This is a genomic window from Streptomyces sp. NPDC001348, from assembly GCF_053597535.1.
The window spans coordinates 1-55,207 of the sequence record NZ_JBSFIK010000054.1; the positions used below are offsets into that span (position 1 = coordinate 1).

A 55,207-nucleotide genomic window follows, 5' to 3' on the forward strand; every position below is an offset into this window, starting at 1 on the left:
GTTCGTCGATGCCATCAACGTCAAGATCAGGGACGGGCAGGTCGCGAACCGTCCGGTCCATGTGGTGATGGCGGTGACCGTGGACGGCACCCGCGGCATCCTCGGCATCTGGGCCGGCGACGGCGGCGAGGGCGCGAAGTACTGGCTGCATGTGTTCACGGAGTTGAAGAACCGCGGCCTGGACGACGTGCTGATGCTGGTCTGCGACGGGCTCAAGGGCCTTCCCGATGCCGTGGAGGCCGTCTGGCCTCGCACGATTGTCCAGACGTGTGTGGTTCACCTGCTGCGGAACTCGTTCCGATACGCCGCCCGTCAGGACTGGGACAAGGTGGCCAAGGCCCTCAAGCCCGTCTACACCGCGCCCAGCGAGGACGCGGCGACGGAGCGCTTCCTGGAGTTCCAGGAGGCGTGGGGCCGGAAGTATCCGGCGATCGTGAAGCTGTGGTCGGACGCCTGGGCCGAGTTCGTGCCCTTCCTCTCCTTCGACGTCGAGATCCGCAAGGTCATCTGCAGCACGACCGCGATCGAGACCGTCAACGCGCGCATCCGCAGGTCCGTCCACGCCCGCGGGCACTTCCCCAACGAGGCCGCCGCCCTCAAGTGCATCTACATGGCGCTGATGAGCCTGGACCCGACCGGGAAGGGCCGCAAGCGGTGGACCATGCGCTGGAAAGCACCCCTCAACGCATTCCAGATCGCCTTCAAGGGCCGCCTGACCCCGAGCAACAACTGACCACTCAACAACCAAGATCAGCCGTTAAATTGACACACCCCCAGCCCGCATCTGCCGCCCGGCCATGTGGGGCAAGAAGGCCGACGCGGGCTTGGACGACCCGTCGTTCGGCCGGCCCGGCCGACCCATGTCGGCCGTCGCAGGCCGAGTGCCCGTCAAGGACTGCTCGGCGGTATTCGCCGCCCCCGAGCCACCGGGATACGACCGGTGGCTCGGGGGCACGAGCCAGGACAGGCGATCTCCCGGTCGGACGGCGGCGGCGAGGGCCTCGAACTCCTCGTCACTCAGCCGGACCGACGCGGCAGCGGTGTTCTCCTCCAGGTGAGCCGTACTCGACGTGCCCGGAATCGGCAGCATCACAGGAGAGCGCCGCAGCAGCCAGGCCAGAGCGAGCTGTGACGGTGTCGCACCGTGCTGCCGGGACGCGGCGTCCAGCTGGCCGCCCGCGCGGGCCAGTTCGCCGGTGGCGATCGGGAACCAGGGGATGAAGGCGATGTTCTCCGCCTCGGCGTACTCCAGGACGTCCTCGGCCGAGCGGTTGGCAAGGTTGTAGAGGTTCTGCACCGAGGCGATCTCCGCGTAGGTGCGGGCCTCCTTGAGCTGTTCGACGGTCACCTCGGACAGGCCGATGTGGCGGATCTTGCCCTCCTGCTGGAGGCGGGCGAGTTCGCCGATCTGCTCGGCCAGGGGGACCTTGGGATCGACGCGGTGCAGCTGGTACAGGTCGATACGTTCGACACCGAGGTGGCGCAGGCTCAGCTCGGTCTGCTGGCGCAGGTACTCGGGGCGGCCGACCGGGGTCCAGTTGCTCGGTCCCGGCCCCTGGCGGGTCTGGCCGCCCTTCGTCGCGATGACGAGATCGTCGGCATACGGATGCAACGCCCTCCGGATCAACTGCTCGTTGACGAAAGGCCCGTAGGCGTCGGCGGTGTCGATGAAGTTGACGCCCAGCTCGACCGCGCGGCGCAGCACCCGGAGGGCCTCGTCCGGATCGCGCGGGTCACCCCAGACACCGGGGCCGGTCAGCTGCATGGCGCCGTATCCCAGACGGTTGATCGTCAGGTCACCCCCCAGGTCGAAGGTGCCGGACGCGTCGGCGGGACGTGCGGTGGACTGCGTACCCATGGAAAATCCTTGCTGGTCGAAGGACCGGATGGTGTGGATCGGCGGTTGCGGAAGGTGTCCTGCGGGCCGCGTGCGGGAAGTGCGGGCGTCACGGTGCCGGCGTCATGATGGCCGCTGTGTTCGGCGGCGGTGCCGCGCACCGATCCCCGGTACGGCTGCCCTCGCTCGGCTCCGGACGGGCCGTCGCCTGGGCGGCGGGAGCCGCTTCAACGACACGTGTTGTACGGCGCAGGCCGCGGCCCGGGGCCTGGGGAGCGGCCGAGGTTCCCGTGAAGAACGAGTGCAGCCTCGCGCGAGCGGGCGCGGCGAATCCGGTCTTTGCCATACGGATACCCAGCGCTCCGGTGCGACGGCTGTGGACATCCTGGCGCGTCGTCGGGCAGGTGACCGCGTTGATCACGTCGCGGCACCGTTGGGAGGGGTGCTCCAGGAAGCGAGGTTTCCCCTCGCTCTCACGGGGAGGTGACGATGTCCGGCCGGCTTCGTTCCGCGGCTTGGGAACGTGACATCCGTCCGCACGTTCTTTCCCGCCTTCTTGGTTCCGCACGCAGGGTTCTGATGGAGTCGGACAACCGGAATCGCTTTCTGTTCATGCTCCAACCCTGCCACTGCCGCGAGAGCCCACGGAGGGAAGAATTCCACCGCGTGAAGCAGGCAACCAGGGAGGAAAGTCTCCCCCCTCTCAAGTTCGGCGGCCTGTGCCATCATCGGCAGGTGGACTGTGGCCGCGCGTCCGGCCTGAGACGGATCGTCGAGTTCGCCGGTCGGGTAGAGCGCGCCAGCACAGGGCGGCGCCGACGCCGCGACGCAGAACCAATGTCCGCGTTCGTCACCGACTTTCCCCGGATACCGTCGAGGAAGAGGAACTTCGTGCGGCTCCTCTTCGCCGATCCGCAGATGAGAACGCTGTACCAGGCGTGGGAGTCGGTCGCCCACGCCTGTGTCACGCAGTTGCGGGCGGAGGGCGCCAAGTGCCCCGGGGACGCGCGCCTGGCCGAGCTCTTGGGCGAACTGTCCGTCCTCGAACGGCAGTTCCGTCAGTGGTGGGGCGCTGCGCGTCTCACCCCTGTGCCCGTGGGGACCAAGGCCCTGCGGCACCCGCTCGTCGGGGAACTCACTCTCACCTGGGACAGCTTCACGTGCACCACCGACCCCGAGCAGCGGCCGGTGATCTGGACGCCTGAAGCTGGTACACCGTCGCAGGACGGCCTACGGCTGCTTTCCTCGTGGATCGTGTCACCGTCCGAGCGGCTGTCCGATGCCGCATGACGATCCGTCCGGGCCGATTGCGCGCATGTCAACCGGGCAATGGAACGATAAAGCAACATGTAAAGTACACGCAAAGGCCGATGAGTCGGATAACCGGTCCGATATGCCCGGACTTGGCCAGGGAGAGCGCTATCCAGGGAGAAAACTCTCCCTCCCAGTGGCGGGGTTGACAGTGCCAGAGTGGCAGCTGTGACGGACCGCGGACTGCTCGGCGGATCCGCATTCCCCTGTCTGGTGACACTCACGTCAGAAGATACGCACGTCTCTGCCTGTGTGCAGGTCAGGTGCCCCATTCACCGATGCGAAAGCGTACGTACGTATGTCCCCCACTGAGCTTGACGAGTCAGCAGTACCGCCCCCTGGAGACTCCCCCACCACGCCGACACGACGCACGTTCATCGCGACGACCACCGCGGTCGGCGGTGCCGTCGTCGCCGGTGGCCTCATCGCCGGGTCCCCCCTCCTCGACACGGACGAGGCGGCCGCCGCGGATGCCGCTCCCTCAAGCCGTGTGTCCCTGACCGTCAACGGCACCCGGCGGACCGTGACCGTCGACAACCGCACCTCGCTGCTGGACCTGCTGCGCGAGCACTTCGGTCTGACCGGCTCCAAGAAGGGCTGCAACGCCGGTGCCTGCGGCGCCTGCACGGTCCTGGTGGACGGGCACCGGGTGAACTCCTGCCTGACGCTGGCCGTGCGCCTCGAAGGGGCCGAGGTCACCACCATCGAGGGCCTGTCCGACGGTGACCGACTGCACCCGCTGCAGCAGGCGTTCATCGACGAGGACGCCTTCCAGTGCGGCTACTGCACCCCCGGCCAGATCATGTCCGGCGTCGGCTGCATCAAGGAGGGCCACACCGGCTCGCCGGAGGAGATCCGCGAGTGGATGAGCGGCAACATCTGCCGCTGCGGCTGCTACGTGAAGATCGTGCGCGCGGTCCAGCAGACCGCGGGCCGGAAGTGAGGCACTGATGCACCCCTTTGCCTTCACCAAGGTGTCGGACACGCGCGAGGCACTCGACGCGGGTCGCCGCGGCGGCCGTTACATCGCCGGCGGCACGACCCTGGTCGACCTGATGCGGGAGACCGTCGAGCGTCCCGAGACCCTGGTCGACATCACCGGCCTGCCTCTGCGCGAGGTCACCGTCACCGAACGCGGCGGGCTGCGGATCGGCGCCCTGGTGCGCATGGCCGAGGCAGCCGCCCACCCCAAGGTGCGCGCGCTGTTCCCGGTCGTCTCCGAAGCACTGGAGCTGAGCGCATCCGCCCAGTTGCGGAACATGGCCACCATCGGCGGCAACATCATGCAGCGTACCCGCTGCACGTACTTCCGTGACGTGACCGCCGACTGCAACAAGCGCGAGCCCGGATCCGGCTGCGCCGCCCTGCACGGCTTCAACCGGATGCATGCCATCCTCGGTACCTCCGACCACTGCGTGGCCACCCACCCCTCCGACGCCGCCGTGGCTTTCGCGGCCCTGGAGGCCCGGGTGAGTCTGCTGGGCCCGGAGGGCGAGCGTCACATCCCCTTCGCCGACTTCCTGTTGCGGCCGGGCAGCAGCCCGCAGCGCGAACAGGCCGTCCGAAAGGGTGAGTTGATCACCGCTGTCGAGATCCCGGCACACCCGCGGCCCCTGAGGTCCGGCTACCTGAAGGTGCGAGACCGGCAGTCCTACGAGTTCGCCCTGACCTCGGCCGCGGTCGCGCTGCACATCCGCGGCGGGGTGATCCGCGAGGCGAAGGTCGCCGCGGGCGGAGTGGGCACCGTGCCGTGGAAACTCCCCGCCGTCGAACGACACCTCGTCGGTGAACGTCCCTCGGAGTCGCTGTGGGCGGCCGCCGCTGAACGAGCCGCCGACGGCGCACGCGCGCTGGAGCACAACCGCTTCAAGGTGGAGCTGCTGAAACGGACCGTCGAGCGTCAGTTGCGCACCGTAGGAGGAACCAAGTGAGCCCCCAGCCGCAGGCGGCCGTCGGTGCGCCGCTGTCCCGGGTGGACGGCCGGCTCAAGGTCACCGGCCAGGCGGAGTACGCCGCCGAACTCCCCCACGCTCGAACAACCTCGCGCGGGGGGACCCCCACCCTCAAGGGGGTCGTGCACGCCGTCATCGTCGACGCGAGCATCGGACGCGGCCGCATCACCTCCATCGACACGCGCGCCGCCGAGCGGGCCGCGGGGGTCCTGCGGGTGATCCACCACGGCAACGCGCCGAAGCTCCCCTACCGCGACAACGCGGGCTCCAACAACCCGCAGGGGCGTAGGCTTCGGGTCTTCCAGGACGACAAGGTGCTCTTCCACGGTCAGCCGGTCGCCGTCGTGGTGGGCACCACCCTGGAGGCCGCACAGCACGGCGCGAGCCTGGTCGAGGTCGACTACGACGCCGAGCAGCCCTCGACCGACCTCACCGAGGCTGAACCGGGCGAGCCGACTCGTTACGCACGCGGGAACGCGGAAGCCGGTCTGCGCTCGTCGGCCGTACGGCTGGATGAGACGTACGAGCTGGCGCGCAACCACCACAATCCGATGGAGCCGCACGCCACCGTCGCGCACTGGGACGGCAACCAGCTCACCGTGTGGGACAAGACGCAGTGGGTGATGGGCACCCACGACGAGATCGCCGCGGTCTTCGACCTGCCGGCGGACGCGGTGCGGGTCGTCAACCCGTTCGTCGGCGGCGGCTTCGGCAGCGGTCTGCGGTGCTGGCCGCACACGATCGTTGCCGCGCTGGCCGCTCGGGTGACCGGTCGGCCGGTCAAGCTGGTGCTCAGCCGCAAGCAGATGTACTTCGGCACGGGCTTCCGGCCTGCCTACCGGTACCGGTTGCGCCTCGGCAGCGACCGGCGGGGCCGGCTGAAGGCCGCGATCCACGACATCGACGCCGAGACGTCCTCGTACGAGACGTTCACCGAGGCGGTCATGGGCGCCGGGCAGATGCTCTACAGCATGCCCCACGTCCGTCAGGCGTACCGGCAGGTGCCGCTGCACGTGAACACCCCGATCTGGATGCGGGGGCCCGGCTTCGCGTCGGCGTCGTTCGTGATCGAGTCCGCGATGGACGAGCTCGCCCACGAACTCGGAGTCGATCCGATCGAGCTGCGCCTGCGCAACGAACCGAACGAGGACGAGTCGACGAACGAGCCGTTCTCCACGCGCCGGCTGACCGAGTGCTACAGGGTCGGTGCCCGCGACTTCGGCTGGGACCGCCGCAGTCCGAAGCCGCGCTCGACGCGGGACGGGAACTGGCTGATCGGCCTGGGCATGGCCGCGGGCGTATACGACTCGGGGCGGTATCCAGGGGAGGCCAGGGCCCGTCTGGATGCCGACGGTACCGCGGTGGTCGAGGCGGCCACCAGCGACATGGGACCGGGCACCTACACCTCGCAGACCCAGGTGGCCGCGGACGCGCTGGGGCTGACCATGCGCACGGTGACCTTCCGGCTAGGTGATTCCCGGTATCCGAGGACGTCGCCGCACGGCGGCTCGTCGACCATGGCCAGTGTCGGCTCGGCCGTCGTCGACGCCTGCAACAAGGTGCGGCAGCAGGCGATCAAGCTGGCCGTCGAGGACCGCGAGTCACCGCTGTACGGCGTGGACGCGAACGACGTGGTCGTACGCGGCGGAAGACTGCACGTGCAGGGCAATCCGGCGCGCGGGGAGACATACCAGCGCCTGCTGGCCCGCAACAACCGCTCCCACCTGGAAGGGGACGGCGCCTACAACGGGCCCGGCAGCGACCGGTCCGCCTACTTCGCCTACAACGCCACCTTCGCCGAGGTCGCGGTGGACGCCGACCTTGGCCTGGTGCGGGTGCGGCGGATGCTCGGCGTGTACGACGCGGGACGGATCATCAGCCCCAAACTGGCCGAGAGCCAGGCGTTCGGCGGCATCGTGGGCGGTATCGGCACGGCGCTGCTGGAGCACACGGTCACCGACCACCGCGACGGGCGGATCGTGAACGCCGGCCTCGCCGACTATCTCGTGCCCGTGAACGCCGACATCCGCGAGCTCAAGGCCGTCTTCCTCGACGGCGAGGACAACGCCGGCAACCTGCTGGGCGTCAAGGGACTCGGCGAGGTCGTCCAGGTGGGTGTGGCGCCCGCCATCGCCAACGCCGTGTTCAACGCCACCGGCCGCCGGATCCGCCAACTGCCCATCACCGCCGAGGCACTGCTCTGAGCCGGGTGCCCCTGGCGCTGCGACGAACGGCCCGGCCCCCGGGGCACTCCTTCCACGTCCGGCAGTCGATCCCCGTACGGCTGCCGGACCCCGGGCCGCCGCCGCGCGACAGCGCTCCCCTACGGCGCGGTGGCGGCCCGCTCGCCCCCCTCCACTCGAAGGACCCGTTCATGCTGAACATCGCGGACACACTGCACCGCTGGTGCCGCGAAGACCGCCCCTTCGCCCTCGCCACCGTCGTCGACGTGCGCGGCAGCGCACCCCTGCCGGTGGGTACATCGGTGGCGGTCGACGAGGACGGCAACGCGGTCGGCAGCATCTCCGGCGGCTGCGTCGAAGGCGCCGTCTACGAACTGTGCCGGCAGGCGCTGCGCGACCGGGGCGCTCCACAACGGGCCTGGTTCGGATACTCCGACGACGACGCCTTCGCCGTCGGTCTCACCTGCGGCGGCGAACTCGACGTCCTCGTCCAGCGCGTCGATCCCGCCACTCAGCCGCACCTCACCACGGCCCTCGCCGACATCGCGAACGGCCGGCCCACCGCCGTGGCGCAGGTGGTGGACGGTTCCGACCTCCTGGTCGGCGCCACTGTGAGCGTCCTCGACGACGGCGGCATGGCCCACGGCACTCTGGACGGCGGCACGGCGGATCTGGTGGCGGCAGAAGCCAGAGCCCTGCTGCAGGCGGGACGCACCGCCCGCGTCACGATCGGCGGGAACGGGGACGGCTGCCCCGAACCACTCACCGCACTCGTCCACGTCCACACGTCCCGCCCTCGCATGCTGATCTTCGGCGCGGTGGACTTCGCGGCCGCCCTCAGCCGGGGCGGGGCCTTCCTGGGGTACCGGGTCAGCGTGTGCGATGCTCGGCCCGTCTTCGCCGCCCCGGCGCGGTTCCCGTACGCCGAGGAGGTCGTCGTCGACTGGCCCCATCGCTACCTGGAGCGGACCGAGGTGGACGCCCGCACGGTCGTCTGCGTCCTCACCCACGACGCCAAGTTCGACATCCCGCTGTTGCGTCACGCTCTGACTCTGCCCGTGGGCTACGTAGGTGCGATGGGATCCCGGCGCACCCACGAGCAACGGATGCGCCTGCTGAGTCAGGCGGGTGTGCCGGAGGATCAGCTTGCCCGGCTGCACTCCCCGATCGGCCTGGACCTCGGTGCTCGCACCCCCGAGGAGACGGCAGTCTCCATCACCGCGGAGATCGTCGCCGCCGGCAACCATGCCAGCGGCCGACCCTTGTCCCAGCTGACCGGACCGATCCACCGGGACCGCACACTTGTACCCGTTGTCTGACAGGACGCGGCCGCTGGACGGCGCGCAACCCACGGACGGGGGGGAGCGGCAGCGCCCGGCCTCCGCCATCCGTAACGGACAGCAGGACGGAGACCACCGGGGACGGTCAGGTGGAGCTGTGGCTGGTCGAGTGGCTTGGGCCGGCCGCCCAGGAGGCCAGCATGCGCAGGCTGTCGTGGGTGGGGGTGCCTGCTTCGGCGGTCCAGACGATGATCTGCAGGTCGGGGTCGGCGGCCCAGGTGACGGCGTTCCAGTCCAGGTGCAGGTCTCCGACGACGGGGTGGCGCAGGTGCTTGCTGCCGGTGTCGCGGACGGCGACGTGGTGAGCGCCCCACCACTGGCGGAACTGCTCGTCCCGGGCAGAGAGTTCACCCACGATGGCGGCCAGCTGCGCGTCGCCGGGGTTGTTCGTGTTGTGCATCCGCAGCTGCGCGATGGCCAGCCGGGTGACGCCCTCCCAGTCCGCGTACAGCTCACGCATCGCGGGGTCGGTGATGAGCAGCCTGATGTAGTAGCGCTGCTTCTCGGGGATCTTTGCGAAGTCGGTGATCAGGGCGGCGCCCATGGCGTTCCAGGCGACGATCTCGGTGCGCGGTCCGATCACGAACGCGGGGGTGTGCGCCATGTCGTCCAGCATCCGCTGCAACTGCGGCTGCGCCTTGGGACAAGGCTTCCTGCGGGGCGGGCGGAACTCCTCCCTGGCCGCGAGCTCGTACAGGTAGGCCCGCTGGTCGTCGTCCAGGTGCAGGACACGCGCCAGGGACTCCAGCACGGACGGCGAGGGCTGGATACGGCCCTGCTCGAGGCGGGCGTAGTAGTCGGTGCTGATGGCCGCCAGCACGGCGACCTCCTCACGGCGCAAGCCCGCGACACGCCGCGAGCCGCCCTCGGGCAGGCCCACGGCGGCCGGGTCGAGCTCGGCGCGGCGCGCCTTCAGGAATTCCCCCAGATCGTGACGGTGAGGATCGCGGTTCATGCCATCACCCTGACATCGGAGAGCGGTGTTGTCAGGGGGAGAGATTTGTCCCTGGAAGCCTCACCGTCAAGATGAATTGCGACCTGCGGCCGTCACCACGGGTTCAGCGGACGCGGATCCACTTTCCATGGAGCTGGACGAACTCGCCACCGATGACGGAGCTGGCCATGCAGGTGCCCTCGGTGTAGTCCTCGATGTGGGTGACGTGGTCACCGGCGTCCGGTTCGGTCCAGCGCACGACGTACAGGCCGTCGCGGAGCTGGGTGGTGGTGTACTCCATCGTCTGCCTGCGGCCCTTGATGGCACCGCCCGTCACCTCGAAGCTGACCTGGGTCGGCGAGTCGAAGGTGATCTCCACAGTGAAGTGGCCGAGCGGCGTGTCCGGGCCGAGGTCTGCCAGCCAGGTCTGCCCCACGCTGGGAAGGGTCGCGTTGCTGTCCATCAGTACTACCTCTTTCTGTGAGCGGCGGTGCGGGGTGTCAGCCGAGGGCCTTGATGACTTCCTGGGCGAGCAGGACGGCGCAGAGCGGTCTTCATCTGCTCGGCACCCTCGGGTCCGCCGTTGAAGTCCGGCGTCAGGCTGAGCGCGTCGGCGGTGGGCGGTATGCCGCCCGGGGTGGCCGCGGCGATCTCGTAACCGGCCTCCTTGAAGACGCCGTACGGACCGATCGCCTCCTCGGCCCGGAAACCGGACGGCTGCTCGAACCTGTCGGCCAGGGTCCGGTGGTCGGCGGCGGTGATGAGGAAGAGGCTCCTCGCCATGGGGTGCTCCCCGGGGTGAGTGCGGGCGGTCAGTTGCCCGCGGCCTGCTGGACGATGTGGCTGTCGGCGGCCTGGATCATGTGGGTGAGCTTGCCGCCGCTCACCGTCCACAGGTGGATGAACCGCGCGTCCGACTCCTGACCGGCCTTGGACACGGCGTGGTAGTGACCGCGCACGAACACGTGCTCACCGGCGTCGTAGAACTCCTCGGCCACCGCGCCGAATGACGTGAAGCGGGGCGCGAGCCGGCCGAAGAAGTCCGCCCCGGCACTCGCCCAGGTCTTGTAGACGCCGCCGTAGGGGAAGCCGGGGGTGATGTCCCAGACGATGTCGGGGTCGATGACCTCGGCGACCACGTCCGGAGCCATGCCGGAGTCGTAGAGCCGACGGACGAGAGCGAGGTTCGGGGAGTCGGACATGATGCTGCTCCCTTTCGGGACGGGCTGCGGATGTGGTTCTGGGTTCAGGCGGCGAGGGCGGCGCGGCCGGCGCGGAAGAACGCGGTCTGCTGCGCGACGCGGGCGCCGAGACCCTCGGCGGTCGCGATGTCCGACTTGTGGACCGCTTCCGGACCAGCATTGACCGGGGTCTGGGCGCCCGCACCGACGAAGTAGCCCAGACGGTTGATGTCGTCCTCGCTGCCTTCGATGGAGGCCCAGCCCGGCTGCACGCCGAGGCTGACCCAGTGCATGCCGTGCTGGGCGGCCATGGTGAAGAAGTAGCCCAGGGTCGAGGACTTGTCGCCGTTCTTGGCACCGGAGTTGGTGAAGCCGGCGGCAATCTTGTCGGCCCAGGTCTGGGTGTACCAGCGCTTGCTGCTGGCCTCGGCGAAGGTGTGGAAGGCGGCGGACGCGGTGCCCATGTAGGTGGGGGCACCGAAGATGATCGCGTCGGCGGCGTCCAGCTGCGCCCACTGATCGTCGGTGATCGTGTCCACGGGAATGGAGATCACCTCGGCACCGGCCTGCGCGGCACCGCGCGCCACGGCCTCGGCTATCACGGCGGTGTGGCCGTAGCCGGAATGGAAGGCGACGGCGACCGTGGGACGGGAGAGGGAGGACATGGAGATATTACTCCTCGAAAAGCATTGCGTGAATCGTGCTCCGGAAGCATGGCACGGAATTCGAATGCGAAGGTAGGAAGGATTAGTCCCTGGCTGTACTGTCCCTGCTTTGATGCCGGGCCACCTGTTGGTTTTACGAATTCATGGCGCAGGTTGCCGTCCAGGAGGAGAGGAAGCGCAGCCCCGCATAGGTGCGCGAGCCGGGTTCGGCGCTCCAGACGATCAGTTGCTGGTCGGGGTCGGCCACGCAGGTGAGGGCGTCCCAGGCGAGGGTGAGTTCACCGGCGACCGGGTGGTGGAACACCTTGGTGCCTCCGGTGCGGGGCACCACATGACGGCCTCCCCACCACTGGCGGAACTGGTCGTCCTCCTGCACCGACAGTTCACCGACGAGAGCGGTCAGTCTCCGGTCGTCGGGGCATGCCGCGGCCTGCTGCCGCAACACGGCCACCGCGTTGCGGGCGGAGTCCGCCCAGTCGGCGTACAGGGACCTCATGGCCGGGTCGGTGAAGAGCTGCCGGACGTAATTGCGCTGCCGCACGGGGACCTCGGCGAAATCGGTGCCGAACAAGGCGGTGGCCATCGGGTTCCACGCCAGGATGTCCAGGTACCGGCCCAGGATCACCCCGGGAGCCACGCTGAGCTCGTTCAGTACGGTAAGCAGTCGCGGATGCGCCTTCTGCGGGGCCCGCCGCCGCGCCCGACCGGCCTCGGTCTCCTTTCCGGCCAGCTCGAACAGATGGTCCCGTTGGTCGTCGCTCAGGTGCAGGGCCCGGACGAGCTCGGACAGCACGGACGCGGAGGGGGTTGTGCGCCCCTGCTCCAAGCGTGTGTAGTAGCCGGTGCTGATCGCCGCCAGCACGGCGACCTCGTCCCGGCGCAGGCCGGCCACGCGGCGCGGGCGCTCACTCTCGGGGAGGCCGGCCGTACGGGGGCTGAGCTCGGCCCGACGGGCCTTCAGGAATTGGCCCAGCTCCTTACGGTTCGTACTGCTGTTCATACTGGCCAGTGTGCGCTGTTCGCCACGCGGCTGGGTAGGACAGTTTTATCCCTGGATACGCCTCTCAGGGCGTGGAATTCTCCTCCGTGCGGGCCCTGCGGCCGGGGACAGAGTCAGAGACCGGCAATTGTTTTTCACGGGTCGTCGACGCTTCTACATATCCCATTGGCCATTGTCGAGGAATCCGGTACGTCCGGGTGACACCGTTGCCCAGCAATCAGCACCACAGCAACGCACGAAGAGAATCGCGATGGAACTCCTGAAGCGGCCTCCGACCGGCAAGGGCCACCCACCGGCGCGAAGACCCCACCCGAGCCCGAGCCACCCCCACCCGAGAAACGCATCAGGAGAAAAGACATGCGCGCAACCGTGATCCACGCCCCCGGTGACATCCGCGTGGAGGACGTCCCCGAGCCCCAGATCGTCAGTCCCACGGATACGATCATCCGTACGGTCGCCACCTGTGTGTGCGGCTCGGACCTGTGGCCGTACCGCGGCCTGGAGCCGTTCGGCGACCCGCACCCGATGGGGCACGAGTACGTCGGCATCGTCGAGGAGACCGGCAGCGAGGTCACCCACGTCAAGCCCGGTCAGTTCGTGGTCGGTTCCTTCGCCACCTCTGACAACACCTGCGCCAACTGCCAGAAGGGCTGGCAGTCCTCCTGCCTCAACCGCGAGTTCATGAGCACCTGCCAGGCCGAGTACGTGCGCATCCCCAACGCTCACGGCACCTTGGTGGCCACCGACGCCGTCCCGGGCGAGGAGTTCGTGCCCAGCCTGCTGGCCGTCTCCGATGTCATGGGCACCGGCTGGTACGCCGCCCTGGCCGCCGAGGTGAAGCCGGGCTCGACCGCCGTGGTGGTCGGTGACGGCGCGGTCGGTCTGTGCGGTGTCATCGCCGCGAAGGAACTCGGCGCGGAGCGGATCATCGCCATGTCCCGGCACGAGCCCCGGCAGAAACTCGCCCTGGAGTTCGGAGCCACGGAGATCGTGACCGAGCGCGGCGAGGACGGCGTCGCCCGGATCAAGGACCTGACGAGCGGCATCGGCGCCGACTCCGTCCTGGAGTGCGTCGGCACCGCCCAGTCCATGCGGCAGGCACTGCACTCCGCACGCCCCGGCGGCAACGTCGGCTTCGTCGGCGTCCCGCACGAAGTGGCCGTGGACGGCCAGGAGCTGTTCTTCTCCCACGTCGGCCTGCGCGGTGGCCCGGCCCCCGTCCGCCGCTACCTGCCCGACCTCATCGACCGCGTCCTGTCCGGCCGCATCAACCCCGGCAAGGTCTTCGATCTCACCCTCCCCCTGGAACAGGTCGCCGAGGGCTACAAGGCGATGGACGAACGCCGCGCCATCAAGACCCTCCTCACGCCCTGATCCTGTCCACCCGGTCACCTCGTGGGCGTGGGCTGCGCCGGCCGCGCTCACGCCCACAAGGGCACACCCCACCGCACGGCCGTGAAGGAGGCAGGCCCATGACGGCCTGGACGAATGACGAACTGACCCGGATCGAGCACGCCGAGGAACTTCAGATGGCCCCCTCGCGCGGCGACGGAACACAGCGCACACCCGTGCCGATCTGGGTCGTCCGCGACGGCGGCGACCTCTACGTCCGCTCCTTCCGCGGCAGCGCCGGCGCCTGGTACCGCGCGGCCCTGGCCAGCCACCAGGGCCGTATCCGCTCCGGCGGCGTCGACAGGGACGTCACCCTCGTCGAGGTCACCGACTCCGGCGTCAACGACCGCATCGACGCCGCCTACAGCACCAAGTACGGCCGATACAGTGGGTGCTGGACGCCGTCACCGCCGGACCCGCGTTCGTCCGCAACGGCCGCATGGACATCCTCGCCGCCAACCAGCTCGCCCGGGCCTTCTACGCCGACGTCTACGCCACGCCCGGCAACCAGGCCAACCTGGCCCGCTTCAACTTCCTCGACCCCGCCTCCCGCCGCTTCTACCCCGACTGGGACCAGGCCGCCGACATGGCCGTCGCCATCCTGCGCACCGAAGCCGGCCGCAACCCCCACGACAAGGACCTCCACGACCTCGTCGGCGAGCTGTCCACCCGCAGCGACGACTTCCGCACCCGCTGGGGCGCCCACAACGTCCGCCACCACGGCACCGGCACCAAACGCTTCCATCACCCCGCCGTCGGCGACCTCACCCTCGCCTACGAAGGCCTGGAGATGACCGCCGAACCCGGCCTCAGCCTCACCATCTACACCGCCGAACCCGGCTCACCCTCAGAAGAGGGACTGCGTCTGCTCGCCTCCTGGGCCGCCACTCAGGAAGCCGGCTCTCCCACGGAGCAAGGAGCCGGCTGACGTCGCCGGAATCGGCTTCGTGCCACGCGCCACGACGACCGCGGACGTGTAGCGAGGGCCGGGGGCGTGGCGGGTCAGGGCCGATGTCGCCGGGTGAGGCCGGGGGGCCGGACCAGAGGGATCCGGCGTAGTCACCGGGCCGCGCGGACTCGTCGGGTCGCCGGAGCGCGGGACCAGGAGCACCGATGCCCGGCCACCTGCGCTTTCACCGGAGCCGGCCACAGCGGCAGCCCCCGACTCGATCCGCTCCTGTCGGCCGGACGGCAGCACCCGCTCGGCGATCAGCCCTTCCTCCCGCTCCGCTACGACCACCTCGTCGTGGGCAGCCGACCGGCCCGCAGGCCGGGGCTCCCCGCACGTGGACCGCTCGCGCAGGGGCGGGCCCACGGTCAGGCAAGGGCGGAGGAGGGGGACAGCCTCTGGTCGGCAGCCCATGAGGCGAGAATGCGCAGCCGTTCGTGGGTGGCGGAGCCGGGTGCGGCAGTCCAGACGGTGAGGTGCTGGTCGAGGTCCGTGTTGGCGGTGTAGGTGTCCCAGTCGAGGACGAGCTCGCCCACGACCGGATGGTTGAGGGTCTTCGTGCCGACGGTGCGGGCGGAGACCCGGTGGTCTCCCCACCACCGGGCGAACTGCTGGTCGCGCGTGGAGAGTTCGCCGACCAGCGCGATCAGCCGTGAGTCCTCGGGGTAGTTGGCGGCCTCCATCCGCAACTGCGCCACGGCGGTGCGCGCGGAGCCTTCCCAGTCGGCGTACAGGGTGCGCATGGCCGGGGCGGTGAAGATGAGCCGCGGGTAGTTGCGGTGCTTCTCCGGGATGGCGGCGAAGTCGGTGACGAGCGCGGAGGCCAGGGCGTTCCAGGCGAGGACGTCCCCGCGCCGGCCCTGCACGATGGCCGGCGTGGCGGTGAGGTCGTCGAGGACACGCTGCAGCTGCGGCTGGACCGTCTGGCGGCCGCGGCGCCGGGTGCGGGTGGTGGGTTTGCCGGCGAGCCGAAACAGGTAGCCTCGTTCGTCGTCGTCCAGGTGCAGCACTCGTGCGAGGGTGTCGAGCACGGGAGCCGACGCCTGCATGCGGCCCTGCTCGAGCCGGGTGTAGTAGTCGGTGCTGATCGAGGCGAGCTGGGCGACCTCCTCGCGGCGCAGCCCGGCGACCCGGCGGGGGCCGCCCGTCTCCGGCAGCCCGACCGTGCGGGGGCTCAGCTCGGATCGGCGCTTCTTGAGGAATTCGCCCAGCTCGTTGAGAGGCACGTTGCTGGTCATGGCGCCCAGGATGACACCGATCGAGCCCTGGAAGGGGGGAGAGTTTCCTCCCAGGATGTGGCTCTCCCCGGATAGATCCCTCCGCTTTTCGCGCCCGCCCACACGTGTGACGCTCGATGCCGGGCCGCCCGGGCGGAGCACATCGCGTGTTCGTGTCCGAGGCAGAGCCCGCAACCGACCTCGCACCGAAGGAAGCACCCTCATGCGCGGAGCAGTCATCCACGTGCCCGACCTCTTCCAGCGGGTCTTCGACGGCCGTATGGACCAGGGCAAGGTCTTCGACCTGACGCTGCCCCTGGACCAGGTCGCCGAGGACTACAGGGCCATGGACGAGCGCCGCGCCATCAAGACCCTCCTGGGGCCCTGACCCGCACCGTCCTCCGTCCTGCCTGGCAGGGGTGCCCGCCAGACCAGCCCCGGCCTTCCATCCGTAGTGAAGGAGCACTCACCGTGACCACCTACGCCCTCGTCGGTGCCGGCCCCGGTCTTGGACTGGCCTGCGCCCGCCGTTTCGGTGCCGCCGGCCACAGCGTCGCCCTGCTGTCCCGCAGCGGCGAGCACCTCGACGACCTGGTCGCCGCCCTGACCGGCCAAGGTGTTCAGGCTCGTGGTTACACCGCCGACGTCCTGGATCCCGCCGGGCTGACCACCGCGCTGACCGTGGCCGCCGACGAACTGGGGCCCGTGGAGGTCCTGCAGTACAGCCCCGTGCCGCGGGCCGACTTCATGAAGCCGGTCCTCGACACGACCGCCGGTGACCTGGACGATCCGCTGGCCTTCTCGGTCAAGGGCCCGGTCACCTGTGTGAACGCGGTCCTGCCCGGCATGAGGGCCCTGGGGCGCGGCACGCTGCTGTTCGTCAACGGCGGCAGCGCGGTGCGCCCGCACCCCGAGCGGGCCGGCACCTCGGTCGCGTTCGCTGCCGAGAGCGCGTACGCGGCGATGCTCCACGACGCGCTCGCCGAGGAGAACATCCACGCCGCCCAGCTGATCATCCCCGGGGCCATCCGCCCGGACGCCGGGTACTCCAGCCCCGCCGTCCTGGCCGATCGCCTTTACGCCCTGCACACGGACCGCGACGGGTTCCGGCACTACGCCGAACCCATGCCCGAATGATGTGACGGACGACGCGATGCCCTCCCCGACTCGACACCCTCTGCTCCGTGCCGCCCCGGCCGCCGCTCTGCTGCTGGCCCTGGCCGCGTGCTCCGACGACGCAGCCGACGCACCCTCGCCGACCGGGCAGTCCCGGCCTGCCGGGCAACAGGAGACACCGGCGCCCAGCACCCCGTCCAGCTCCGACAGGAACACCACCATGGACATCCGTGTCACTCTCGACGGCCGGCCCGTCGAGGCGACCTTGAACGACAGCCCCGCCGCCCGCGACCTGGCCACCCTTCTCCCGCTCACCCTTCAGCTGAAGGACTTCCACGGGACGGAGCGGATCGGCTACCCGCCGCGCAGACTCACCACCGACGACGCCCCCGAACCGTCCGCGGCCAAGGTCGGTGACATCGCCTATTACGCGCCGTGGGGCAACCTCGCCCTCTTCTACCGGAACGGCCCCGCCGGCTCCGCCGACCTGCTGATCCTCGGCCACATCGACACCGACGCCGACCAGCTGGCCCGGGCCGAGCGGATCACCATCGAAGCCGGCTCCTGACCAGCCCTCGCGTACGAAAAGGAAGATCTTCCATGTCCTCAGCAGCCGGATCCGCCACCGGCAAGCTGCCCTTCGTCGTCTGGGTGCTCGCCGCCGGCACGTTCCTGATGGGAACCACCGAGTTCGTCCTCGCCGGCCTGCTCCCCGACATCGCGGACGACCTGAACGTCAGTGTCTCGCACGCCGGCCTGCTCATCACCGCCTTCGCCATCGGCATGATCGTCGGGGGGCCGACCATGGCGATGGCCACCCTGCGCCTTCCGCGACGCCTGACCCTGGTCCTCGCCCTGGTGGTCTTCTCCATCGGCCATGTCATCGCCGCGCTCAGCACCTCCTTCACGGTGGCCCTGGCCGCCAGGTTCGTCACCGCCCTGGCCACCGGCGCCTTCTGGGCCGTCGGATTCGTCATCGCCACCTCCGCCGCGGGCCCCGGCGACTCCACCCGCGCGGTCAGCGTCATGATGGGCGGCCTGACCCTCGCCAACGTCATCGGTGTACCGATCGGTTCCCTGACCGGGCAGGTCACCGGCTGGCGCGGACCGTTCTGGGCCCTGGCGATCCTCGCCGGCCTGGCCGCGGCGTTCGTCGGCCGGTTCCTGCCCGCCGCCGAGCAGCGGACCGAGGTGTCGGTGCGGGCCGAGATCCGCGCCCTGCGGCAGGGCAGGCTGTGGCTCGCGCTGTCCGCCGCGGTCCTGATCATGGGCGGCGTGCTGGCCACCTACACCTACATCACGCCGCTGCTGACCGACCGCGCGGGCATCGCAGTGGGCGCCGTCCCGCTGGTCCTGATCGCCTTCGGCGTCGGTGCGCTGGGCGGCAACACCCTCGGCGGCCATCTCGGCGACCGGCATCCCATGACCACGACGATCACCGCCGCCGCGGCCACCGCCCTCACCCTGCTGGCGCTGATCCCGTTCTCGACGAGCCCGGTGGCAGCCGTCCTCCTGGTCTTCCTGATGGCCCTGGCCGGCTTCACGGTCAACCCGGTCGTGACCTCCCTCGCCGTCCGCTTCGCCGGCGACGCTCCCACCCTCACCTCGGCCCTGAGCACCTCCGCTTACAACACCGGCATCGCCGCCGGCTCCGCCATCGCCGGACGGGCCCTGGACTCCTCCCTCGGCCTGACCGGCCCCGCCCTCGTCGGCACCGTCTCCACCGCCCTCACCCTGGTTCCGCTCATCGTGCTCGCGCTGCGCGGCACAGCCCGCCCGGCACGGATCGTCACCCGGCACGCAGGCACCAGCGATCAGCGAACAGCCCAGGAGCCGTCGACGACCACGCGCTGAACCCCGCCCGCACCGCGCAGAACACACCCTGGAGCAACCGCCATGAACCCCACGTACGACTTCACCGGCCAGGTCGCCTTCGTCACCGGCGCCAGCTCCGGCATGGGCCTGACCACCGCCCGCGCCTTCGCCGCCTCCGGCGCCGCCGTCGCCCTCGCCGACATCGACGAGACAGCTGTGAACGCGGCGGCGCAGGACCTCACCGACGCGGGCCACCAGGCCCTCGCCCTGGTCTGTGACGTCAGCGAGGTCGGCCCGCAGCGGCGTGGTGTCCCGTGGGGTCGAGGTGGAGCTGAGCTCGACCAGGGACGCGTTCCGCCACTGAGGCCCGTCCAGCTTGACCGCAGAGGTGGGAGCGGTCGCGGACCGGCGGGCGTCGTACTCCTCGCCGCTCCACCACGACTAGTAGGTGGTCGGACCGAGGGCCGTCCGCCAGGACGGGTCCGTGGCGACGGTCTCGCGGCGGCCGTCCGCGTAGGTGATCTCCAACTGGGCGATGGCCTTCGGCTCGCCGTAGACGGTGTATGACTCCAGGCGGCCGCCGAAGAAGTAGTGCCCGGGCGTCTTGACCCGTTGGTAGGCCCCGCTGCCCGTCTCGATGCCCAGGGTGTTGACGCCGTCGCGCAGTTGGCGGGTGAGGTCGTAGGTGTGGTAGTCGACCTCGGCCGAGTACGTCGTCTGGCCCGGCTCCAGCACGTTCGCACTGACGGCTTTCCCGTTGAGGGAGGTGGCGTACATGCCCAGGCCGGTCATGTACAACCGGGCCTTGGCCACCTTGCCGTGCACGGCGAACGACTTGCCGAAGACGGGCAACGGTGAGACCGAGCCGTCCGGCCGCGTGTAGTCGTAGGCCGGCGAACTCCACGGCGAGACGCGACCGGCGCCGTCCCACACCCGAACCTGCCAGGCGACCGCCTCCCGGGCGGTGAGCGCGCCGGTGAAGGGGATGCCGGCGGACGAGGCCGAGATGACCCGGCCCGTTCGCCAGACGTCGGCCCGCCCTTTGCGGAGTGCGTCCACCGAGTGCGCTGCCCTGATCTCGTAGGCGGTCTGCGGGCTTCCCGCCGAACGCCAGGACAGCAGGGGCGCGCGGTCGTCGAGGCCGATGGGATGGACCTTGTTCTCCGTCTTGAGGTCGACGGCGGACAGGGGTGCGGGTCTGGATGTCCGGGGTGCGGCCTGGGCCTGGCCTGCCAGGGTGAGTGCCAGTGCGGCCGCGACGGCGGCTGCGGCACTGGTGCGGGTGCCTTTCACAGGGATTTTCCTTCGAGTGGTATGAAACGTTTCACAAAGGGGGTGGAAGAGAGCCGCACGATGTCAGCGGAGCCTGCTCGTCAGCCGGTACGCCCCGGACGGCAGCCGGTACGAGGCCACGCCGTCCGCATGTCCGGTGAACCGCACGCCGTCCACCTGTGCCAGCGGAGTGCGCCCTTCGCGGACGGAGTCGGCCGCCACGGCCGGGAGGCGCAGGGTGGCCTCGCTGTTCGCGGGGACGGCCGCCTCGTACGACAGCGCCGCGCCGCCGTCCGTCACCCGCCACTCGCTCCTGATCTCCCCGTAGGGCGACTCGTGGGAGCCGGTGACACGGGTGATCTTCCCGCTCGGGTCGAGGTGGGGCTGGAGGAGGAAGTGCTTGAAGCCGGGGCTGTCCGGGTCGCGGGCAATGCCCGCCATGTAGGCGTACATCCACTCCATGACCGTGCCGTAGGCATAGTGGTTGAAGGAGTTCATGCTGACCGGGCCGAAGCCGGCGTCCTTGGAGTACGAGTTCCAGCGCTCCCACACGGTGGTGGCGCCGTTCCTGACCGAGAACAGCCAGGAGGGCAGGGCGTCCTGGTGCAGCAACCTGTACGCCAGGTCCGCGCGGCCCTCGTCGCTGAGGACGGGAGCGAGGACGTTGACGCCCAGGAAGCCGACGGAGAGGGTGTTCTCCGCGCACTTCGTCCGGCTGCTGTCCCGATGGGCCGCCTTGTAGGCCGCGTCGTTGCCGATGTTGTCCGCCAGGTGTCCGACGAGGGCGCGGCGTTGGGTCTCGGTGTCGTAGAAGCCGAGTTTCAGCACCCACAGCAGGGCTGTCTGGGTGTTGTCCTCGGTCTTCTGGTGGGGGTCGGAGCCCGGTTCGATCGGGGAGGCGTCGCCGAGGCTGGACTTCACCGTGACCGTGCCGTCCTCGGTGCTCAGGTACTTGGTGACGAACGCCTTCTTGATGTTTCCGAAGAGCTGCTCGTACGTCGCCGCCTCCGCCGGGCGGCCGATGGCTCGCGCCAGGTGTGCCATGAGGCGGGCGGCGTAGCCGTAGTAGACGTCACTCATGAGCTGGGCGCTGGTCTTCTGCGGGGCGAGCCAGTCGCCGGTGAGGGAGCCCTGGCCGGCGTAGGTGTCACCGGTCTGCCGGCGGATCCAGTCCAGGTAACGGGTCATGGCGGGCCAACTGGCCTCCACGACGGCCGTGTCACCGGTCATCTGCCACAGCGTCCAGGGAAGGATGACCCCGCAGTCGGCCCAACCACTGCCGCCACCGGGGAAGTTGTAACGCCCGCTCGGGGCGACCCCGGTGAACTGGGCCTTGTCCTGCCCGTAGATGGTCTGGGAGTCGATGACGGTGTTCTGGAAGTGGCTGAGGAAGGGGCCGGCGTCGGCGTTGTACAGGCCGGTGGCGGAGAAGACCTGGGTGTCCCCGGTCCAGCCGAGGCGTTCGTCGCGTTGCGGGCAGTCGGTGGGCACCCAGAGGTAGTTGCCGCGCTGGCCCCAGCGGATGTTACTGATGAGCTGGTTGGTGTCGGCGTCGTCGGTGGTGACGCTGCCGGTCTCACGGATCGCGGAGGTGGCGACCTTGCCGGTCAGACCGGTGATGGTGACCGTGTCGGTCGCGGTGACGGAGACGTACCGGAAGCCGTAGAAGGTCAGCGAGTCCTGATGGGTCTCCCCCGACCGGTCACCCTTGAGGATGTAGAGGCTCGTGGCCTTGGCGCTGCGGAGGTTGGCACGGTAGAGGGAGCCTTCGGGCCCGTCCGCGCCGGGACTGTCGTCGTTGAGCATCTCGCCGAACTGGAAGGTGACCCGGGTGCCGGACGGGCCGCGCAGGGTGTAGCGGGGGACGCCGACCATGTTCTGGCCCAGGTCGAAGACGGCGGTTTCGCCGGGACCGATCGTGGTCCGCGCGATGGCCGCGCCGTGCGGGTCGGTCACCGTGCGGTCGGGGTCGACGACGATACGGCCCTTGCCCTCGCCGGTCACTCCGGTGTACACGGTGATCGACTGCGGCCGCCGGTCCCAGCGGCTCATCAGCCGGGCGGTCTCGGCCGGATACGCGAGGACTCGGACATCCGGGTAGTTGGTCTCGAAGGGGATGCGTTCCGTGTCCGTCCAAGCGGAGTCGTCGAAGCGCGACGCCGTCCAGCCGGGCAGTTCCCTTCGGGCGTCGTAGGTCTGGCCGTCGTAGATGTCGTCGGCCCGGTAGGGACCGGTGTCGGTGGCCTTCCAGGAGCCGTCCGGCCGGGTGACGACGGACCGGGTGGTCCCGTCGGCGTAGCGGATCAGCAGCATGGCCTTGAGGGCCAGAGGATTGCCGTCCTTCGAGTAGTACGTACTGCCTTCGGAGATGCGGCCGTTGTACCAACCGTTGCCGAGGACAACGGCCAAGGTGACGACCGGTTCGCGGACCACGAGGTGGGTGACGTCGTAGGTGAGGTAGTTGACGCGCGCGTCGTAGTTCGTCCAGCCCGGGGGGAGCAGTTCGAGCGTGGTGCCGTCGTCCTGCGGGACGGTCACGCGCTGACCGCTGACGTAGGCGTCGTAGACCCCGAGGGCGGAGATGTAGAGGCGTGCCTCGCTGACCCGGCTCCGTAGTCGTGCCTCGGTACGCAGCATCGGTGCTCCAGGCGAGTTGGGCGTCTTGCCCTTCATCCCGATCCATTGGGCACCGTCCCAGCCGGTGACGCCGTCCGTGCTCATCAGGCCCGTCTCGAACCAGGCCACTGGTCCTCTGCCGACCAGCCGTCCCTCGGAGTCCCAGACGGTGACGGCCCAGTGGTAGCGGGTCGAGGCTTTGAGGGGCTCTCCCCGGAAGGGGACGGCCACCGATTGCGCCGACCGGATGCGGCCGCTGCTCCAGACGTCGGCGCGGCCACCCGTCAACCTGCCCGGCGAGGAAGCCACTTGGATCTCGTAGGCACCCTGGGCCAGACCCCGGCCGACCGAACGCATCCGCCAGCCGAAGCGAGGGCAGGCGGCGTCCACGCCGAGCGGATCGGTACGGTGCTCCACTGTCAGTCCGTACACCACGCCGTCCTCCACGGGGTGAGCCGGTGCGGCCGCCGCGGGCGTGCCGCTGATCGCGGCGGCCATCACCGGCACCGCGCCGGCAGTCGTCACGAGCACGGTGCGCCGGCCAGGTCCCGTCCGTCGTTCGCCGACTCCGTCACGTATTTCATCGCTCACTCTGTTCGTCCCTTCGGTTACCGGCAGCGCGTTCACGAACCGGCCTTGTAGTCGACGTCCATTTCCCTGAGGAGCTGCTGGGGCGTGGACTGCCCGCTGAAGATCTCCTGGAGGCCGCTGAGCATGGTCTGCTGTACCTTGACGTTGGGCCAGCGCTGGTCCATGAACGGCACGGTGCGGTCGCTGCGGATGAACTGCGCCAGTTCGGTGAGGGAGGGGTCGGCCTTGAAACCCGTGTCCGGGAGAGAGGGCAGGCCGCCCTGCTTCTCGACGAACAGGTTCATCCCCTGCGGCGACATCACGAAGTTCACGAACTTCAGGGCCAGTCCGGGGTCCTTGGCCTTGGCGTTCACTCCGTAGCCGGCACCCGCCGCAGCCGGAATGACGGTCTCGGCCGGATCGTCGGTGGCGGGGAGGGGCTTGAGGTTGAAGGTGCCAGCGGGGTTCTTCTGCTTGAGCAGGGCGATCACCCAGTTGCCCTGGACGATGCCGAGAGTCCTGCCCGTGGCGGCGAGCTGCTGGCTGGCCTCGTAGTTGGTGCCGAGCGGGTTCTGCTGGAAGCAGCCGGTCTTCTGCATGGTCAGGTACTTGTCCAGCGCGGTGTTCCACGGGGACTCCGCGAAGGTGGCCTGTCCGGCCTGCATCTTCTGGTCGAAGTCGCGGCCCGGGCCGTAGACGGTCGTGGCGACCAGGGCGTACAGCACGAGCTGGGTGACCCAGTTGTCCTGGATGCCCAGCGCGAAGGCAGGGGTTCCCTTGGCTTTGGCTGCCCGGCAGAAAGCCAGCAGCTTCGTCCAGGTGTCCGGCGGGGTGAGTCCGGCTTTCGCCATGGCCTGCTGGTTGTAGACCGCGCCGATGCCGTTCTGGCCGAAGGTCGCGGTGTACGTCTTGCCCTCGTACTGGGCGACCGACTTGATCGCCGGGGGCATCCTGGCGGCCCAGGGCTGATCGGACAGATCGCGCAGATAGCCCGGCTTGGCTAGGACGGAGGTGGAGCCGGGGTTGCCGTTGCCCGGCCACACCGACATCACGTCCGGCGCCGTGCCGGACGAGAGCTGCGTGCGGATCTGCTGCTGGTACTGGTCGGCGCCGCTGGTGGTGTAGCGGACCTTGACACCGGGGTTGGCCTTCTCGAACGCCTTGACGACGTCTTCGACCGATCCCTGGTCGACGGAGGCGAGTGTCAGCGTCTTGGAACCGTCGCCACCGGTGCCCCCCGCCTTGGTCCCTCCGCTGCAGGCGGCCAGCAGGGCGGCGGCTGTCGTCGCGGCGACCACGGCCGTGAGTGTGCGTGTCTTCATGGTGGTGTCTCCCTTGCGGGGAAGCTGAGCGGGGCTCAGCCCCGCAGCCCTCCGGCGAAGCCGTTGATGATGCTGCGCTGCAGCAGGAAGTAGACGAGCAGGACGGGCACGATGCTGATCACCAGGGCGGCGAAAATGAGGTTCCAGTCGGTCACGTACTGGCCGACGAATCCGGCGATGGCGACCGGCATGGTCTGCTGGGCGCTGCCGCTGAGGTACAGCAGCGGGGTGAAGAAGTCGTTCCAGACCGCCACCGCGTTGAGTACCAGCGCCGTCACGGTGATCGGCTTGAGCATGGGCAGGACGACGTACCGGAAGCCCTGCAGCGGGGTGCAGCCGTCAATCAGAGCGGCGTCCTCGAAGTCGCGTGGCAGGGCCCGCAGGAAGCCGACGTAGAGGAAGACGGTGAACGGCACCTGGAGGCCGGAGTAGAACAGGACCAGGGCCCCGGGGGTGCCGAGCAGGCCCAGGTCGCGCATGGTCTGGTACAGCGGGAGGGAGGCGAGCTGGAAGGGCAGCACCAGGCCGAGGAGGACGAGGAGGTAGGTTCCCCTCGACCAGCGGGCCGTGACCCGCGCCAGCGGGTAGGCGGCGAGTGAGGAGACGGCAAGTACGATCGCCACGCTGCACACCGTCACCAGCACGCTGTTGGCCAACGCCCCGCCGAGCGCGCCTTGCTGCCAGGCGTGGGTGAAGTTCTCCAGGGTCGGCGAGGCGGTGGGCCGCAGCGGGGAGGAGACGTCCGAGGCCGGTCGCACAGCGAGGTTGACCAGGACGTACACCGGGAAGCCGACAACCAACGCAACGGCGATCATGACGAGTTCGAGAACGAGGGTGCGGGGGCGGTAGCGGTTCACGAAGCGGCCCTCTCGCTGCGCGACAGCACGAAGTACTGCCCGGTCGACGCGACGGCCACGATGATCGTCAGCACCACCGCGAGAGCGATGCTGTAGCCGAACTCGCCGAGGGTGAAGGCGTCCTTGTAGATGAGGGTCGACAGCGTGTCGGTCGCGTGCCCGGGGCCGCCGCCGGTCAGCGCGTACACCTGGTCGAAGAGTTTGATGCCACCGATGATCGACAGCATCAGGTTGATGGTGAAGGCCGGGGCCAGCAGGGGCCTGGTCACCGACCAGAAGCGGCGCACCGGTCCCGCCCCGTCGAGGGCCGCCGCTTCATGGATCTCCCGGGGCACTGACTGCAGTCCCGCGAGGAAGATGACCATCGAGTAGCCCGCGAACTGCCACACGATCACTCCGACCACCGCCCAGAGAGCCAGGTTCGGACTGCCCAGCCAGTCCAGCCGCCAGCCGTCGAGGCCCACCGCCCCGAGCAGGCTGTTGACCGCACCGTCCGGACCGAGCAGGTTGCGCCACAGGTAGGCGGTCACGATCGGGGTGATCACGGCCGGGGCGAACAGCAGCACTCGCAGCAGATTGCGGGATTTGATGGCCGAGTTGACGCCCAGGGCCAGCAGCAGGCCGACCGCGTTCTGGACGACCGTGATCGACACCGCGATCAGCAGCGTGTGCCAGACCGCCTGCATCGCGTCGCCGTCACGGAGCATGTCGGTGAAGTTGCCCAGGCCCACCCAGCCGTAGTGGGGATCGAGGCCGTCCCAGTCGGTGAAGGCGTAGTACACGCCACGTGCGCTCGGGACGAGGACGACGAAGGCCAGGAGGAGCAGAGCCGGCGCCATGAACCACCACGGAGGCGTGGTGCGGGCACGGACGGAGGCGGCCGGGGCACGGTCCGGAGGGTGGTCGCGATCCGGGAATTGGGCGTTCGGGGCGAGGGTCACGGGCGGACCTGCTTCCTTGAAACGTTTCAAAGAGACCCCGGTGGGGGTGCACCGGCCAGGCGGGGTGAGGCAACTGCCGACTTCTTGGGTTGTGGAGGGCGGACGACACCGGAGGACGACCCTCCGGCAACCCTGTGAGCAACGTTTCCCACGGGTTCTGCCAGACCCTAGAGAGCGCCCTGCGTGACGTCAAGATGCCGCACACGCTGCACAGATGTTACGGAAAAGCCTCGAACCGGCCCACCCTCCGGCCGTGATCGCCCCTTACCGAGCTGGAGGGTCACCCGTACACTTTCCGCCAACGTTGCCCACGCGTCGAAGGAAGGCCGCATGAAGCCGCCCGCCTCACCCCGCCGCGTCACCATCGTCGACGTCGCCCGGCACGCCCAGGTATCCACCACCGCCGTGTCCAAGGTCCTGCGCAACGCCTACGGAGCGAGCCCGCAGATGCGGGCGAAGGTGCGCCGCGCGATCGACGAACTGGGCTACCGCCCCCTGGCAGCGGCACGGGGACTGCGCGGGCAGACGTACACGATCGGCGTGATGCTGCCCGACATCCGCAACCCCTTCTTCCCCGAGATCCTCGACGGCATCACCGGCTGCCTGGCGGACACCGACTACCAGGTCCTGCTCGGCCCGGGGTGCGGCGAGAAGGAAGAGGCCGGTGTCATCGAAGCCCTGATCGACCGAGGCATGGACGGCCTCGTCCTGGTCGCCCCCGTCTCGACACGCTCCCATCTCGAACAGGTCGCCACCGCCGTACCGACCGTGGTGGTCGGCCGTCACGGGAACTCCCCCGCCTACGACACCGTCGCGAACGACGACGTGGCGGGCGCCGCCCTGGTCGTCGGCCACCTCGCCAAACTCGGCCACCGTCGGATCGCCCACATCGAGCACCACGAGCCCGACCCCACTCGCAGCGTCGAGATGCCCAACGCCCAGCGCGCCGACGGCTACCGGCAGGCCATGCGCGACCTCGGCCTGGAAGCCGAGATCGACGTCGTCTCGACCAGCTACACGCAGCAGGGCGGATACGCGGGCGCGAATCAGCTACTCACCCGCCCGATCAGGCCCACAGCTGTCTTCGCGGGAGCGGACGTCGTCGCCATGGGTGTCCTGGAGGCGGTGTCCGAAGCCGGGCTTACGGTACCGGGCGATCTCTCGGTGGCCGGCTACGACAACACGACCTTCGCCGCGCTCGGCCCGATCTCCCTGACGAGCGTCGACCAGGCAGGGCGAGAGATCGGCAAGAACGCGGCCCGCCTGCTGCTGGAACGGATCGCGGACCGCGGCAAACCCTCGGTCCAGATCAAGCTCTCCCCCACGCTGGTCCCGCGCCGCACCACCGCCGCCCGACCGTCGGCGTAGGCCCGGAGCCACAGCGGCGTTCAACCATTCGATTGAACGCCCTTCCCCCGTCTGTCGGTTCGTCGATCCGTATGGACGACGCGGTTCCCGGCTTCTTCGGACCCGACTGGCGAACGCCCATGCTGCCCGGGCCCGTTCGCCTCCCCTCAGCCGAGGGGTCTCCTCGCATGTCCGGCTCCCCCAGCAGACGACGTGTCCTCACCACCGGGGCGGGCGCCGCCCTCGACACTCGCAGGACGTCGAGGAGCTTCCTCAATCGGCTTGACGCGACATAGCAGCCTCGGGGGAGGCGATGAGCCTGATCCTGGCACGCCGATTCGCCGTGGCGGGTCGGGGTGAGGGGAGACGGGACCCGGGAGGGCACGGCAGTGGGCGGCGAGCGGCGGGCGAACGTCGTTGGCGAGCGCCTGCCGTTCGGGCGAACCGGGCCGCTCAGGACTGGCTCAGCACTCCCGTCCCACCGGTCAGGGCCGTCACGCCGGACGACTCCGATCGGTGCTGGGAGATGCTCAGTGGTGGTCGGTGGTGGCGAAGTCGGGCAGTTCGGCGGAGAGCAGGTCCTCGGCGGCACCGTCGAGGAGCTGGGCTGTCTCCGTGGAGCGGGGGAGCATGGTGTTCTCGTAGGCTCGGATGGCTTGGTCGACCGTGTTGTGGTGTGCGATGGCGAGTGCGAGTTCGCAGGCGTCCAGCATGGCGAGGTTGACGCCTACGCCGAGCGGGGGCATGAGGTGGGCGGCGTCACCGATCAGGGTCACCGTGGGGTTGTGCTCCCAGGTGTGAGGGACGGGCAGGGCGAAGATCGGGCGGTCGACGTAGGGGCCGTCGTTGTCGGTGATGAGCTTGCGCAGGCGGGGTGACCAGTCGCGGTAGCGCTCCAGGAGGTGGGCGCGGATGCCGCTGGTGTCCTGGAGGGTCAGGCCGGCGGCGGTGATCCAGTCGGCGGGGACGCGCTGGATGATGTAGACGCGGATGTGGTCGCCGCTGTTGCGCTGGGCGAACAGGCCGCGCTCGCCGTCGGCTGCGGCGGCGCTGCCCGGGCCGACGAGCTCGGCGATGTCGGGGTGCTGGATCGACACGTCGTGGAACCAGGCTTCCAGGAAGCTCACGCCGCTGTACCGGGGCGTGGCCCGGGAGAGGGCACGGCGGACCTTGGACCACGCGCCGTCGGCGCCGATGACAAGGTCGCATTCGATGGTGGTGCCGTGGGTGAAGTGCAGCCGTCGGGGGCCTTCGGCGGGGCCGCTGACGGTCTGCAGGGTGTGGTCCCAGCGTACGGTGCCGGGCTGAAGCGAGTTGAGCAGGATATCGCGCAGTCGGCCGCGGTCGATCTCCGGCTTGAACCGCTCGTCCTGCTCGGGGATGTGGTGGAAGAGGATCGTGCCGGCCCGGTCCATCTGACGCATCTCCTGTCCTTCGTGGCGGGCCAGTCGGAAGAACTCCTCCAGGAGGCCGGCCTCGCGGAGGGCGATCTGGCCGTTGTCGGCGTGCAGGTCGAGGGTGCCGCCCTGGTCGCGGGCGTCGGGGCCGGTGTCGCGGTCGTAGACCGTGGCCGTGATGCCGTGCTTCTGGAGGATGCGGGCACAGGTCAGGCCGCCGGGGCCGGCGCCGATGACGGCGATGCGGGGTGCGGGAGTGGTGCTCATGGTCTGCTCCGTTCGTGTGCCTGGCGATGGCGTGACCGCTGAGTCGGCGGGAGGGCGGGGTCTCGTCGACAAGAAGGACCGCGCGGTGCCTCGCGCCGCCGCTCCAGAAAAGCACACCAACCCAATAAGTACAACAACTCAACTTTTGAAGTTGGGCAACCGGATGGGTAGAGTGCCGGTATGACCAGCACTACGACCGACACCGCGGCGGATTCCTCTCCCGCCCCGATGGGGCGCCGCGAACGCAAGAAGGCCGCCACCCGCCAGGCCATCGCCGACGCGGCACTGCGCCTGTTCCTGGAGCGCGGTTACGACGCGGTCGGCATCCGCGAGATCGCGGAAGCCGCCGACGTGTCCACCACCACGCTGTTCAAGCACTTCCCGGTCAAGGAAGCTCTCGTCTTCGACGAGGACGCCGACCAGGAAAGCCGTCTGCTGGCGGCTGTCCGGGACCGGCCCGAGGGCCAGTCCATCCCCGCCGCACTGCGCGAACACGCCCTGACCACCCGGCTTGCCTCCGCCGACGGGGACACCGGATTCACCACCTTCACCCACCTGGTGGCCGACACCCCCGCACTGCGCGACTACGCCCAGAAGATGTGGCTGCGCCACACCACCGCACTCGCGCAGGCCATTGCCGAGGAGAGCGACCTTGCCGCAGGAGACCCCGTCTGCACCGCCCTGGCGCACTTCGCCCTCGAAGCCCCCCGTGCGGCCTACACCTACGACAACCCCCGTCAGGCCGTCATCCGGGCCTTCGATCTCCTGGAACACGGCTGGAGCGCACTCTCCCGACGGGAAGCGTAAGGAAGCGCGTTGCGCGCAACGGCTCGCGAGACCTGGCCATGTCCGAGGCAAGTCCACGCGCCACGCCACTCAAAAGCGCCTCCAGCGTGTTCCGCGACGGTCGGATCGGCGCGAGACGAGAAGGGCCACCGCCTTGTCGTGCGCAATGGCTACCACCAGCCGCGCAAGGTGACCACGGCGGCCGGTATGGTCGAGGTGAAGGCGCCGCGGGTGAACGACAAGCGCATCGATGAGGCGACGGGCGAGCACAAGCGGTTCTCCTCGGCGATCCTGCCTCCGTGGTGCCGCAAGTCGCCGAAGATCCTGACCAGCCGTACGGCGAAGCCCCGCCGCAGACCGGCCGGGCTTCGTCGTGCAGTCAGCTATCACGCGCGAATCACAGACCCCGTGGACACCCTCCTGGCACGGGTTACCGAAAATGGACATAAACGTCCGCATAGGACTGGATGGACGGCCCTGGACGGCTTCTACGACATGTGCCATGTGGTACCCAGTGAGAGACCCAGGATCAGGACCGGAGCGTCTTCTGGCCCGTCAAAGCGGTATTGCAGGGTGTTCGGGGGTGTCTCACTCACGCCCCAGACCCTCCTCCCGACTGCCCCTATGACGGGGGTTGCAACTGCACAGGTCTGACCAGGTGGAAGACCTCCCGGGCCGCGTAGCGCTTGAGGCTTCGGACTATCTCGCGCCGGGTTTTGCCCTCCTTGCTGCGGCGTTCGTAGTAGTTCTGGGTGCGCGGGTCGACGCGCAGGCGGGTCTGCACGATCCGGTGCAGGGCCGCGTTCGCTTGCCGGTCGCCGCCCCGGTTGAGGCGCCGGTACTGCCGACTGCCCGAGGAACGCTCGACGGGGCTGACCCCGCACAGCGCCGCGAACGACGCCTCACTGCCCAGGCGTTCCGGGTTGTCCCCGATCGTGATCAGCAAAGTGACGGCCGTGTCCGGACCGATGCCCACCACCTCGAGCAGCTGCGGAGCTTCTCGCTCCACCAGCCGGGCCAGGCGGCCTTCCAAGTCCTGGACCTCTTCGCCGAGCTGCCTGATGCGCCGGGCCAGGAGACCGAGGGTGACGTGGGTGGCGTGAAGCACCGCCCCCTCGCCGGCCTCGTGGTTCAGGCTGTCGTCGACGAGCCCTGCCCAGGTGCGGAAGAGCTCTGCGTTGCCCAGTGGTGGACGGCTCGACCTTCGCCGACCTGAAGGCATGACGCCCCTTCGCTGATGGCTGGCGGCGATCCCCCGGGACGCCCGGGACTCGTCCGCCGGGCGCCCCGAAGGATGCCTCCACACCCCCTTACGCGAAAGGGCCACTGAGCACGGCCCGCCCGGCGGCCTGTGCGTCGATCCGGTCCGACTCATCGAGCAGCCGGCGGGCCGTGAGGTCGGGCCGGTTCACTTCGTACACCTGAACCTGCTGCCCCAGCAGGCAGCGGGACAGGCCCGCTCCGAAGGTGCCCGTGCCCTCCACACCGGCCCGGCGCACCGTCCCCCGCGTGCGGGTCCAGACGAGCAGCCGGCGGTAGCCGGCCGCCGTCGCCGGAAAGGACTCGGTTCACTGATCTCGGCACACCGGCATGGCCGGACCACAGCTGGGTGATTTTCCGAATCTCGCCCGGGCCGCGCTGCTTCACCAGGGCGGTCGATGACCCGTGCCGATCACCCGCCAGAGTCAGAACCCGGCGTAGGGATCATCCTGGGTGGGCGCGTGAGCCCTCGGTTTGGCGCTCCCGGCGTCAACGGCGGTGCGGAAGGCCGCGGCGGGAGGTCTCCCGGGTGGCCGTGGAGCAGAGTGCTGCTACCGGTGAGGGCGATGATTCGTGCCAGCGCCGGGGGCGGGTGGTGCAAACGCAGGGATCCGTCGGCCACGGTGGTGGCCCGCGACGCGTGAAGGAAGGCGTTGAGGCCGGTCACGTCGCAGAAGGTGACCGTGGTCAGGTCGACGTCGATGGTGCGGATGCCGTCGCGCAGGCATTGCCCCAGTGACTCGCGCACGACGTGCTCCGTGGTCAGATCGATCTCACCGGCCAGGGTGATCAGCGCCCGGTTGTTCCTGTCGTGCCGGTAGAGGGTCAGCAGGGGAATGGGCATGGCACCTCGGTTCAGAAGACGGACCTGGCAGCGCGAAGGACCGGACACGCGGCTCGTCGTGCACTCGGTACACGGTCGTACTCACGTTCGGAGAGGCGAACGGCCGCTTCAGCAGCCTGTGTTCCAGGCGCAGGCTCGGCTTGTCACCTCGGGGGATGCGCCGGCAATCGGACGGAGTCCACTACTGCGGACATCTGTGCGTGGTGAGCAGCCCCCTACGGAGCGCGCCCACCATGGTGACGTTCTCCCTGCCTGTCACTTTCCTACTGCCGGGGTGGGCACGTGCTCGGTGACCTCCGCGACAGGGGTACGTGCGGCATGTCCGCCTTCGGAGTCCCGGACCGCCTCCCAGACCGCCTCCCGGACCGAGCCCCGGTCGGCCGCTTCCTCTGCCACGGTCCGGAAGCGCTCGCCCCCATGGATCAGGCCGGTCGCCGGAGGGTCCGCGACCTGTCGGTGGCCGTGGCCATGAGCCGAGCCGCGGTGACCGGTTCTGTCTCCGGCGGGATGACCAGCAGGTCCCAGCGGCCGACGGCGTAGGAGAGCAGCAGCTTGTGCGGGTCTTGCCCGGCCTCGAACCAGCCGACGTGCACCACGTGCCCGTGAACGGGCACCTTTCGCGGGATGGCGGGCCAGAACCTGGGATTCACCGCTACCCGGGTGATCCGGCCCCACAGTGGGTCGAGGACCTCGATGAGTGCCGGAAGCTCCGCCGTAAGGTCGCGGGAGCGGGGCCACCAGGCACCGTCGATCAGTGCCGGAGCGGTGCCGAGGGGTGCCAGGACGAGTCGGAGGGGCGACGAAGAGAGATTTCGGTCCTCGTCCGCGGGCGTCGACAGAACAGTCGCGGTCATGCCACGGACCCAACCCCGGGCCGACCGTGGCCGACGCGGTTGTCGTGAATCGCCGAGAACGACGTCAGCGTGAAAGCCGGTGTACGGAATGCTCTCGGTAATCACCAGAGTACTCCCAGTCGGAGGCCGGCGGACCGTTGCGGCGACGGGCTGAACGGAGCACGAGGCGCAGGAGGCGGCGGAGCGACGGTTCGCGGTCCGTGCCAGCGCCTTTGCTCATGCCGCGTCGTGCCAGGCGGCGATACCGGTCACCGTGACTGAGACGGTGACCGGCTCCGCTGCACCGTGGGTGGCGAGGTGAGCGATGACGGCGGCAGCCACCCGGGCATGGACGTTCCGGGCGATGTCCAGCGCCCGCCGTCCCCTGGTCAGGACGCAGAGGACCTCGATGTGCCATCCCGAACCGTCCGGCGCCCGGTCGGCGCGAACGCCGGCCTCGGGCGGCGTCGGGTGGGGTGTGGTCTTCGCCCGGGCGGGCGCTGCGGCTGCCGCGAGGCGGGGTTGCAGGCCGGCCACGCCAGGGACCGCGAGGGCCGCCTCGGCCGCGACGCCGAGGAGCGCAGGGGTGCCGGTGGCGGTCATCACGTACCACCGCCGGTCGCGAGACCGGGGCCGAGGGGCGGCCACGGCTCCAGTACGTCGACCACGGTGATGTCGACGGCCGACACGGCGAGCCCCAGGTCCTGTCCGGCCGACTGGAGGACCGCTCGGCGTACCTGGTGGACCCGGTCGGGCAGCGGGCGGTCGAGAGCGGCGGCCAGGGTCATGGTCACCCGTACGTCGGTGCCCTCCCCCTCGGGTGCGAGACGGCAGCCCGCCGCCCTGGCACCGGGGACCGTGTTCATGGCCCGCCGCAGGACCTTCGCCGCGGCGCTCTCGGCAATCCGCAGGTCCCGGTCCGGGTCTGCCAGAGGCAGTAGCCGCCCGAGCCGTACCTCCGCCCTGACGATGTTCATGACGTGGTCGGCGAGGGCGTGCAGGCGGGGTGGGTTCTCGGCGCGCAGCGCGCGGGTGGCCGCGTCCACCGCGGCCAGTGCCTCGACGGCCTCGCGGCAGTATGGACAGGAGACGGTGTGCGGGTCCGCGGCCGGCAGCGCGTCATACTCCTGTTCCCAGACCCGGCTGAGCAGGCGGCCGCAAGGGAGTACCTCATCGCCCTCGAACGGGGGCCCGTCGGCTTCGGGCGGGTCTGAGGGCCGCGGGTGCGGGTCGTCTAGCGCCATGGGCCCATCGCCTCCTGCAGGGATCGGCGTGCCCTGAACAGCCTGCCGCGCACGGCCGGCTCAGTGGCCCGCGTCACGTGGGCGATCTCCTTGTACGACAGGCCCTGCACCTCCCGCAAGACCCAGCAGAGCCGCTGCCCTGCGTCCAGATCGCGGAGCGCACGGGACAGGGCGTCGGTGGCCTCCTCCTGCTCGGCGCACCGGGCGGGCTGGCTCCAGGCGTCTCCCGCCGCGGGCTCGGCGACGGCGTCCAGCGAGAGGGGCGGCGGTCGGCGCCGGCGCAGGGTCAGGCAGCGGTTGACGGTGATCCGGTACATCCAGGTGCCGAACTCCGCGCTGTGGCGGTATTCCGGCAGTCGCCGCCAGGCGCTGACGAAGGCGTCCTGAACGGCCTCCTCGGCATCCTGCGGATTGACGAGCATGCAGCGGGCCAGGGTGAGGAGGGACGAGCCGTGCCGCCGGACGAGGACGGCGAAAGAGTCCTCGTCCCCCTCGGCCGCCTGTACGGCCAGCAGCGCGTCCGGCAGGCCGCGCCCCAGCAGGTCGCGTTCCGGTGACGATGGGACAGCGTGTTCGATCATGACGCCCCCGCACAAGGCTTCGGACCACCCAAGTACCCCGCGGCTTCTGTGACTCACATCACATGCCGCACGCATGAGGAATGCGGCGTCCGACATGTCCAACCTTTCGACGGGCGCCACACCGGTGCCCGACCGACCGATCGAGGCGACCGCCATGACGGAGAACATCACCAGCGTCGGCGGGGGCGGCAGGCCCGATGCGGGCGTGAGCGCACTGAAGGGCCGTACCGGAGCCGGGACTCCGCCCGAGACACGGGGGAAGACCACCATCGCGGACGGCGTAGTGGCCAAGATTGCGGGCATGGCCGCCCGCGAGGTACCGGGCATCTACAGCCTGGGCGGGGGGATGGCCCGCGCCTTCGGCGCCATGCGGGAACGCGTTCCCGGTGGAGGAGGCGGAGGCGTCGCGCGAGGAGTGAAGGTCGAGGTCGGCGAGCGTCAGGCCGCGGTGGACCTGGACGTCGTCGTCGAGTATGGCGTCTCCATCGTCGACGTCGCCGGCGGCGTCCGCACCAATGTCATCAGCGCCGTGGAGCGGATGACGGGCCTGGAGGTCGTCGAGGTGAACATCGCCGTCGACGACGTCCACCTGCCCGACGACGAGGAAGAGGCCGCACCGGACGAGGGCCGCGTGAGGTGATCCACCGCCGGGCCCGGCAAGGGCGCGGCAGATCGCGCGCAGGGTGACGTACGTGCACGAGACGGGTGAGTGCATGATGAACGCAGCAACCACGGGCCTCGCGGCGGGCATGGCTCTGGGCTTCGCCGGGTATTTCGGCGGATTCTGGGCATTCCTGCTGGTTCTGGTCTTGGGCACGGCGGGCCTGATCGTCGGCCTCGCCCTGCAGGGCGACCTCGACGTCCGGTCACGGAGGCGGCGGTGAAGGCCCGGCCCGGTTCCACCGGCGAGGCGTCGGGCCCACCGGCGCCGGCCGCCGGCCCGCCGCCCCCGGCCGAGCGGGGCGCCACCGTCATCCCCGACAGGGTGGTCGCCCGTATCGCCACGCAGGCGGCCCGCACGGCCCAGTCGCGGCGTGCAGCCGTACCGCCGGACCGGGGCGGGCCGACGGCACCCAGCGCCTCCGCCGCCGTCCGTACCGGATCGGTGCGCCTGCACCTGGCCCTGGACCTGCCCTACCCCACCGACATCCCCCGTGTCTGCGAGCGGATCCAGCACGACGTCGCCGAACGGGTGGCCCAGCTGACCGGCTTGCGGGTGGGCGAGGTCACCCTCACCGTCCGGCGGCTGATAACCGCCGCCGAAGCGAGCCGGGGGCGAGTCCGGTGAGCAGCCCCGCGGCACGGGGCGCCGGTCCCGCCGCGCGGGAAGGGGGAGCACGATGACACCCGACCCCGGTCCTCCCGGGCGCGGCTCCGCGCCGTCCGCGCACCGCGCCACGGTGCCGCTGACGAAGGAGCCCGATCCACCCGAACGCGACGGGTCCCGCCGTGACCTCACGGCCGGTGAGCGCGACGGCGGGCACCGGGCCCACCGGCCGTGGTCCGCGCGCCGCATCCCGGCCGCGCTGGTCGCCTCGGTGATCCTCGTGGCGGCGGTCGCGGCGCTGGTCGACGTCATCGCCGTACGGGCGGGACGCCCGGCGGCGACCTGGCGACGGCATCTGGCCGACGAACTGGCCACCCGCCCCGTGGACGACGTGTGGATGCTCACGGGAGCCGCCGTGGCCGCCGCCGTCGGTGTCTGGCTGATCGTCCTGGCCCTCACCCCTGGCCTGCGCCACTGGCTGCCCCTGCGCTCACCCGTCGGCTGCCCCCGGCTGCGGGCCTCCCTGGACCGTGACGGGGCCGCCGACCTGCTGCGTGACGCCGCGATGCGGGTCCCCGGCGTCGGCGCGGCGCGCGTCCGGGTGCGCCGCCACCGCATCAAAGCGCGCGCGGACGTCCGCTTCCGTGACCCCCGGCAGGTGAGGGACGACCTCACCGCCGTCCTCGATGAGGAATGCGACCGGCTGGCCCTCGCCCGTCCTCCCCGCATCGTCGTACGCCCGCGGCGACGCACCGACTGACCGACACCCGCAGCACCGGAGCCCGCACCATGACGCAGCGATCCGTCTGCAACCGCAGTCTGCTGGCCCTCGCCGGACTGGTCCTGCTCGGCGGCGGGCTGCTGATCCTCTTCGCCGGACTCGACCTCTACCGGCGACTCGATCTGATCCCGCCCGCGGGCTGGCCTCTGGCCGGCCCGGCCGACGTCCTGCTCGGCTCCGCCGACCGGGCACGTTGGAGCAACCAGGGCTGGTGGTGGTGGCCCGCGGTCATCGCCGCCCTCGTCCTCACCGCCCTGCTCGCCCTGTGGTGGCTGCTCGCCCAGCTGAGCCGACACCGCCCCGGCTCACTGCCCGTCGGCGGCACACCTCCGCAGGAGGGTGTCGAACTGCGCGACCGCGCACTCAGCGAAGCGATCGCGAACGAAGCCGGTGCCCTGCCAGGGGTAGGCCGTGCGGCCGTGCTCATCACCGGCCGACCGGGCCGCCACCGCACCCGCATCAGGCTCACCCTCACCCCCGAGGGCACGCCCGGCGCCACTCTCGGTGCCCTGTGCGAAGGCCCGATCGGCACCGCGCGTCGGTCCACCGGCCTCACCGACATGCCCGCCGAGGTCCGCCTAGAGGTCAGCCGCCACGGACCACACCGCGTGGAGTAAGGAGCAGATCGGCCGTTCCCGCCGACGCCCTTGCGGCCCACCGCGGTTCGCGGGCGCGCTGGCACCACTCCCCGAAGGAGAGATCATGATCATCCTGGGCGTCATACTGCTCGTCGTCGGCTTCCTCACCGGCCTGTCCATCCTGTGGACCATCGGGATCATCCTGCTGGTCGTCGGAGCCATCCTGTGGATCCTCGGCGCGACGGGACACGCCGTCGCCGGCCGACGCCACTACTGGTAGTCGGAATCGTCGCCCTGCAGGGCAGTGATCCAGGCTGCGGGCAGGCCGGCAGACGTCGCGGACCCCACCCAGACGGCCGCGGCGGCGGACGACGACGGCGGAGAGGTCGATCCGCCTGAGGCCGCCGCCGGTGCCGGTCAGCCGCCGCGGCTCGGACGCGGGGCGCCCGGTGGCCGTTGCCGGTCCTCGCCGCACGAGCGCACGGCCGAGTCGTTGGGGAGTCGGTGGATCGGCCCCTGTGGGTCAACGCCGGGCATCCCGCTGCTCTGCTGATCCGTGGACACCGTGTGGTACGACGGCTGCAGGGCCCGACGACGCTGCCCGTCGGCTTCGGCGGTCACGATCCCCGGATCAGTGAAGTGGCTCCCACCCCCGGCGACCGGATCCTGTGCTTCACCGACGGACTGATGGAGGAGCGCGATGTCGGCGGTGAGGAATTCGGTGAGGAGCAACTCATCGGGTGGGTGAACCGCCTTGAGCCCACGGCGCAGCAGATCCGGACGGTGGCGCGCTCCCTCTCCCACACGCTGCGACGGGCGCGGGGCGGGATCACGACGGACGATGCGACGCTCCTGCTGATCGAATGGCGCGGGAACGCCACCGACCACCTCGCCCTCCCGGAGTGAGCCGGCCTCCCACCCCCGGGGAAAGGCCGACGACGCGCAGCCTTTCCCCCACCGCCGATCTCTCACACTCCTGCTGCCGTGGTGGGCCCGTGACCGGTGACCGGTCCGTCAGGAGTGCGTGAGGCGGGGTGGGGGCCGTCGTGTCCGCCTTCGGAGTCCCGGACCGCCTCCCCGAGTGAGTCCGAGTCGGCCGCTGCCTCTGCCGCGGCCCGGAAACGTTCGGCCTCATGGATCAGGCCGGTCGCCGTGAGGCTCCGTGACGGGTCGGTGGCCGCGGCCATGAGCCGGGCCGCGGTGGCCGGGGCTGTCTCCGGTGGGATCACCAGCAGGTCCCAGCGGCCGAAGGTGCAGGACAGCAGCAACAGCTTGTGCGGATCCTGCCCGGCGTTGGACCAGCCGACGCGCACCATGTGGCCGTGCGCGGGCACTTCCCCCGGAATGACCGGCCAGAACGTGCGGCTCACCGCTACCCGGGTGGTCCGCCCCCACAGCCGGTCGAGACATTCGACGAGCGCCGGGAGCTGCTCCGTCAGGTTGCGCGAACGGGGCCACCAGGCACCGTCGATCAGGGCCGCAGGGGCACCGGCCGACGCCAGCGCGAGTCGGAGCGGTGACGAAGAAGGGGCCCGGCCTCCGACTGCGGGTGTGAACGGAATGGTCGCGGTCATGGCGGGGACCCAACCCCGGGCCGGTCACGGCCGGCCCGGTTGTGATGAATCGCCGAGAACGACCCGGCGTGGAAGCCGGTGTACGAGATGCTCTCGGTAATCACCAGGATACTCCCCGCCCGCGCCCGGCGGACCGATGGGGAGCGACGGGTTGAACGAAACACGGGGAACACCTCCCGCGCAATACAGCCAAGGAGCGCCGGCCAGGGCATGCGAGCCGTCGGGCGTGAGACCGGTCCGGTAGCCGGCGCGCGACGTGCCCCCGGCGCCCTGAGCCCACTTCCCGCCGGTATCGACAGCCGCTTCACGGAACGCGGCGGCGCCTCCACAACCGCCCCGGCGTGTGCGGAGTACCGTGGACAGCACCGAGGGCATTTCGCACACCGGCTTCCACGCCGGGTCGTTCTCGGCGAGAGACGAAACCCGGGGCGCCGCCAAGGCGGCCCGGAGACGGGTCCGCATCATGTCGGCGCCCCTGCACCAACTCCTGCCACACCACGAGCCCGTCGCAGCCCCGGCCGCGCGTCTCGCGCTGAAGACCGACGGCCCGTCGCGCGGCCTCCTGGACGGTGCCTGGTGGCCCCGCTCCCGGGACCTGCTGAGCGAGCTGCCCGCACTGACCGATGTGCTGGACCCTCTGTGGGGCCGCATCACCCGCATCGCCGTCAACCCGAAGTACTGGCCGGTCATCCCGCACGAGATCCCCGTGGGCGGTCATGTCGTCAAGGTCGGATGGTTCACCCCGGAGATCGACCCGCACAAGCTGCTCCTGCTCTCCTACGGCACCGGCCGCTGGGACCTGCTGGTCATCCCACCCGAGACCGAGACGAAGTCGGCGGACCGCCTGATGGCGGCCGCGTCCGACTACGACGGCCCACCGCTGACCGCAAGCGCTCTCATGGCCGCGGACGAGACCCGGCACGCCGTCTCCGCCGCCGACCGGCCACTCGAACCCGACGAGGCAGGGAAGTACGGGGAGGACGGCCCCGCCTCAGCGGCCGTTCCGGCAGGGACGGATCGCGCCAGTCGCCTGGTCATCGGCATGTGAGACGGCCGCCCCGACCGGTGCCTTCCCGGGTTTCGGCCCTGCCTCGCGAACCGGCGCAGGCACATGCAGGGGTCTCGACCGACGGATCCCCGCCCCCGTGGTCCTCGTCCCGAGGAGCAGTACATGCAAGCCCTGATCGTTCTCATCGTCGTGATCGGCCTTCTGGCCGTCCTGGCCCTCGCCCTGTCCGTGAAGGTCGTCAAGCAGTACGAGAAGGGAGTGCTGTTCCGCTTCGGCCGACTCGTCGGAACACGCTCCCCGGGACTGCGGTTCATCATCCCGTTCGTCGACACCCTGCACCGGGTGTCGCTGCGGGTCGTCACCATGCCGATCCAGTCCCAGGGCATCATCACCCGGGACAACGTGAGCGTGGACGTGTCGGCGGTCGCCTACTTCCGGGTCGTCGACGCCGTGAAGTCGGTCGTCGCCGTGGAGAACGTCAACGCGGCGATCAACCAGATCGCCCAGACCACCCTGCGGAAGGTCGTCGGCCGGCACACGCTCGACGAGACGCTGTCGGAGACGGACCGTATCAACCTGGACATCCGCCAGATCCTCGACGTCACCACCGTCGACTGGGGTGTGCAGGTCACGCTGGTCGAGCTCAAGGACATCCAGCTGCCCGACACCATGAAGCGCGCCATGGCCCGCCAGGCCGAGGCCGAGCGGGAGAAGCGAGCGAAGATCATCAACGCGGAGGGCGAGTCCCTGGCCGCGGCCGCGCTCGGCGACGCCTCGGACACCATGATGGCCCACCCCCTGGCGCTTCAACTGCGCAATCTCCAGAGCCTGGTGGAGATCGGTGTCGACCAGAACACCACCGTCGTCTTCCCGGCCCCCCTCATGAGCACGATCGGCGAGCTCGGCTCCTTCCTCGCCCGGGAGACCGCTGCCGCCGCACCCGCCGCGGCAGCGCCACCGGCCGGCACCGGCCGCACCGACACGTCCCTCAGCCCGGCAGGCAGCGCGCCCGGCACCGCGGCGTGAAGCCGACTACGGCCCGAGCGATCCGTGGCACCAGGGAGGATTCGTGACCGTCGCCTGTCGCGCGCGTCCTCCGGGCACCGGCTGATGATGGGGGTACGGCCGAACACGCGGAGCTGATCATGACGGGTTGGAGGGTCAGGGACTACACCCTGGACGATCTCGAAGCGGTGATCCGTGTCGACATGCAGAGCGGCACGACCGAGGAGCCGCCGCTCTTCCCCCTCTCGGACGCCGTGACGGCCCTCCAGACCCGCCACCCGGCCGTGGTGGCCACGGCCGACGACGTGCTGATCGGCGCCGCGGTGAGCAGGGTGGAGGGCGAACGGGCATGGATCCTGCGCATCTGCATGGCGCCCGGCTGGCGGCAGCGCGGGCTGGGGAGTGCCCTGATCACCGCCCTTGAGCAACGGCTCTTCGCCCTCGGCGTCCGCGCGGTGCACGCCGCCCTGCCCGAGGGCGAGACCGGTGCCACCGCCCTGCGCAACTGCGACTTCGGCGCCCGCCCCGGGCTGGTCTTCTTCGAGAAACGCGGACCGGTGACCCCGCAGTCGGCCGGCACGCTGTCCTCGCTCGGAGCGGAGCTGCCGCCAGGGGGGCTGTGGCAGAAGGTCGCGGGCATGCAACGGGAGAAGCAGCTCATCGAGCGGCGCCTGGTCCTGCCGCTGGCCCATCCCGAACTGGCCGCCCAGCACGGAGTGGAACCGCCACGGGCGGTGATGCTGTTCGGCCCGCCCGGGACCGGCAAGAGCACGTTCGCGCACGCGATCGCCAGCCGCCTGGGATGGCCCTTCCTCGAACTGTTCCCCGCCCGTCTGGCCGCCGAGTACGGCCTGGCGACCGGGCTGAACCGGCGCTTCGACGAGATCGCCCGGCTCGACCACGTCCTCGTCTTCATCGACGAGGTCGAGGAGGTCGCCGGCGAACGCGGTGGCGCGGACGCGACCGCTGTCGGCGTCGTCAACGAACTGCTCAAGGCGATCGTCCGGTTCCGAAGCCAGGACGGACGGCTGCTCGTCTGCGCCACGAACAACGTGACCACCCTCGACTCCGCGTTCCTGCGGCACGGCCGCTTCGACTACGTGCTGCCGATCGGCCCTCCCGACCACACCGCCAGGACCGCGCTGTGGGAGAGCTACCTGGCCCGAGCGGGCGCGCGGGCCGACAGCACGGCACTCGCGTCCGCCAGCGAGGGGTTCACCCCCGCCGACATCGCCCATGCGGCGCGCGCCGTCTCCCAGGCCCAGTTCGAGCGCACCTTCGACACCGGAACCCGGACCACCCCCACCACCGACGACTACCTGGACACGATCCGCGACACCAAGCCCACGGTCAGCGCCGCCATGGCCCAGGAATTCGCCCAGCAGACGGAGAAGTTCGCCCGCATCTAGGCCGATGAAGAGTCGATCTGCGACGGACGTGTCAGGCCGGCGTAGGTGGCGTGTCGCTGCCCGTTTCGATGAGGATCTGCCTGGCCTCGGTGACGTTGTCGGCCCGTACGGCCCTGGCCATCGCGGCTCGTGCCGCGTCGGGCGACGTGTCCGGAGGGACCAGCATGAGGGAGAAGTGGTCCCGGTCGCCCCGGGTGATGAGGACGGTGTCGTCACCGACCGGAAAGGATTCGATGTGGACGATTCGGCCGTCGACCATCACCCGGGTCGGCAGCTCGTCCCAGGCGCTGCCGTCCAGACCGACCCGGGTCACAGGTCCGAGGTGCTGGGTCAACGCGGAAATCAGCGAGGGGAGTTCGGCGCCGATGTCCCGTGTCCGTGGCCACCATGCGCCGTCCAGGATTCCCTCGCGTGCGTGTGTCGTCTCCAGCCGCAGCAGGGCCGTCCCGGGGTGCACCGACCGGTGGACGGCATCCGGCAGGAGACTGGGGAAGTCGGAGGTGTCTGAGTCGGCCATGGTGTCCGCCCGTCCGCAGAGAGCAGTGCGACCGCAGGGGCTGCTACCACGATACGACCCTGCTACCTCACGGTACTCCGCACGACGCTCCCGCGAGCGCTTCGCCGCAGGGCGCGGTTGCGGAAACAGGCAACGGCTCCGGCGTATACCCGCCGGAGCCGCCCTTCCGGGTCATTGCACGTGAGCGTGCGCCGACCCGCTTTCCAGGTTACGTCAAAGGGACTAATCCGCCGTAAGCAATCCTTGCGAGGGTTCACTTCGGTCCGAGAAGCCGACGCGGCGGTTCAGCCACGCCCTTCCTCTTCCGTCTCCATCTGCCGGATCCCCTGGTGCGTCAGCGTGATCATCGCGGGCGTGTTGCCCCTCTCCCAGTCCACGACGACCCAGCCTTCACCTGCCAGGTACATACAGGCAGCGGCCATGTCCTGCTCAGGGATACCCAGGTCGGTGCGGAGCTTCGCCCCATCGAGGCCCAGGAGGCGATTGCCCTCGGCGGCTTGGTACAGAGCCTGCATGATCCTCTCGCGGTACGTCTTCCGGTCTCGCAACATCGCCATGACGCGCCTTCCTCCACCGCCCACGGTCGGGCCGAAGTCGATGTCATCCGCGGTCGCCGTCGCGGTGGGGCGCGTCGGAACGGTCGCGTCCACCGCCGACCGACGGTGTCTCCGGGGCCGACGCCCGATCCCCGGCAGAACATCGCTGTAGTGGAAGGCAGCGATCCGTTCGGCGTGCTGACCATTGAGCCGGTGGATCAGAACGACTCCGACGGCGATCAGGACGAGCGGCACGGCCACGGCGATGACGAGCATGGGATCTCACCTCCGCCGACCGGCGGGCGAAGGCCCTGCCGAGCCGATGGGCCGGGGCCGGGACGACGGTCGACCTGCTCCGCCGTCGGCCTCCCAGGCTTCTTCCCTGTTTCGTGCATCGATCCTGTCTGCTGCTTGCTCCCGGGCCGAGGCATCGACGCCGTCGCCGACCATCAACTGCGCGGCGGCATCCGCACCGGTTTCCGGCGGAATCACCAGCACGTCCCGGCGGCCGTCAGCGGAGAAAAGAGTGAGCCTGTGGGGATCCTGCTCCTCGGTGGACCAGCCCACCTGCACGGTGCGCCCGGCGTAGGACACCCAATGCGGCAGGACGGGCCAGTAGGCCGGGTGCACGGTGACACCCGTGATACGACCCCAGAGATCACCCAACGCGGCCGTCAACGACGGCAGCTCACGGGTGAAGGCACGGGAGCGAGGCCACCACATACCGTCCAGCCCGCCCGGCGCGGGCGTCAGGGACAGCCGGGCCGGCTGCGGCGGCGCACATCTGCCCGATGTCGTACGGTCAATGGTCACGGCCATGGCGCGAACCTGTCCCCGGGCTCGTGGGTGCGGCCCGGCGCTGTCGATCATCGGAAACGGCACCCGCAGCGGAGCCGGTGCGCGAAGAACTCCCGGTGTCTTCACACTACTCCGCTCACCGGTCCGAAAAGCCCGGGATGACCAGGCGGTTTCCTGCCTTCGAGACCTGGTCGCCGGTGCCGATGCCGGTCAGAGCCAGTCCTTGCGCTTGAACGTCAGATACAGCAATGCGGACAGGAGCACGATGACGGCGGCGGAGGTGACGAATCCCGACTCGCGGCCGAAACCGGGATAGGGGAGGTTCTGGCCGTAGTAGCCGGTGATCGCGGTGGGTACGGCGATGATCGCGGCCCAGCTCGTCACCTTCTTCATGATCAGGTTCATGCGGTTGGCCTGGACCGAGAGGTTCGTCTCCATGACCGAGGCCACCAGGTCCCGCAGTGATTCCGTCCACTCGGTGGCACGCAGCACGTGGTCGTAGACGTCCTGGTAGTACGGGGCGAGAGGATCGTTGATCAGGTGCAGGCCGGGGCGCATGAGGGTGTTGACCACCTCACGCATCGGGAGCACGACGCGGCGCAGCTGGACGAGCGACTTACGCAGTGCGAAAACCCGGCGCTGCACGGCTTCGATCTCCCGGCGCCCGGCCACGAAGAGCAGACCCTCCAGGTCCTCGATGCTGTCGTCCAACTGCTGGACCGCGGCGAAGTGTCCGTCCACGAGATGGTCGAGCAGACCGTGCAGCAGGAATCCGACGCCATGGCCGGCCAGGTCCGGGCTCTCGTCCCAGCGGGCGACGACGTCCTCGATGTCGAGGCCGTCGTCCTTGCGGACGGTGATCATGGCCTGGCTGGTGAGGAATACGGCGATCTCGCTGTACGTCAGTTGCGCACCGTCCGGGCTGACGGTCACGGCGTAGGCGCTGAGGAACTCGTGGGTGCGATAGCGGTCGAGTTTCGGCCGCTGTCCATGGTGAGCGGCATCCTCCAGAGCCAGTTCGTGGATGCCGAACTCCTGACCGAGCATGGTGAGTTCAGCGGCTCCGGGCCGGTGCAGGTCCAGCCACAGGACCGACGCCGGATCAGCGAGATGCGCAGAGACGTCACTGGCGGGAAAGCCCTCCATGACCAGAGTGCCGTCGTGATACAGCCGGGTACGCGTCACCATGGCCCGAGGCTAGTGCCTTATACCCCTGTCATGCCGCTTCGCCCCGATTGCCAGCGCGGCAGGTTCATCGACAGCAGCCACCCTCCGTGGGGGCCTTACGTCAAAGCCCGCGACATCCGGAGCTCCGATCGACGAGCATCGGGTGCCGGTCCGAAGGCAGGGATGTGGGTACCCGGCTGCCGCATCGCATCCGGCCTGCACCGCACGACCGGATGCGGCCCGTCAGCCGGGAAGGACACTCCGAGACCATGACCACGCATACCCCGCGCCGTCGCCCGCCTCCCCCCGCAGGTGGCAGTGATTTCGCCCGCCTGTCGAAGAAGATCGCCGAGGCCGGCCTGATGAACCGGCGCCCCGGCTACTACACCGTCCGGTCCATCGCCGTGGCCGTCGCCTACGCCGGTGGCTGGAGCGCGTTCGTCGTCATCGGCGCCGGGTGGTGGACCCTGGCGCTCGCCGCGTTCCTCGCCGTGATGTCCGGGCAGGTGGCTCTGCTCGCCCACGACGTCGCGCACCGCCAGGTCTTCCGCCGGCGCCGGCCCAGCGAGACGGCCGGCCGCGTCGCCGGGGCCGCGATCGGGATGGGCTATGGATGGTGGCAGGACAAACACACCCGCCACCACGCCAACCCCAACCACGAGGGCCTCGACCCCGACATCGCCCCGGACCTGCTGGTGTGGTCCCAGGACCAAGCCCGCGCCGCGACCGGACTGCCGAGGATCATCGGCCGTCGGCAGGCGTTCCTCTTCTTTCCCCTGCTCCTGCTCGAAGGGGTCAACCTTCATGTCTCCAGCGCGCGAGCACTGGGCAATCGCGCCCTGAAGAACCGCGCCCTGGACGGCACGCTGCTCTACGGGCACACCGCCGCCTACCTGACCGCAGTGTTCCTCGTACTCCCGCCCGGCATGGCGATCGCGTTCCTGGCCGTCAACCAGGGCCTGTTCGGCCTCTACCTCGGTTGTCTGTTCGCCCCCAACCACAAGGGCATGCCGATCCTGACCGGCAACGACCGCCCCGACTTCCTGCGCCGCCAGGTCCTCACCGCACGCAACGTACGCGGCAGCTGGTTCACCGACCTCGCCCTGGGCGGCCTGAACCACCAGATCGAACACCACCTGTTCCCCAGCATGCCCAGCCCGCACCTGCGCAGGGCCCGGCCCATCGTCCGCCGCTACTGCCAGGACCTGGGAGTCGACTATCGGGAAACCGGACTGATCGCCTCCTACCGGCAAGCACTCGCCAGCCTCCACCGAGCAGGAGCGCCACTGCGGCGAGCCCGTATCAGCAGCGCCCGAGCATGACGCACCGGCGCCGGCGGTAGATGATCTCGCCGCCCTGTCTGAACCAGGAGGCGATCCCGTCGAACCGCTTGCATGAGTCGGCAGCTGTAACACATCCAGATGCCCTTGCCGTACTCCCCTCCCAGATGGGCGCAATCGCAAATCCAGCGTCCCGCGAGCATCGCAGGAGCGCGCACTGTGTGCGGAGCCGAACGCGGTCATGCGCGCAAGCACAGTCGAGATCACGGCGAAGCCCCGCCGGAGCGCTCCGGCGGGGCTTCGTCTCATGGCTCCGGATGCGTCCAGGGAAGCACACGTGTGGCTACGCGTGGACCGCGTTGGCGACCCGATGCGACCCAAACCTCTGAAGATCGCTGGCAGCGTGAGCAACACGCGGAATCCAGTGGGGAATCGGTGACCGGATCCTGCCCCTCCTGCACCCACGTAGCAGCTACCTGCCCGGCCTCGGGCGTAGACCATGGGTGCGACGTCATCGGCCTCCGATCCGGCGAACGCCAGCGGTCGAGTGCCATGCGCAGGGCCGCGTCCGCGTCGTGCCGACCGTCCCGGCCACCTGCACAGAGGCGAGACGTGTGACGCAACGTCGTCGTCAAGGCGCGGAAGCCCGGCACCACGGACCTGTCGCCCTCCGACGTCGGAATGATCCGAACCGGGCAGTAAAGACCACTGACGGACACGAGGCACTCGCGGGCCATGTGCTCGTGGCATGTTGACCCCCTACTTCTTCCTGGGGAGGCACCGTGCCCGACTCTCCCGCCCCCATGGACTCGACACCGGCCTACCCCCGGTGGTCGGACCGCCTGATACGCCAGCTCGACACCTTCGCGGCCATGAGGTCCGGCGCCGAGAGAGCGCCCGCTCTCGTGCTCAACAGGCAGGACGGCGGCGATCCCCGATGGCCCGCCTACGTCATCCGGGAGTACGAGCACCGACTGGCAGGAGGACGTGGCCAGGTTCCTCACGCGGTCGTCGACGACGCGGAACTGACCGGCGGCTTCCTCGCGGCGGTCGACCGGGTGGCGCTGCGGTTCGAGCTCACCATGCTTTCAGGGCGCCTGAGGCTGCCTGCCTTCCACACATGCCGGGCCGTGCTGAAGTCGGAGCGCGGCACGGGAGACCTCCGGTCCCAGCAGCAGCCCATCGTCGACAGTCTGTACGCGGAACTCCTCAAGCGACACCGGACGCTCCGCGCCGCCGCGTACGTGGCGGACTTCCTGGGACAACACATCCTCACCGGCTGGCTCCAATGGCTCGTCGCCCCCGTGGTCGTCGGAGTTCCCAAGCTGGCCTACCGGTTCTTCCTGCGGCACTGGGGCCTGAGGTGGGTGGCGAACGACTGCCGCAGCGCCAACTTCCTGGACGCCGCTCTCGCCTTCTGCCGGGACGGCGAGCTGGACGCCGAGGACCCGCTCGTGCGGCACATCCTGCTACGCGCCCTGCTGAGCGACCTCCGCGCGGCGACGCGGGGCAGGACCCGGCTGAGCCACCTGCGGGCCCGGAGACGGTGGTCCTTCGTCGTCCTCATCCCCGAGATCGAAGAGGCGGACGGACCCGGCCGGTCGTTCCTCGGCGCGTTCGCGGAACTGGCCGCCGACCACCCGTCCCGGCCACTGCTCGTCCTGGCCGGCTGCGCGGGCCCACCACCGGACTACGCCGTCCCGCTGGGCGTCGACCCCGACCGACCGAACGGCATCGCCGACAAGGTGTTCGCCATCCTCAGCGAGGACAGCCCCGAGCCCGTACGCCTCGTCACGCTGCCGGCCCAGGACGACGCCGAGGGCACGGCAAGAAACAGGATCGAGAACAGCACGGGCGTCACGGCACGCAAGGACCACCTCCTGGACTGGGTGCGTCCCTCGGTCCTGCCTGCCCTGGCCCTCGCGGCCGCCGCCGTCTACCTCACCCCCGTGTCCCTCTGGCCAGGGGCCGCGCCTCCAGCACCGCCCTCGTGCGTCACGGTAGGCACCGGTGAGCGAGTCGGTGTCACCGACGGCGAGCAGTGCGATCTGGCCGTGCCCGGAGATGCCGGGAAGGAACTGCGTGACCTGGAACGCCAGGTGGCCGGGGAGAACGCCCGGATCCCCGACGGGCGGTACCGCACCCTGGTCTTTCTCGCGCCCTTGAGTTTGCAGAGGGGTGTGTACGACGACCCTCCGCTCGGCTTGCAGATCCTGCGCGGCGCGATCGCCCAGCAGCACAAGCTGAACGCCGGCGTCCGCCAGAACAAGATGCCCATCCGCCTGCTCATCGCCAACACCGGTCAGTACTTCCAGTACGGCGCCCGCAACGACGCAGCACCGAAGGACCCGGACGTCGCGCGCATGATCATCAGTCGGCAGCGCGAGGATCACATCGCGGCGGTCATCGGCATCACACAGAGTCGTCCCCAGTCGCTGAGGGCAGTCCAGGAACTCGACCAGGCCGGCATCCCGGTCATCGCCAACGGCGTGTCCGGCAGCACCATGGTCGGACCCGACTCCCCGCAGCGCTATTTCCAGATCTCGGCACCCGACACGCGCCTGGGTCCCATCTTCGCCGACTTCGTCCGCCACTCCCCCGAGATCCGCCACCTCACCAGCGGCACACCGCATGCCGTCGTCGTCTACGACCCGACCGACACCTCCTTCAGCACGGACCTCAAAAACGTCTTCCTGCGCGCCTACCGGCGATACGGCGATGTCGACGAGGTGACCTACAGCGAGAAGCCCGGAGCCACCACACCGGACAGCATCGCCACCGACGTGTGCAACAAGGTCTCCGCGACGCACGGCATCGTCGTCTACCTCGGGCGGTCGGGCGTGCTGCCCAGCCTCCTGAACGCCATGCAGAGCGCCGGCGGCCAGTGCCAGCCGCCGGAAGGCACCACCATTCCCCTGATCGCCGAGAGCGCCCCCATCGACTTCCAGCTCCACCCCGCCCACACGGCACGGACCTACCCGTACATGACACTCTTCTACGAGACCACCAATGCCCCGACGCCGGACTCGCGGGATCCCTACGCCCAGTTCACCCAGGACTTCGCAGCTGTCTTCGGGCATCTGAGCGCCGACTCCGACGCGGCCGGCGGCTTCGACACCGTCGGCATCGTCTCCAAGGTCATCGAGAATCTTCTCCCGGCTTCCCCGGACGTCCAGCCCAACGACATCTACCTGTGGCTGACCGCCCACGGCGTGTCCCAGTACCCCGGTGCTTCGGGCGTGCTGCAACTGGACGCCAAGAACAAGTACCCGCCCGACAAAGCCGTCTACATCCGAGAGATCACCCAGCCGCGCGGCACCCCGTCCACACTGCTCAGCTGCGGCATCCTGCCCGACCGGCAGAACCGCACGACCTGGGGAACGACGCCGGACACCTTCCCGTGCCCTCGCGAGACCATGGGACCACCGACCGACTGACCCAACCCCGGACGTCAGTGAGCGCTGAGCAAGCCTTCACGCACATGGGCCGAGGGGGCCACTGGGATTTTCAGAAGCAAAGGATTACAGCCCCATGAACAACGGGCAGTTCCCATGCCGCGCACTGCACCTCGGACGTGCGACGCGCGTCGTCACGGCGCCCCTGCCCGGGTGCTGGAGAACGGCGAACCCAAGTAGCCGTGAGACGCAAGGCCCCGCCGGGATCATGCCGACGGGGCCTGCCTCCACGTCTGACTGCGCTCTCCCACAGCCCCTGTGAGCGGGGTGCCGGCTGTGACTGTTCGACCAGGTGGAGGACCTCCCGGGCCGCGTAGCCTTTGAGGCGACGGACGCCGGGGAGTGCCGGAGGCGAGGGAGTCGCCGGGAGGGACCGCCGGCGCAGACGATCCCCCCCCAGGGCCCCCAGGGCCCGGACGACGGCGCACACGGAGCGTGCGGCGTCCAGCGGCTCCTGCATGCCGGCCACCGTGCGGGCGAAGCCGGTGCCCCGCGAACCGGCACACCGCGTCATTCCGGAGGAATGCGGAACTCGAATTCGGGACGGTCCCACGGCACGGCGGGCGGGTTCGCGAACGCGGTCCCCGTGCGCACCGCACCGACGCGGTGGTAGAAGTCCTCGGCAGGAACGTGCGACACGACCTTGACACGGTCGAGCCCTGCGGCACGTGCCTCGGACCGCATGTGCGCGACGAGCAGCCGTCCGATACCCCGTCCTTGCGCTTCGTCGGCGACGAACAGCAGGTCGAGCTCCGGTGGAGCGAGGACGAGCGAGTAGAATCCGACGACCCGGCCTCCGTGCTCGTCGGCGCCGACGGCCACGAAGGCGCGGTGGGCCTCGATGTAATCAGGACCGACCCGGTAACCCGCGACCGCGGCTGCGTACTTGCCCTCGTAGGCGCCTGAGCCACGCACGAGCCGCGTGAGCCGTTTGGCATCCCGCGCGACGGCCCTCCGAATGGTGATCGGCTGGCTGACCGGGGAAGTACGTGAACCCATCGGGAGAGTATTCCGCACTGGGGAACGCCTTCGTGCGGCGGGTCGGCTGCTCGCGCAGGCGTACCTGCACCGCTCCCAAGAGCCACTCGCCCAGGCCCTGACCGGTCACGTCACTGCCGCCGAATCGGCCGCCCGCCGGCAGGACGGGACCCGAACCGCTGCGGAGGAGCCGGAGAACGGGGTGGTCGACGGCTGCTCTCCCCGGGCCTCTTCGGCGGCGGGTCGTGTCGAGCGCTCGTTGGATCACCCAGGCAATGGATCACCCTGTCCCGCTCTCCGGGTACCGTCAGGGTATGAGTCATCCGCACCCCGAGTTGAAAGCCGCACCGCCCCTTCCCGAAGGAGGGCTGCGGGTCATCGCCCTGGGCGGCCTGGGGGAGATCGGCCGCAACATGACCGTCTTCGAGCACGCGGGCAAGCTGCTCATCGTCGACTGCGGCGTGCTGTTCCCCGAGGAGACCCAGCCCGGCGTGGACGTGATCCTGCCGGACTTCACCTCGATCCGGGACCGGCTGGACGACATCGTGGCCGTGGTACTCACCCACGGCCACGAGGACCACATCGGCGGCGTGCCGTACCTGTTGCGCGAGCGGTCCGACATCCCCGTCGTCGGCTCCAAGCTGACGCTGGCGTTCCTGGAGGCCAAGCTCAAGGAACACGGAATCCGGCCGCGCACGGTACGGGTGCGGGAGGGTGACCGGCGCGGTTTCGGGCCCTTCGACTGCGAGTTCGTGGCGGTCAACCACTCCATCCCCGACAGCCTCGCGGTCGCGATCCGCACCCGGGCCGGGATGGTGCTGCACACCGGCGACTTCAAGATGGACCAGTTCCCTCTCGACGACCGCATCACCGATCTGCGCGCCTTCGCCCGCCTGGGCGAGGAGGGCGTGGACCTGTTCCTCACCGACTCCACCAACGCCGAAGTACCCGGCTTCACGACCTCCGAGCGAGAGCTGAACCCGGCGATCGAGCAGGTGATGCGCACCGCACCGCGTCGGGTCATCGTCTCCAGCTTCGCCAGCCACGTACACCGCATCCAGCAGGTCCTGGACGCCGCCCACCAGCACGGCCGCAAGGTCGCCTTCGTCGGCCGGTCGATGGTCCGCAACATGGGCATCGCCCGTGACCTGGGCTATCTGAAGGTCCCCTCCGGTCTGGTCGTGAGCACGAAGGAGCTGGAGAAGCTCCCGGACCACAAGATCACGCTGGTGTGCACCGGCTCCCAGGGCGAACCCATGGCCGCGCTGTCACGGATGGCCAACCGCGACCACGTGATCCGCATCGGCAAGGGCGACACGGTCCTGCTCGCCAGCTCCCTCATCCCCGGCAACGAGAACGCCATCTACCGGGTGATCAACGGACTCACCCGGTGGGGCGCCCACGTCGTCCACAAGGGCAACGCCAAGGTCCACGTCTCCGGGCATGCCAGTGCCGGCGAACTCGTCTACTGCTACAACATCGTCAAACCCCGCAACGTCATGCCCGTGCACGGCGAATGGCGCCACCTGCGGGCCAACGCCGACCTCGCCATCCGTACCGGCGTCGACCCCGACCGGGTCGTCATCGCCGAGGACGGCGTCGTCGTCGACCTGGTCGGCGGACGCGCGTCCATCACCGGCAAGGTCCCCGCCGGCAACGTCTACGTGGACGGCATGGAAGTCGGCGGCGCCACCGAAGCGTCGCTCAAGGACCGTCTCACCCTCGCCGCCGAAGGCGTGGTCACCGTGGTGGCGATCGTCGACGCGGACACCGGCGCCCTCGCCGAGGCCCCCGACTTCCTGGCCCGGGGCTTCGTCCACGACGACGCCACCTTCGAGCTGGTCGTCCCCGTCATCGAGAAGACCCTTGCCACCGCAGCCGAGGAAGGCGTCGGGGACGCGCGTCAACTCGAACAACTCCTCGCCCGCGCCGTGGCGAACTGGGCGTTCCGCACCCACCGCCGCAAGCCCCTCATCATCCCCGTCATCATCGACGCCTGAGCGCCGGCCCGGCAGCACGGCTCCCGGTTCCGGCCGTGGTCCCGCCGGCATCGAGGTCGGGCACGACCGGACCGGTCGGTGGTGAAGCCGCCGGGCCCGACGAGGTGGATCCCCTCGCCGTGGGCGGCCGACAGGTCCGCGAGGGAGCCGATGCCGCGGGCGATGGCCCGCCGGCCGCGCTCCCGGGCCGCCTGCGGGAACTCGCGGCCGAAGCCGCGGGAGGAAATGGGTGACACAGCGGCGGTGCACCCCTCGGGGCAGGTCGGCACCCGCGCGTCGCGGCTGGGCACGGGGGCGGCCGCTGCCGGGAACGCGACCGACTGTGCGTCGACCCGGCTACGCCCCACCCGCGACGCGCGCACGGCATGCGCGCGTCGCGGGACTCATCGACTCAGCCGCCGCTCTTGCGCCTGAACGACCGCTGGCTCGCAGCCGGACCGTGCGCCGAACGCACCTTCGACGCATCGGACTTGGCCGCATTGTCGGCGGCGCCCGCCTGCTCACCGCGCTTGCGCGCCAGGGCTTCGCGGAACTTGCGCTTGAGGTCGTAGTTGCCGTCGCCGTCCGGCTGCAGAGGGGACGTCCCGGGGGCGGCCGGCTCCGAACCTTCCGTGGATACGGGCTCTGCGGTCATGGTGACCTCCTGGGTTCGGGGATGGGCAAGCACAGCTTGTCATGCCGGGCGCAGTGCGAGGCACCGGCAACGTCATCCTGTTCCGTTTCGGCGGGTATCCCGCTCGCGGCCAAAGGCTCCCCTGGCCAGGATGCCAGGGCAACGACTCTCAGCCGTTGCGACGTACGTGGGCGGCCTTGCGGGCCTCGGCGAGCTTGCGGGCCTCGCCGGCTTTACGGGACCTGCCGCCGGCGCCCGGGGAGGTGCCCTTGCTGGTGCCGAGGCCGCGGAAGGGGGCGTTGCTGTTCTTGGGCCGGGGGACTGCGGGCCCGCCGTCGAGCGGGATCCCGGAGGGAGCCCTGGCGCCGGTGATCCGGCTCAGCTCCGCCTCGCCGGAGCGCACCTTGGTGACGGTCGGCTCGATGCCGGCCCCGGCCATCATTCGGCTCGTCTCGCGGCGCTGGCCCGCCAGCACGAGCGTGACCACACTGCCGGACTCACCGGCGCGGGCGGTGCGGCCCGCCCGGTGCACATAGTCCTTGGGGCCGGTGGGCGGGTCGACGTTGACCACGAGATCAAGGTCGTCGATGTGCAGGCCTCGGGCCGCGACATTGGTCGCCACCAGAGCGGTGACCTGGCCGTTCTTGAACTGCGCCAGGGTCCGTGTGCGCTGTGGCTGGGACTTGCCGCTGTGCAGGGCCCCGGCGTGCACCCCGCTGGCCCGCAGATGCCGGGTGAGCTGGTCGACGGCGTGCTTGGTGTCGAGGAACAGCAGTACACGGCCGTCGCGGGCGGCGATCTCCGTGGTGACGGCGTAGCGGTCAGGGCCGTGGACGACCAGAACGTGGTGCTCCATCGTCGTGACCGTGTCCGCGGACGGGTCGACCGAGTGGACGGCGGGGTCGTGGAGGTAGCGGCGGACCAGCTGATCGACGTCGCGATCGAGGGTCGCCGAGAACAGCATCCGCTGACCGTCGGAGTGCACCTGGTCGAGGACGTCGGCAACCTGCGGCAGGAATCCCAAGTCGCACATCTGGTCGGCCTCGTCCAGCACGGTGATCCTCACCCGTCCCAGGCGGCAGGCGTTGCGCTCGATCAGGTCGTGCAGGCGTCCGGGGGTGGCGACGACCACCTCGGCTCCCTGGCGCAGCGCGGCGGCCTGCCGGCCGATCGACATGCCGCCGACGACCGTGGCCGTCCGCAGCCGCAGC

52 protein-coding genes and 8 pseudogenes (1 of these 60 cut by a window edge) are annotated in these 55,207 nt (G+C 69.9%); 31 read left to right on the top strand and 29 right to left on the bottom strand.

Annotated elements, in window-relative coordinates:
- Both ACWC21_RS36755 and ACWC21_RS36760 read left to right on the top strand, forming a co-directional pair.
- The coding region (locus tag ACWC21_RS36755) for an IS256 family transposase (RefSeq protein ID WP_450888497.1) at positions 1–733 on the top strand (733 nt) is incomplete at its 5' end.
- A gap of 31 nt (positions 734–764) precedes the next feature.
- Positions 765–878, top strand: a pseudogene (locus ACWC21_RS36760) (GTP 3',8-cyclase MoaA); the annotation flags it as partial.
- A gap of 104 nt (positions 879–982) precedes the next feature.
- Here ACWC21_RS36760 and ACWC21_RS36765 read toward each other — a convergent pair.
- Positions 983–1,858 (bottom strand): annotated as a pseudogene (locus ACWC21_RS36765) (aldo/keto reductase); the annotation flags it as partial.
- 816 nt (positions 1,859–2,674) lie between these two features.
- Between ACWC21_RS36765 and ACWC21_RS36770 the strand changes: the two are divergent.
- From ACWC21_RS36770 to ACWC21_RS36790, 5 genes are all read left to right on the top strand, one after another.
- On the top strand, positions 2,675–3,127 hold the full coding sequence (locus ACWC21_RS36770) for an MmyB family transcriptional regulator (protein ID WP_450888499.1): 453 nt from the start codon (positions 2,675–2,677) through the stop codon (positions 3,125–3,127).
- 319 nt (positions 3,128–3,446) lie between these two features.
- The gene (locus ACWC21_RS36775; RefSeq protein WP_450888500.1) at positions 3,447–4,091 is read left to right on the top strand and encodes a (2Fe-2S)-binding protein; all 645 of its coding nucleotides are present in this window, start codon (positions 3,447–3,449) and stop codon (positions 4,089–4,091) included.
- 7 nt (positions 4,092–4,098) lie between these two features.
- Positions 4,099–5,079 (top strand): FAD binding domain-containing protein, encoded by a 981-nt coding sequence (locus ACWC21_RS36780; protein ID WP_450888501.1) that lies wholly within the window; start codon positions 4,099–4,101, stop codon positions 5,077–5,079.
- A complete protein-coding gene (locus ACWC21_RS36785; RefSeq protein WP_450888502.1) occupies positions 5,076–7,304 on the top strand; it encodes a xanthine dehydrogenase family protein molybdopterin-binding subunit in 2,229 nt (742 codons plus the stop codon). The genes ACWC21_RS36780 and ACWC21_RS36785 overlap by 4 nt, the downstream gene beginning before the upstream one ends.
- Before the next feature lie 170 nt (positions 7,305–7,474).
- Positions 7,475–8,602: an XdhC family protein gene (locus tag ACWC21_RS36790; protein WP_450888504.1), complete on the top strand. Its 1,128-nt coding sequence runs from the start codon at positions 7,475–7,477 to the stop codon at positions 8,600–8,602.
- A 106-nt stretch (positions 8,603–8,708) separates the two neighbouring features.
- Here ACWC21_RS36790 and ACWC21_RS36795 read toward each other — a convergent pair whose 3' ends face one another.
- From ACWC21_RS36795 to ACWC21_RS36820, 6 genes are all read right to left on the bottom strand, one after another.
- Complete coding sequence (locus tag ACWC21_RS36795) at positions 8,709–9,578, bottom strand: helix-turn-helix transcriptional regulator (protein ID WP_450888506.1); 870 nt, start codon at positions 9,576–9,578, stop codon at positions 8,709–8,711.
- 103 nt (positions 9,579–9,681) lie between these two features.
- A complete protein-coding gene (locus ACWC21_RS36800) occupies positions 9,682–10,020 on the bottom strand; it encodes a MoaF-related domain-containing protein (protein WP_450888507.1) in 339 nt (112 codons plus the stop codon).
- Positions 10,021–10,025: 5 nt separating this feature from the next.
- Entirely contained in the window at positions 10,026–10,340 is a 315-nt protein-coding gene (locus ACWC21_RS36805; RefSeq protein WP_450888509.1) for a hypothetical protein, read from the bottom strand.
- Between the two features lie 29 nt (positions 10,341–10,369).
- Complete coding sequence (locus tag ACWC21_RS36810) at positions 10,370–10,759, bottom strand: nuclear transport factor 2 family protein (protein WP_450888510.1); 390 nt, start codon at positions 10,757–10,759, stop codon at positions 10,370–10,372.
- 44 nt (positions 10,760–10,803) lie between these two features.
- The gene (locus ACWC21_RS36815; RefSeq protein WP_450888512.1) at positions 10,804–11,403 is read right to left on the bottom strand and encodes a flavodoxin family protein; all 600 of its coding nucleotides are present in this window, start codon (positions 11,401–11,403) and stop codon (positions 10,804–10,806) included.
- Positions 11,404–11,536: 133 nt separating this feature from the next.
- On the bottom strand, positions 11,537–12,403 hold the full coding sequence (locus ACWC21_RS36820; RefSeq protein ID WP_450888513.1) for a helix-turn-helix domain-containing protein: 867 nt from the start codon (positions 12,401–12,403) through the stop codon (positions 11,537–11,539).
- A 357-nt stretch (positions 12,404–12,760) separates the two neighbouring features.
- Here ACWC21_RS36820 and ACWC21_RS36825 point away from each other — a divergent pair, with 357 nt between their 5' ends.
- The 3 genes and pseudogenes from ACWC21_RS36825 to ACWC21_RS36835 form a co-directional block, all read left to right on the top strand.
- On the top strand, positions 12,761–13,777 hold the full coding sequence (locus ACWC21_RS36825) for a zinc-dependent alcohol dehydrogenase family protein (protein ID WP_450888515.1): 1,017 nt from the start codon (positions 12,761–12,763) through the stop codon (positions 13,775–13,777).
- Between the two features lie 155 nt (positions 13,778–13,932).
- Positions 13,933–14,136, top strand: a pseudogene (locus ACWC21_RS36830) (DUF2255 family protein); the annotation flags it as partial.
- A gap of 2 nt (positions 14,137–14,138) precedes the next feature.
- Positions 14,139–14,723: pseudogene (locus ACWC21_RS36835) on the top strand (MmyB family transcriptional regulator); the annotation flags it as partial.
- A gap of 389 nt (positions 14,724–15,112) precedes the next feature.
- Here the strand turns inward: ACWC21_RS36835 and ACWC21_RS36840 are convergent.
- Complete coding sequence (locus ACWC21_RS36840; RefSeq protein WP_450888517.1) at positions 15,113–15,982, bottom strand: helix-turn-helix domain-containing protein; 870 nt, start codon at positions 15,980–15,982, stop codon at positions 15,113–15,115.
- A 220-nt stretch (positions 15,983–16,202) separates the two neighbouring features.
- Between ACWC21_RS36840 and ACWC21_RS36845 the strand changes: the two are divergent.
- The 5 genes and pseudogenes from ACWC21_RS36845 to ACWC21_RS36865 form a co-directional block, all read left to right on the top strand.
- Positions 16,203–16,349, top strand: a pseudogene (locus ACWC21_RS36845) (IMP dehydrogenase); the annotation flags it as partial.
- 83 nt (positions 16,350–16,432) lie between these two features.
- A complete protein-coding gene (locus ACWC21_RS36850; RefSeq protein ID WP_450888519.1) occupies positions 16,433–17,098 on the top strand; it encodes an SDR family NAD(P)-dependent oxidoreductase in 666 nt (221 codons plus the stop codon).
- 16 nt (positions 17,099–17,114) lie between these two features.
- On the top strand, positions 17,115–17,645 hold the full coding sequence (locus ACWC21_RS36855; protein ID WP_450888521.1) for a cyclophilin-like fold protein: 531 nt from the start codon (positions 17,115–17,117) through the stop codon (positions 17,643–17,645).
- A gap of 32 nt (positions 17,646–17,677) precedes the next feature.
- A complete protein-coding gene (locus tag ACWC21_RS36860) occupies positions 17,678–18,931 on the top strand; it encodes an MFS transporter (protein WP_450888523.1) in 1,254 nt (417 codons plus the stop codon).
- A gap of 42 nt (positions 18,932–18,973) precedes the next feature.
- Positions 18,974–19,180, top strand: a pseudogene (locus ACWC21_RS36865) (SDR family NAD(P)-dependent oxidoreductase); the annotation flags it as partial.
- 153 nt (positions 19,181–19,333) lie between these two features.
- On the opposite strand, the gene ACWC21_RS36870 reads toward ACWC21_RS36865, so the two are convergent.
- The 5 genes from ACWC21_RS36870 to ACWC21_RS36890 form a co-directional block, all read right to left on the bottom strand.
- Entirely contained in the window at positions 19,334–20,185 is an 852-nt protein-coding gene (locus tag ACWC21_RS36870) for an alpha-L-rhamnosidase N-terminal domain-containing protein (RefSeq protein WP_450888524.1), read from the bottom strand.
- Positions 20,186–20,248: 63 nt separating this feature from the next.
- Positions 20,249–23,278, bottom strand: a complete 3,030-nt coding sequence (locus ACWC21_RS36875) for a family 78 glycoside hydrolase catalytic domain (protein WP_450888587.1) — start codon at positions 23,276–23,278, stop codon at positions 20,249–20,251.
- 125 nt (positions 23,279–23,403) lie between these two features.
- The gene (locus ACWC21_RS36880; protein WP_450888526.1) at positions 23,404–24,672 is read right to left on the bottom strand and encodes an ABC transporter substrate-binding protein; all 1,269 of its coding nucleotides are present in this window, start codon (positions 24,670–24,672) and stop codon (positions 23,404–23,406) included.
- A gap of 35 nt (positions 24,673–24,707) precedes the next feature.
- Positions 24,708–25,529 carry a carbohydrate ABC transporter permease gene (locus ACWC21_RS36885; protein ID WP_450888528.1) on the bottom strand — a complete coding sequence of 274 codons (822 nt, stop codon included), beginning with the start codon at positions 25,527–25,529 and terminating at the stop codon, positions 24,708–24,710.
- A complete protein-coding gene (locus ACWC21_RS36890) occupies positions 25,526–26,470 on the bottom strand; it encodes a carbohydrate ABC transporter permease (RefSeq protein ID WP_450888530.1) in 945 nt (314 codons plus the stop codon). Before ACWC21_RS36890 ends, ACWC21_RS36885 begins: the two co-directional genes overlap by 4 nt.
- A gap of 330 nt (positions 26,471–26,800) precedes the next feature.
- On the opposite strand from ACWC21_RS36890, the gene ACWC21_RS36895 reads away from it, so the two are divergent.
- Positions 26,801–27,838 carry a LacI family DNA-binding transcriptional regulator gene (locus tag ACWC21_RS36895; RefSeq protein ID WP_450888531.1) on the top strand — a complete coding sequence of 346 codons (1,038 nt, stop codon included), beginning with the start codon at positions 26,801–26,803 and terminating at the stop codon, positions 27,836–27,838.
- 509 nt (positions 27,839–28,347) lie between these two features.
- On the opposite strand, the gene ACWC21_RS36900 is transcribed toward ACWC21_RS36895, so the two are convergent.
- A complete protein-coding gene (locus ACWC21_RS36900; protein ID WP_450888533.1) occupies positions 28,348–29,481 on the bottom strand; it encodes an FAD-dependent oxidoreductase in 1,134 nt (377 codons plus the stop codon).
- Positions 29,482–29,661: 180 nt separating this feature from the next.
- Between ACWC21_RS36900 and ACWC21_RS36905 the strand changes: the two genes are divergently transcribed.
- Both ACWC21_RS36905 and ACWC21_RS36910 read left to right on the top strand, forming a co-directional pair.
- Positions 29,662–30,288, top strand: coding sequence for a TetR/AcrR family transcriptional regulator (locus tag ACWC21_RS36905; protein ID WP_450888535.1), 627 nt, complete (start codon positions 29,662–29,664; stop codon positions 30,286–30,288).
- Between the two features lie 114 nt (positions 30,289–30,402).
- A pseudogene (locus tag ACWC21_RS36910) lies at positions 30,403–30,591 on the top strand (IS256 family transposase); the annotation flags it as partial.
- 298 nt (positions 30,592–30,889) lie between these two features.
- On the opposite strand, the gene ACWC21_RS36915 reads toward ACWC21_RS36910, so the two are convergent.
- The 7 genes from ACWC21_RS36915 to ACWC21_RS36945 form a co-directional block, all read right to left on the bottom strand.
- Complete coding sequence (locus ACWC21_RS36915) at positions 30,890–31,489, bottom strand: transposase (RefSeq protein ID WP_450888537.1); 600 nt, start codon at positions 31,487–31,489, stop codon at positions 30,890–30,892.
- A gap of 88 nt (positions 31,490–31,577) precedes the next feature.
- Positions 31,578–31,766, bottom strand: coding sequence for a hypothetical protein (locus tag ACWC21_RS36920; RefSeq protein ID WP_450888539.1), 189 nt, complete (start codon positions 31,764–31,766; stop codon positions 31,578–31,580).
- A gap of 173 nt (positions 31,767–31,939) precedes the next feature.
- Positions 31,940–32,371, bottom strand: coding sequence for an STAS domain-containing protein (locus tag ACWC21_RS36925; protein ID WP_450888541.1), 432 nt, complete (start codon positions 32,369–32,371; stop codon positions 31,940–31,942).
- Between the two features lie 422 nt (positions 32,372–32,793).
- Positions 32,794–33,225 carry a DUF5994 family protein gene (locus ACWC21_RS36930; protein WP_450888543.1) on the bottom strand — a complete coding sequence of 144 codons (432 nt, stop codon included), beginning with the start codon at positions 33,223–33,225 and terminating at the stop codon, positions 32,794–32,796.
- A gap of 216 nt (positions 33,226–33,441) precedes the next feature.
- Positions 33,442–33,807, bottom strand: a complete 366-nt coding sequence (locus ACWC21_RS36935; RefSeq protein WP_450888544.1) for a hypothetical protein — start codon at positions 33,805–33,807, stop codon at positions 33,442–33,444.
- On the bottom strand, positions 33,807–34,448 hold the full coding sequence (locus tag ACWC21_RS36940) for a hypothetical protein (protein ID WP_450888546.1): 642 nt from the start codon (positions 34,446–34,448) through the stop codon (positions 33,807–33,809). Before ACWC21_RS36940 ends, ACWC21_RS36935 begins: the two co-directional genes overlap by 1 nt.
- Positions 34,439–35,029 carry an RNA polymerase sigma factor gene (locus ACWC21_RS36945; protein WP_450888547.1) on the bottom strand — a complete coding sequence of 197 codons (591 nt, stop codon included), beginning with the start codon at positions 35,027–35,029 and terminating at the stop codon, positions 34,439–34,441. Before ACWC21_RS36945 ends, ACWC21_RS36940 begins: the two co-directional genes overlap by 10 nt.
- A 154-nt stretch (positions 35,030–35,183) precedes the next feature.
- Between ACWC21_RS36945 and ACWC21_RS36950 the strand changes: the two genes are divergently transcribed.
- The 7 genes and pseudogenes from ACWC21_RS36950 to ACWC21_RS36980 all read left to right on the top strand — a co-directional run.
- Positions 35,184–35,669 carry an Asp23/Gls24 family envelope stress response protein gene (locus tag ACWC21_RS36950; RefSeq protein WP_450888589.1) on the top strand — a complete coding sequence of 162 codons (486 nt, stop codon included), beginning with the start codon at positions 35,184–35,186 and terminating at the stop codon, positions 35,667–35,669.
- A 73-nt stretch (positions 35,670–35,742) separates the two neighbouring features.
- Complete coding sequence (locus ACWC21_RS36955; protein ID WP_450888591.1) at positions 35,743–35,913, top strand: hypothetical protein; 171 nt, start codon at positions 35,743–35,745, stop codon at positions 35,911–35,913.
- Positions 35,910–36,317, top strand: a complete 408-nt coding sequence (locus ACWC21_RS36960) for an Asp23/Gls24 family envelope stress response protein (protein ID WP_450888549.1) — start codon at positions 35,910–35,912, stop codon at positions 36,315–36,317. The genes ACWC21_RS36955 and ACWC21_RS36960 overlap by 4 nt, the downstream gene beginning before the upstream one ends.
- Before the next feature lie 52 nt (positions 36,318–36,369).
- Positions 36,370–37,056, top strand: a complete 687-nt coding sequence (locus ACWC21_RS36965; protein ID WP_450888551.1) for a DUF6286 domain-containing protein — start codon at positions 36,370–36,372, stop codon at positions 37,054–37,056.
- A gap of 29 nt (positions 37,057–37,085) precedes the next feature.
- On the top strand, positions 37,086–37,694 hold the full coding sequence (locus ACWC21_RS36970) for an alkaline shock response membrane anchor protein AmaP (RefSeq protein WP_450888553.1): 609 nt from the start codon (positions 37,086–37,088) through the stop codon (positions 37,692–37,694).
- Between the two features lie 85 nt (positions 37,695–37,779).
- The gene (locus tag ACWC21_RS36975; protein ID WP_450888555.1) at positions 37,780–37,935 is read left to right on the top strand and encodes a DUF6131 family protein; all 156 of its coding nucleotides are present in this window, start codon (positions 37,780–37,782) and stop codon (positions 37,933–37,935) included.
- A 239-nt stretch (positions 37,936–38,174) separates the two neighbouring features.
- Positions 38,175–38,561: pseudogene (locus ACWC21_RS36980) on the top strand (PP2C family protein-serine/threonine phosphatase); the annotation flags it as partial.
- Positions 38,562–38,623: 62 nt separating this feature from the next.
- On the opposite strand, the gene ACWC21_RS36985 reads toward ACWC21_RS36980, so the two are convergent.
- On the bottom strand, positions 38,624–39,229 hold the full coding sequence (locus tag ACWC21_RS36985) for a DUF5994 family protein (RefSeq protein ID WP_450888557.1): 606 nt from the start codon (positions 39,227–39,229) through the stop codon (positions 38,624–38,626).
- A gap of 355 nt (positions 39,230–39,584) precedes the next feature.
- Here ACWC21_RS36985 and ACWC21_RS36990 point away from each other — a divergent pair, with 355 nt between their 5' ends.
- The 3 genes from ACWC21_RS36990 (at position 39,585) to ACWC21_RS37000 (ending at position 42,652) form a co-directional block, all read left to right on the top strand.
- On the top strand, positions 39,585–40,277 hold the full coding sequence (locus ACWC21_RS36990) for a DUF5994 family protein (RefSeq protein WP_450888559.1): 693 nt from the start codon (positions 39,585–39,587) through the stop codon (positions 40,275–40,277).
- Between the two features lie 123 nt (positions 40,278–40,400).
- Positions 40,401–41,264, top strand: a complete 864-nt coding sequence (locus ACWC21_RS36995) for a slipin family protein (protein ID WP_385167944.1) — start codon at positions 40,401–40,403, stop codon at positions 41,262–41,264.
- Positions 41,265–41,383: 119 nt separating this feature from the next.
- A complete protein-coding gene (locus tag ACWC21_RS37000; RefSeq protein ID WP_450888561.1) occupies positions 41,384–42,652 on the top strand; it encodes an ATP-binding protein in 1,269 nt (422 codons plus the stop codon).
- 31 nt (positions 42,653–42,683) lie between these two features.
- On the opposite strand, the gene ACWC21_RS37005 is transcribed toward ACWC21_RS37000, so the two are convergent.
- The 4 genes from ACWC21_RS37005 to ACWC21_RS37020 all read right to left on the bottom strand — a co-directional run bounded on the left by ACWC21_RS37005 (position 42,684) and on the right by ACWC21_RS37020 (position 45,691).
- Positions 42,684–43,169: a DUF5994 family protein gene (locus ACWC21_RS37005; protein WP_450888563.1), complete on the bottom strand. Its 486-nt coding sequence runs from the start codon at positions 43,167–43,169 to the stop codon at positions 42,684–42,686.
- Between the two features lie 284 nt (positions 43,170–43,453).
- A complete protein-coding gene (locus tag ACWC21_RS37010) occupies positions 43,454–43,981 on the bottom strand; it encodes a hypothetical protein (RefSeq protein ID WP_450888565.1) in 528 nt (175 codons plus the stop codon).
- Positions 43,982–43,987: 6 nt separating this feature from the next.
- Positions 43,988–44,524: a DUF5994 family protein gene (locus ACWC21_RS37015; RefSeq protein ID WP_450888567.1), complete on the bottom strand. Its 537-nt coding sequence runs from the start codon at positions 44,522–44,524 to the stop codon at positions 43,988–43,990.
- A 189-nt stretch (positions 44,525–44,713) separates the two neighbouring features.
- The gene (locus ACWC21_RS37020; RefSeq protein ID WP_450888569.1) at positions 44,714–45,691 is read right to left on the bottom strand and encodes a magnesium transporter CorA family protein; all 978 of its coding nucleotides are present in this window, start codon (positions 45,689–45,691) and stop codon (positions 44,714–44,716) included.
- Positions 45,692–45,939: 248 nt separating this feature from the next.
- On the opposite strand from ACWC21_RS37020, the gene ACWC21_RS37025 reads away from it, so the two are divergent.
- Both ACWC21_RS37025 and ACWC21_RS37030 read left to right on the top strand, forming a co-directional pair.
- Positions 45,940–46,992, top strand: coding sequence for a fatty acid desaturase family protein (locus tag ACWC21_RS37025; protein ID WP_450888571.1), 1,053 nt, complete (start codon positions 45,940–45,942; stop codon positions 46,990–46,992).
- A gap of 740 nt (positions 46,993–47,732) precedes the next feature.
- Positions 47,733–50,387, top strand: coding sequence for an ABC transporter substrate-binding protein (locus ACWC21_RS37030; RefSeq protein WP_450888573.1), 2,655 nt, complete (start codon positions 47,733–47,735; stop codon positions 50,385–50,387).
- A gap of 528 nt (positions 50,388–50,915) precedes the next feature.
- Here the strand turns inward: ACWC21_RS37030 and ACWC21_RS37035 are convergent.
- Positions 50,916–51,404, bottom strand: a complete 489-nt coding sequence (locus ACWC21_RS37035) for a GNAT family N-acetyltransferase (protein ID WP_450888575.1) — start codon at positions 51,402–51,404, stop codon at positions 50,916–50,918.
- Positions 51,405–51,697: 293 nt separating this feature from the next.
- Between ACWC21_RS37035 and ACWC21_RS37040 the strand changes: the two genes are divergently transcribed.
- Positions 51,698–53,383 carry a ribonuclease J gene (locus ACWC21_RS37040; RefSeq protein WP_450888577.1) on the top strand — a complete coding sequence of 562 codons (1,686 nt, stop codon included), beginning with the start codon at positions 51,698–51,700 and terminating at the stop codon, positions 53,381–53,383.
- A 391-nt stretch (positions 53,384–53,774) separates the two neighbouring features.
- Here ACWC21_RS37040 and ACWC21_RS37045 read toward each other — a convergent pair whose 3' ends face one another.
- A complete protein-coding gene (locus tag ACWC21_RS37045) occupies positions 53,775–54,017 on the bottom strand; it encodes a DUF5302 domain-containing protein (RefSeq protein WP_450888579.1) in 243 nt (80 codons plus the stop codon).
- A 148-nt stretch (positions 54,018–54,165) separates the two neighbouring features.
- Positions 54,166–55,207: the 3' portion of a DEAD/DEAH box helicase gene (locus ACWC21_RS37050; RefSeq protein WP_450888581.1), read on the bottom strand. Its footprint extends 374 nt past the window's final position; only the last 1,042 of its 1,416 coding nucleotides appear in the window; its start codon lies beyond the right edge, outside the window; the stop codon is at positions 54,166–54,168.

What these genes read in the sequence shown, in the direction of transcription:
- ACWC21_RS36945 (WP_450888547.1), bottom strand. Translation starts at nt 35,029, where the DNA reads ATGATCGAACACGCTGTCCCATCGTCACCGGAACGCGACCTGCTGGGG.
- ACWC21_RS36795 (WP_450888506.1), bottom strand. Translation starts at nt 9,578, where the DNA reads ATGAACCGCGATCCTCACCGTCACGATCTGGGGGAATTCCTGAAGGCG.
- ACWC21_RS37040 (WP_450888577.1), top strand. Translation starts at nt 51,698, where the DNA reads ATGAGTCATCCGCACCCCGAGTTGAAAGCCGCACCGCCCCTTCCCGAA.
- ACWC21_RS36985 (WP_450888557.1), bottom strand. Translation starts at nt 39,229, where the DNA reads ATGACCGCGACCATTCCGTTCACACCCGCAGTCGGAGGCCGGGCCCCT.
- ACWC21_RS36905 (WP_450888535.1), top strand. Translation starts at nt 29,662, where the DNA reads ATGACCAGCACTACGACCGACACCGCGGCGGATTCCTCTCCCGCCCCG.
- ACWC21_RS36815 (WP_450888512.1), bottom strand. Translation starts at nt 11,403, where the DNA reads ATGTCCTCCCTCTCCCGTCCCACGGTCGCCGTCGCCTTCCATTCCGGC.
- ACWC21_RS36800 (WP_450888507.1), bottom strand. Translation starts at nt 10,020, where the DNA reads ATGGACAGCAACGCGACCCTTCCCAGCGTGGGGCAGACCTGGCTGGCA.
- ACWC21_RS36775 (WP_450888500.1), top strand. Translation starts at nt 3,447, where the DNA reads ATGTCCCCCACTGAGCTTGACGAGTCAGCAGTACCGCCCCCTGGAGAC.
- ACWC21_RS36970 (WP_450888553.1), top strand. Translation starts at nt 37,086, where the DNA reads ATGACGCAGCGATCCGTCTGCAACCGCAGTCTGCTGGCCCTCGCCGGA.
- ACWC21_RS37010 (WP_450888565.1), bottom strand. Translation starts at nt 43,981, where the DNA reads ATGCTCGTCATCGCCGTGGCCGTGCCGCTCGTCCTGATCGCCGTCGGA.
- ACWC21_RS36940 (WP_450888546.1), bottom strand. Translation starts at nt 34,448, where the DNA reads ATGGCGCTAGACGACCCGCACCCGCGGCCCTCAGACCCGCCCGAAGCC.
- ACWC21_RS36825 (WP_450888515.1), top strand. Translation starts at nt 12,761, where the DNA reads ATGCGCGCAACCGTGATCCACGCCCCCGGTGACATCCGCGTGGAGGAC.
- ACWC21_RS36965 (WP_450888551.1), top strand. Translation starts at nt 36,370, where the DNA reads ATGACACCCGACCCCGGTCCTCCCGGGCGCGGCTCCGCGCCGTCCGCG.
- ACWC21_RS36790 (WP_450888504.1), top strand. Translation starts at nt 7,475, where the DNA reads ATGCTGAACATCGCGGACACACTGCACCGCTGGTGCCGCGAAGACCGC.
- ACWC21_RS36875 (WP_450888587.1), bottom strand. Translation starts at nt 23,278, where the DNA reads ATGGCCGCCGCGATCAGCGGCACGCCCGCGGCGGCCGCACCGGCTCAC.
- ACWC21_RS37045 (WP_450888579.1), bottom strand. Translation starts at nt 54,017, where the DNA reads ATGACCGCAGAGCCCGTATCCACGGAAGGTTCGGAGCCGGCCGCCCCC.
- ACWC21_RS37000 (WP_450888561.1), top strand. Translation starts at nt 41,384, where the DNA reads ATGACGGGTTGGAGGGTCAGGGACTACACCCTGGACGATCTCGAAGCG.
- ACWC21_RS36810 (WP_450888510.1), bottom strand. Translation starts at nt 10,759, where the DNA reads ATGTCCGACTCCCCGAACCTCGCTCTCGTCCGTCGGCTCTACGACTCC.
- ACWC21_RS36930 (WP_450888543.1), bottom strand. Translation starts at nt 33,225, where the DNA reads ATGACCGCGACTGTTCTGTCGACGCCCGCGGACGAGGACCGAAATCTC.
- ACWC21_RS36780 (WP_450888501.1), top strand. Translation starts at nt 4,099, where the DNA reads ATGCACCCCTTTGCCTTCACCAAGGTGTCGGACACGCGCGAGGCACTC.
- ACWC21_RS36820 (WP_450888513.1), bottom strand. Translation starts at nt 12,403, where the DNA reads ATGAACAGCAGTACGAACCGTAAGGAGCTGGGCCAATTCCTGAAGGCC.
- ACWC21_RS37035 (WP_450888575.1), bottom strand. Translation starts at nt 51,404, where the DNA reads ATGGGTTCACGTACTTCCCCGGTCAGCCAGCCGATCACCATTCGGAGG.
- ACWC21_RS36925 (WP_450888541.1), bottom strand. Translation starts at nt 32,371, where the DNA reads ATGCCCATTCCCCTGCTGACCCTCTACCGGCACGACAGGAACAACCGG.
- ACWC21_RS36950 (WP_450888589.1), top strand. Translation starts at nt 35,184, where the DNA reads ATGACGGAGAACATCACCAGCGTCGGCGGGGGCGGCAGGCCCGATGCG.
- ACWC21_RS36860 (WP_450888523.1), top strand. Translation starts at nt 17,678, where the DNA reads ATGTCCTCAGCAGCCGGATCCGCCACCGGCAAGCTGCCCTTCGTCGTC.
- ACWC21_RS36975 (WP_450888555.1), top strand. Translation starts at nt 37,780, where the DNA reads ATGATCATCCTGGGCGTCATACTGCTCGTCGTCGGCTTCCTCACCGGC.
- ACWC21_RS36955 (WP_450888591.1), top strand. Translation starts at nt 35,743, where the DNA reads ATGATGAACGCAGCAACCACGGGCCTCGCGGCGGGCATGGCTCTGGGC.
- ACWC21_RS36855 (WP_450888521.1), top strand. Translation starts at nt 17,115, where the DNA reads ATGCCCTCCCCGACTCGACACCCTCTGCTCCGTGCCGCCCCGGCCGCC.
- ACWC21_RS36770 (WP_450888499.1), top strand. Translation starts at nt 2,675, where the DNA reads ATGTCCGCGTTCGTCACCGACTTTCCCCGGATACCGTCGAGGAAGAGG.
- ACWC21_RS36995 (WP_385167944.1), top strand. Translation starts at nt 40,401, where the DNA reads ATGCAAGCCCTGATCGTTCTCATCGTCGTGATCGGCCTTCTGGCCGTC.
- ACWC21_RS37025 (WP_450888571.1), top strand. Translation starts at nt 45,940, where the DNA reads ATGACCACGCATACCCCGCGCCGTCGCCCGCCTCCCCCCGCAGGTGGC.
- ACWC21_RS36840 (WP_450888517.1), bottom strand. Translation starts at nt 15,982, where the DNA reads ATGACCAGCAACGTGCCTCTCAACGAGCTGGGCGAATTCCTCAAGAAG.
- ACWC21_RS36900 (WP_450888533.1), bottom strand. Translation starts at nt 29,481, where the DNA reads ATGAGCACCACTCCCGCACCCCGCATCGCCGTCATCGGCGCCGGCCCC.
- ACWC21_RS36880 (WP_450888526.1), bottom strand. Translation starts at nt 24,672, where the DNA reads ATGAAGACACGCACACTCACGGCCGTGGTCGCCGCGACGACAGCCGCC.
- ACWC21_RS36805 (WP_450888509.1), bottom strand. Translation starts at nt 10,340, where the DNA reads ATGGCGAGGAGCCTCTTCCTCATCACCGCCGCCGACCACCGGACCCTG.
- ACWC21_RS37020 (WP_450888569.1), bottom strand. Translation starts at nt 45,691, where the DNA reads ATGGTGACGCGTACCCGGCTGTATCACGACGGCACTCTGGTCATGGAG.
- ACWC21_RS37015 (WP_450888567.1), bottom strand. Translation starts at nt 44,524, where the DNA reads ATGGCCGTGACCATTGACCGTACGACATCGGGCAGATGTGCGCCGCCG.
- ACWC21_RS37005 (WP_450888563.1), bottom strand. Translation starts at nt 43,169, where the DNA reads ATGGCCGACTCAGACACCTCCGACTTCCCCAGTCTCCTGCCGGATGCC.
- ACWC21_RS36935 (WP_450888544.1), bottom strand. Translation starts at nt 33,807, where the DNA reads ATGACCGCCACCGGCACCCCTGCGCTCCTCGGCGTCGCGGCCGAGGCG.
- ACWC21_RS36895 (WP_450888531.1), top strand. Translation starts at nt 26,801, where the DNA reads ATGAAGCCGCCCGCCTCACCCCGCCGCGTCACCATCGTCGACGTCGCC.
- ACWC21_RS36915 (WP_450888537.1), bottom strand. Translation starts at nt 31,489, where the DNA reads ATGCCTTCAGGTCGGCGAAGGTCGAGCCGTCCACCACTGGGCAACGCA.